The following is a 55424-nucleotide window of genomic DNA, read 5'->3' on the forward strand; positions in this document are numbered from 1 at the left end:
GTTCGAATATGTCGAAGTGCCGTCGGCAGAGGTGGCGCTTCAGGACGCAATCAAATCCTATCTGTTCAACGCCCAGCTGGTCACGCCGCCGGACGGCGAGACGACGCTGATCGTGCCCGAGGAAGCGCGCGCCACGCCGTCCGTGTGGCGGTGGGTCGAAAAGCATCTCGCCGGCAACGGGCCGATTCGGCGCGTGAAGGTCGTCGACGTTCGGGAGTCGATGGCCAACGGCGGCGGCCCGGCCTGCCTGCGCCTGCGCGTCGTCGCCGATCCCGACAGCGTCGACCCGCGGTTCTTGGTCGATGGCGAGAAGCTCGACCGCATCGCCGATGTCGTGAGTCGCCATTGGCCCGAGCAGATCGCGCCCGGCGAGCTTCAGAACGACGCGCTGATCGCCGATATCGAACGCGCGCGCGCGGCGCTTCTCCACGAACTGGACCTCGCCGACCTAGCCTGAGTCCCGCTGTGGGACAGGCGTCCCTCCTAAACGGACCTTTAACCCTATCCTTTAGGAAATTTCGGGCGCAAATCCGCCGTTCGCACGTTTACGCGTTTACGAATGGCAATGCTCAAGAAGATCGGACGCCTTTTCATCATCAAGACACGCTTCGAAGCGTGGCTTGTGACCTATGCCATCGCGCTTGGCGCGGTGGAGCGCGGGCGGCTTTATCTGGAAACCTATCCGGGCTTCGGCGGCTGGCTGCTGTTCCTCGCCTGCACGGGCGTGGTGTTCATCGCGGGTGCCAAGATCCTCGATTCGGTGAAGCCGGCCGAGCCGCAGGTCGCCGCCGGGCCCTATCGGGCGGCGCTACGCCGCCGGGCGCCTATTGGTCGTAGTCGACCCACGCGCCTGCTGAACCGTCCTTCTTCAAGGTCACGGATTTCACGTCGCACAGATTGACGCCGGCCCAGGTGACGGGCGCGCCATCGACCTTGGCGCGGATGTCGAACGCGCAATCGTCGTCCTTGAACGTGACTGGCGCCTTTGCGCCGGGCGCGGGCGATGCCTGTAGCGCCTTCCAATCCTGAGTGCCGGCACGGCGGATCGAAACCTCCGCAAGCGGCACGGGCGTGCCGTTGACGAGGACGAAATTGCCCGCGCCGCCCGGTCCCGGAGCGGCGGCCGCGAGCATTGCTGCGAGGAAGCCCATGACGATCATGGGGCGCGACTATAACCTAGCCGCGCCCCGACGTTAATCCGGACTTTTGCCTAACCTGGTACCGCGCTTAAGCGGCGTTGAGCTCAGCGTAGCTCGGCCGCTTGCCGCTCCAGAATACCGGCGCTGCCGCCGGTCCCTGCGTCGCCGCTTCCTTGAGCGGGAGCGCCGTCGAGCAGAAAGCGCATTCGGCCGACACCCGGCCGATCAGCCAGTGGGTGCGGCCGCAGCCGGGGCAGTGATTGACTTCACCGTCATGATAGACGGCGTGATAACCGCGAGCGCTCGGGTTGTACGGATTCCGGCGCGCCTCGATCGAACTCAGCATGGTGCTTTCCTTCGAAACCATTTGGCCGTTCAACGAGCGACGAGTCGTTCGGTTTCACCGGTAGATTGTTCGCAGGCGCGGCTGTCCCATTGCGGGGCCATTTGTCTGTTCCGGCACAGGCGGGTTGCCGTTATGGATCAAACAGTCCGCAGGCGGAACGATTCGGCTGTGGATATTAACCATCTGTTAGCCAATAGGGTGGATGGTTCTAGGGTTCTCAGCGGAAGGGGACCGGGGTGGAATCGAACGAGCGTTACTATCGCCGGCGCGCATCGGAAGAGCGGATGGCCGCGCAGCGCGCGATCAGCGAGAATGCGCGCGCATGGCACGCGAAGCTAGCCGAGGACTTCGCCGAGCGGGCAATCGCCTGCACCGCACCTTCGCACTGCGTTCAAAGCGCGCTCGCCGGCTGACCTTGATTTCCTGAATATATCCGGCAACCACCGGCCGCGGTGGACGACTGGGAAAAGCACTTCGTAGAAAAGAGCCGCCGGCGCGCCGATAAGGAGCGCGCTGAGCGACGGCGCAAGCGCCAGAACGCCAGGATCGCGCTGGTCATGATTGTGCTGGTGCTGATCGGCTCGGTCGCAGCACTGGTCTTCTTGCGCTAGCCTAGGTCCGCGTCCGTTTCCTCGATGGCATCGAGCACCGCTTCAGGAGCGACGCGCTTCTTCATTTCCTCCACCTCGTGGCGCTCGCCCGGATGGATGTCCATCCGCTCGGCCATGGCCGACACGAGCTCGACGAGCTTGGTGATCTCGGCTTCGGCGAGCAGGCTGACCTGAAGGTCGAGCTCGGCCCGGCGCTGGGCGTTGGCCGACATGCGGTTCTGGGTGATCAGGATGAAGGTCGACAGGAAGATCGCCTCGACCGACGCGATCATTGCCAGCGTGACGAAGCTCGGGTCCCAGCGCGGCAGGCCGGGCACCCAGCCGAGATTGGCGAGGATCCACAGGCCGTAAATCGTGGCATGGATGTAGACGAAGGCCATGCTCCCGGCGAACCGAGTGATAGCGCGGGCGAGCTTCTGATCGAGCGCGGCGCGCTGCTCCTCCTCTTCGCGCCGGCGCCGCAAGGTATCGATGTTGCGCCGTAGCGCACTGTTAAGGGAGCCGTCCTCGTTCATAAGCCATGCCAACGAAAGCCGGAGCAGCAGCGTTCCGGTTGGTCGGCAATCGGGGTTGCGCCACCCGGCGGCTCCCCCTATGTCGCGCCGAGCCGTTTCCCGGCACCCGCGCGCCCGTAGCTCAGCTGGATAGAGCACCAGACTACGAATCTGGGGGTCAGAGGTTCGAATCCTTTCGGGCGCGCCATTTACTTCGCCGGCCGGTTCGCGTCGGCGATGACCTTTTCCAGCATTGCGTCGAGCGTTGGCCGGTCGAACAGCCGGCCGCGGGCGATTACCATGTTCGGACGCTTCAGTGCATCGAGGTTGCGGCTGGGGTCGGCGCCAAGCAGGATCAGGTCGGCCCGTGCGCCCGGCGCAATGGTCCCGAAATCGGCTTTCCAGCCGCGCGCGGAACCGCCGTTCGGAAGCGAACGGAAATAATCGCGCGGTACCACGGTCGCCGCCTTCAAGGCGTCCATGGGCGAAAGGCCGGCAGCGGCAAGCGCCCGCACTTCCTGGTGCAGGCCCGGACCCCAGATCTGAAATGCCTGAGCGGTGTCCGAGCCGGCCATCAGCGGCACGCGCGCATCACGCAGCGCTTTGACGATCCGCCGGCGGAGCTCGGTGAACGCGGCAGCGTCGGCAGCGGTGTAGCCCGCCTCCTTGAGCTCGCCCAATTGCGCAGCCCATTGCTTCAGCGCCTGGGGCGGGACGTAGCGAAAGTCCGGGTTCGTCATCAGCCGTTCGGCCGGAGTCGTCACGTCGGCGATCTTTTCGAACAGGGACAGAGTGGGCACCTGCCAAGACCGCGCAGCCGCGGCCTTGGCCGCGATTTGCGCGAGTTGGGTGTCGCTGACCTTCGAGGCGGTCGCAATCACCGGAGGCGGCGGAACTTGGCCCCAGTCGAGCGACTGCCCCGGCGCCACCAGCTTCACGATCTCGGCGATGAAGCCGTCGAGATGCTCGACCTGCTGGCCGGCAGTGAACGCTCGATCGAGCCCGACCGCATTGTTGACGTGTCCCGCGGTCGGAATCACGGCCTTGCGCGCTTCATCCGCGACGGCCTGCCAGACGAGAGGATCGCTGAGCTCGTGCGACTTGATGAGGTCGAACTGCGCCGCCGCCGCCTTGCGTACCGCCTCCCTTCCCTGCTCCGCAGTCGGCGTGTTCTTGTCGTGGAGAGCCGGCGCTGCGGCATAAAGACGCGGCCCGGCGAGCTCGCCGGCTTCGATCTTCCCACGGACCACGAGGTTGCCGGGGGATCCGGCCATGCCGCGTGCGGTCGTCACGCCGTGGGCCAGCATGACGGCGAGCGCCCGCTGGGCCGCATCGCCGGCCTCTCCGTTCACGGGCGACAGATGGATGTGCATGTCGACGAGGCCGGGCATCAGAGTCTGCCCGCGAGCGTCGATCCGGCGTGCGTTCGCCGGCACCTTGATACGGCTGCGCGGGCCGACCTGCTCGATGCGGTCGCCGCGCACGATCACCGTCTGGTCGGTGAGGCGCTCCGGGCCTTCCATCGGCAAGACGGTCGCGCCGACGATCGCCAGCGGTTCGGCGGGCTGGCCGAAAGCCGGCGTTGCCGCAAAGGCGCCAAGCGCCACAATGAGCCTTCGAAAATGCACGAGACCTCCCCCCTTGATGCCCACGCCTGCTGATGTGGCCACGCGCACCCCGGGTCCAGCCTCAGATCGACAAGGGCGCCACAGGCTTCGACCGGGAAGCAGTTGATGGCCGCCATGCCGCACATTGTGATTCCACTGATCTGCCCATAGTCACCGTCAAATGACGGCTGGCGGGTTGGATCGGTTTGCGAGGGCAAGACAAGGCGCCTGCGCCGCATGACGCAGCTGCTGTTCAGCCGGGCCGGCCGGTTCGCTTTAGGCGCGGCGTCTTTCGCGCTCATCCTGTTCCTGGTGCTGATCCAGGTCGACCAGTTCCGCGACGACCGGCAGTTGCGCGACCGGGTCGAGGAGTCGCACGCGGCCCAAGCGCAGCTGTACCAGTTGCTGAGCGTCCATCAGGACATTGAAACGGGGCAGCGCGGCTATGTGCTGACCGGCAATCGCGACTTCCTGCAGCCCTATGACGATGGCCGGGCGCGGACGGCGACCACCTTTGAAGCGCTGAAGCGGATGGCCCCCGCCAGTCCGCAGATCGCCCGCGAGCTGCCGGGGCTGGCGGAGTTGACCCGGGAGAAGCTCGCTTTTTCGCGGCAAGTCGTCCAGCTGCGCATGAACGGCCGCGGAGCCGAGGCCGTGGCGCTGATTTCCGCCGGCGAGGGCAAAAGGGTCATGGACCGGATCCGCGATCGGGTCCGTCGGCTTGTTAGCAGCGAACGACAACAGCTCGCGTCCCTCAGTGCAGAAGCGGCCGCGTCGCGCCAGCGCGTGCAGCTGATCAGCGGAGCGATCCAGCTGCTGCTCCTGGCGCTGCTCGCGTCGGCTTACGTTGCATATCTCGCCAACGTCCGGCGTCTGACGGAAGCAACGGCGGAAGCCGCCGACCAAAGCGCGCGACAGGCTGCCATTTTCGACGACGCCCTCGACGCCATGCTCGTGCTCGACGAGGACGGCTGCATCGAGGATTTGAACCCCGCCGCCGAGCGGCTGCTCGGCATGAGCGAAGGGGAGGCGCGCGGGCTGCCGATCACGCGGCTTCTGGCGATTCCCGCAAGGGACCGCACTGTTCGCGCGCTTCTGCACCGGCTGGCCAAGCCAGAGCGCGAGGCGCGGCGGGAGGTTCAGCAATTCATGGGCCGGCGGGCGGACGGATCGACCTTCGACGCCGATGTCGCGATCAGCCCCGTGCAGCTCGCCGACGGGCTGAAGTTCCTGCTGGCGGTCCGCGACGCGACCGAGCGGCGGCGGACGGAGCGGATGAAGACGGAATTCGTCTCAACCGTCAGTCACGAGCTTCGAACGCCGCTCACCTCGATCGCGGGCTCGCTGGGGCTGATCGCCGGCGGCGCGGTCGGCGCGATCGATCCGCGCGCAGCGAAGCTCATCGGCATCGCTCACACGAACAGCCAGCGGCTGGTGCGGCTGATCAACGACATCCTCGACATAGAGAAGATCGAGTCCGGCAAGATGGTGTTCGAGCAGCGCCCGCTGAACCTTCGGGAGCTGGTACAGAACTCCATTCAGTCGAACCTCGGCTTCGCACTGGGCGCGGGCGTCGAAGTCGCGCTTGAGCACGGCGGCGCAGACGCGATCGTCACCGCCGACCACGACCGCCTGGTCCAGGTGTTCACAAACCTTCTGTCGAACGCGATCAAGTTTTCGCCTGCCGGAGCAGCGGTGCGGGTGCGGATCACGCCGGGAACCGCAATGCACCGGGTCACGGTCAGCGACTGCGGACCGGGAATTCCCGAGGAGTTTCACGAGCGGATCTTCACCAAGTTCGCGCAGGCGGACAGCAGCGACACGCGCAGCAAGGGCGGGACGGGCCTGGGCCTTGCCATCGTCAAGGAGATCGTCGACCGGAGCGGCGGGGCGATCGCATTTCAGACGTCGGCAAAGGGCACGTCCTTCCACGTCGACCTGCCGGCTGCGCGCGATGACCGCAGCCGCGCCCGCTGCGTGCTCCTTCTCCAGGTCGACGAGCGGCTGAGTGCAGCGATCGCCGCATCGCTGGAGAAGCAGGGCATCGAGGTCGCGGTCGTGCGCGGCATCGACGAATTGTCGGAAGCGTCCGCGGCGCGAAGTTACGGGGCAATCCTGTTGGGGCTCCAGCTGGGTGGCGACGATGCGGCGCGGCTGGTGCGGCTAATCCGCACGCACCCGAACCTGGCCGGTGTGCCGATCCTCGCGTCGGCTGCCGGGGACGAGGAAGGCCAGGTTTCCCAAGCGCTGGCGGTGGTCGACTGGCTGAACAAGGCGCCCTCGGCCGCGGAGATCCGCCGAGGAGCGGAGCTTGTCACCGGCGCTGACGGAGAGGCTCGCGAACTGCATGTCCTGCACGTTGAAGACGACGACGACGTCATCCGTGTCGTCGAGGCGGCCTTTGGCGACCGGGCACGGATCACGGCGGCGCGCGATGCGGTCGAGGCGCGCACGGCCTTGGCAAGCGAAGCTGCCGACCTCGTCATCCTCGACCTTGCCTTGCCGGGCGAGAGCGGGCTCGAGCTGCTCCCCGACCTGCGGCGACCTGACGGCAGTCCGATACCGGTCGTCATCTATACCGCCAGTGATGAGGACCCGGAGACCGCGGCGCGGGTCGCGGCGATGCTGACCAAGTCCAAGGTCGAACTCGAAGATCTGGTCGGCACCGTGCTGCGGGTCGTCAAAGAAGAAAGACAAGCCTGAAGTGACCCAGCGAATCCTCTATGTCGACGATGAGCCGGACATCCGCGCGGTCGCGGAGATCGCGCTGCAGATCGACCCTGAGCTGGACGTGCGGACGTGCGGCAGCGGCCCGGAAGGCATCAGCACCGCGCTCGAATGGCAGCCGCACCTCATCATGCTGGACGTGATGATGCCGGGGATGGACGGGCCCGCTGTACTGCGCGCGCTTGGCGCGAACGATCGCACGAGCAGGATCCCGGTTGTGTTCATCACTGCGCGCACCCAGGCGGCCGACAAGAGCCGATTGATGGAAATGGGTGCGATCGGCGTCATCGCCAAGCCCTTCGACCCGATGGAGCTTGCGGCCACGGTGCGGGCCTACCTTCGCGAGGGAGCAAGTGACTGAGTTCGAAGAGCGGATGGCGGCTCTTCGGCAGCAATTCGTGGTTCGCTGCGCCGACAGGATAGAAGTGCTGCAGGACGCCCTGAGCCGGGACGACCGCGCGACCATCGCGTCGACCGCCCATGCGCTTGCGGGCACCGCCGGCATCTTCAGCTTCTCGGAACTCAGCCGCTCGGCCCGGCTGCTCGAGGAAGCAGCCGAGTCGCCCACAAGCGATTGCGAAGCGCTGAAAGCCTTGGCAGGCGACCTTGTGGAGCAACTCAAGACAATCGCAGGGGTTAAGGACTGAGTGCCACGATTATTGATTGCCGAAGACGACCCGCTGACGCTTGAGGGCATCAAGCTCCTGCTCGGCTCTTCCAACCACGAAGTGGTCGCGACCGTGTCCGACGGCGAAGCGGTGTTCGACGCGCTCGCAGCGAAGCGGCCCGACATGCTCCTGCTCGATTTCGACATGCCCAAGCGCAGCGGGCTCGACATCTTGCGGACGCTGCGCGAGCGCGGCGACAAGCGCCCCGTGGTGCTTCTGACCGGCAGCATCTCCGACAAGAGGGTCTATGAGGCGCTCCAGCTCGGCCTCAACGGACTGGTGATCAAGGCGGCGGCGCCGCAGCATCTCCTGACCTGCCTTGACGCCGTCGCCCAAGGACGGCGCTGGATCGAGCACGAGGTCCTTCAGCGCGCGATGGAGATCAGCCTCAATCCGGAAGGGGCAGCGTCCGACCCGCTCAAGCCGCTCAGCCCACGCGAGCGCGCGATCACCAGCCTGCTGCTCCAGGGCATGCGCAACAAGGAGATCGCGGGCGAGCTCGGCATCGGAGAAGGGACCGTGAAGGTCCACCTCCACAAGATCTTCGACAAGCTCGGCGTAAGCAGCCGGATGGAGCTGGCGCTGCTCGCGTACAAGGACGTCGCCTAGGACGTCCTGAGGCGGCTATATCGTCGGATATAGTCACCGCCTAACCAACGTACATGTCGATTTCGATAGTCGATGAATGTGGCTGCGCGCGGCAGCCTGCCAAATCCTGTTCCACCAGATCACACGAAGGAACGGAGTTTGGAAATGAAGAAGATCGCTCTTGCACTTATTGCCGCAGCAACGGCGCTCTCGGCCGTCCCGGCCGCCGCGCAGACCGCCACCGGCACCGTCAATGTCACCGGCACCGTTGCCGGCCGCTGCTCGATCATTGAAGCTGGCGTCGACAAGCAGACGTTCACCGGCAGCATCGACCTCGGCCGTCTCGACGCGGCGAACGGCACGCTTCGCAGCGACCTTGGTGGCGCTACGGCTGCCGACGGCAAGACGGTCGCCGCCCGCGTCGTCTGCACCAGCGCCAACCCGACGATCGGCGTCAGCGCCACCCGTCTGAACACCGGCGGCGCAATCGACCCGGGCGCCGGCTACTCGAACGACATCGACTATACCGCGTCGCTCAAGGTGAAGACCGCTGCCGCCACCACGCCGACCGAGGTCCAGTACAAGACCGACGTCAACACGACGATGGTGAAGCAGAAGCTGGCCGGCCGGATCGCCGGTGGCACCGACAATAACGTCGAGGTCAGCATCTCGGCGCTCAAGGCCGAGAACGGCGCCGCGAGCATCCTCAACGAGGGCACGTACCGCAGCGTCGTCAGCGTCTCGATCGAACCGACCATCTAACCAGCGGGTGGGGGGCAAGACCGGAGGGGCAACCCTCCGGTCCATTCCCCGCATCGTCTTCGTCCCAACCATTTCAGACTGGAACCGTGAAGCACCTCCTCTTCTTGCTCGTCACGCTGCTGACCGCCGGCACTGCCCATGCGCAGACTGCCCAAACGTCATATGCAGGCGGGCAGCCGGTCGAGCTCACGATCCCCGTCACTGCATCCGTCGGCGGCCGCTGCGGCTTCGCCGAGGGCGCTGCCCCGACCGGCACCTACACGCAGGCCGATTTCGACCGCCAAGGCCTTGCGGGCCAGTTCGACTTCTCCCTGAACTGCACCGGGCCGTCCCGGGTGGCGATCACCTCCGCCAACGGCGGGCTCCTCACCAACGCCTCGGTCCCGACCGGCTATGCCAACAAGGCCGATTATAGCGTCACGCTGAACCTGGTCGCGAACGACGGGTCGAGCGCCCAGGCGACCTGCTCTGCTTCAACCCTGGTCAGCGGCTCGGCCTGCGCCTTCGCTGGCGCGGCGACGACCAGCCAGGGCCTTCGCCTCGGCAGCGCCGCAGTGAACCAGGCGGGCTCGTACATCCGGGTCAGCGCTCCGGCTCGCAGCGGGTCGACCGTGCTGGTCGAAGGGACCTACACGGACGCGCTGACCGTGACCGTCAGCCCGGCACTTTGACGAGCAAAGGTTCGTTGGTGCAAACCTACGTCAGCATTCGGAGTTGCGTTGTGATTGCTAAGATCAAATCCTTTTTCGCCATCCTCCTCGCCGCATCGCTGATGCTGGCGCCGACACCCGCCACCGCGATGACCGTGCAACCGGTCGTGCTGAACCTGACCACCGGCGGGCGCGGGATGACGCAGACGATTACCGTGACGAATACGTTCAGCTACCCGCTGTCCGTCGAGCTTCGGATCGAGGAGCTTAGCGTCGACGCGAACGGCGTCCGCGGCACCGGCAAGACATCGGGCGACCTCCTCGTCTTCCCTCCGCAGGCGACGATCCAGCCGGGCCAGACCCAGTCGTTCCGCGTGCAATATGTCGGCGGTGGGAACCTGACCCGCAGCAAGCATTATTATGTCACCGTCGCGCAGCTTCCCGTGCAGCTGCAGCAGGGCCAGTCGGCCGTGCAGGTCTTGTACAATTTCCAGGTGCTGGTCAGCGTCGCCCCTGACGGCGTGAAGCCCGCGATCAAGGTGAACAGCGCCGAAGTCCAGCGCACCGCCGACGGCAAGTTCGTGCCCGTCGTAACCTTCAGCAATCCTTCGGCGGCGCACGGCTATCTCGCGAACGGCAGGCTCCGCCTCGTCCAGCGCGATGCGTCGGGCCGCGAAGTCTACAAGCACAATTACAGCGCGCCGGAGGTCCAGCAGGCGATCGGCTACGGCCTCGTTGGCGCCGGCCAGGAACGCCGCGTGACGCTGCCGCTGGAGCTGCCGGGCAGCGGCCCAATCGAAGTGCAGTACACGCCGGACAATTGATGCGCTCGACGGCCCGCCTTTTCCTGCTGTGCGGCTGCGCAGCGCTGGCCCCGCTCGCGCCCGCGCATGCGCAGCCGAAAGCGCGCGCCGGGCAGCTGGTCATCGCCGGGGACGGCAGCGACGCCAACCCGACCGCGCGGACCGTCACCCTGACCGTGCCGCTGCGCGACCAGGGGCGGAACGTCGGCGACCTCATCATCGACATCGATCCCGACGACAGCATCCGCGTTCCGTCAGGCCGCCTGCTCGACCTGCTCTCCAATGTGCTCGACGAAAAGGCGCTTGCCGGGCTCCGCAAGGCCGGAAACCTGACCACCTCCGAACTCGCCAAGGCGGGCGTGGCGCTGAAGTACAATGCGCAGGAACTTGCGGTCGACCTCCAAGTGGCCGCCGACCGCCGCGCGTCCCGCAGCGTCGACGTGAGCAACTTCGACGAGCAGATGGTCGGCGAGGCGCTGAAGCCGGCGAAGTTCAGCGGCTTTCTGAACCTCCGCAGCAACCTCGACTATCTGCATGGCGACGGCGGCTTACAGAAGCCGGTCACCTTCTTGGACGGCGCCGTCCGCCTGCTCGGCGTAGTCGCCGAAGGCGAGGCCTTGTGGCAGCCCGGCGAAAGCGGCCGCACCTTCTACCGAGCGGGATCGCGGCTGGTGCACGACGACCGATCTCGGCTGATGCGCTGGACAGCCGGCGACCTGCAGCCGGTCGGCCGCGGTTTCCAGTCGGTCCCGCAGCTTGCCGGCCTGTCGGTCTACCGGTCCTACAACGTGCTCCAGCCGCAGCGGATCTCGCGTCCGCGCGGCGACCGCAGCTTCGTCCTGACCCGCCCCTCGACGGTCGAGGTGCAGGTCAACGGGCAGCTCATCCGCCGGCTCCAGCTCGAACCCGGCAGCTATGACCTGCGCGACTTTCCGTTCACGCAGGGCGCGAACGACGTCCGCCTCGTGGTGCTCGACGATGCCGGCCGTTCGCAGGTCTTCCGCTTCAACATCTTCCTCGACCAGTCGCAGCTCGGCAGGGGGCTAACCGAATTCGGCCTCTACAGCGGCGTCCTTGCCTCGTCGGGCGTGCGCGGTCCCGATTACACCAAGTCCTTCGCGACGAGCGGCTTCATCCGCCACGGGTTCAGCGAAAATCTGACGCTCGGTGCCAACTTCCAGGGTGACCGGCGCGTCCAGATGGGCGGCTTCGAAGGCATCTGGTCGAGCCCGCTCGGCACCGTCTCGGGCACGTTCGGCCTGTCGAACCGGCGCGGCGGCGGCATCGGCCATGCGGCGCTCGTCACCTTCCAGCGCGTCATCAACCGCCCCGGCGGCGAAGCCGATTCGCTCAACCTGTTCTTCGAGAAGCGCAGCCGCGAGTTCGCGGTCCTCGGTGTCATTGAGCCGCTGAACCTGTTCGCGTGGGAAGCCGGCGGCGGCTACTCGCGGGCGCTGACCGACAACATCTTTGCGGCAGTCGACGGACGCTATTCCCGCGGTCGCGGCACCCAGACCGACATTTACAACGCGCGGGGGACCCTGGGCGTGCGGATCAGCGACGCGCTGACGCTGGCGGCGGAGGCGCGTTGGGAGCGGGATACGTTCGAGCGCCGGGTATCCGGGCTGATCACCGCAACCTGGCGCATCGGCCGCTATTCGAACGCACGCGCAGAATATGACACGCGCTTCAATCGCGCCCGGCTGTCTTACTCGACCTTCCGAGGGCACGGCGTCGGCGCTTACAATATCATCGCCGATCTCGACCGCAGCGCGGCAGGCGCCGGCGCGAACGTGACGGCGAGCTATGTCGCCAACCGCGCGGAGCTGGGCTTCAGCCACTTCGGCAGCTTCGAAAAGGACTTCGGCTCGTCGGTCAGCCAGCGGTCGTCGATCCGGGTCGGCACCGCCCTCGCCTTCGCCGACGGCAGCTTTTCGATCGGCAGACCCGTCTACGACAGTTTCGCGGTCGTGCGGGGCCATCCGAGCCTCCGCCGCGCCTCAGTCGAGGTCGACCGGACGCCGTTCGGCTATATCGCGGAAACCGGCAAGCTCGGCACCGCGCTCCACCCCGCGCTCTCCTCCTATCTCGACCGCACGATCGTGGTCGACGCACCGGAAGCGCCAGCGACGGCCGACCTTGGGCAGGGCACGTTCCGGTTGTTCCCCGCCTATCATAGCGGCCACGTGCTGACGGTCGGGTCCGCATACAACGTCACCGCAGTCGGCCAGCTGACCAATTCTGACGGCGCGGCGCTGTCGCTGATCACCGGCACCATCCGCGAGATCGGCAAGAAAGACGCGCGCGAAGTGGCGGTCTTCACCAATCGCGAAGGCCGGTTCGGCGCCGTCGGGCTCGCGCCCGGGCGGTGGCAGATCCAGATGAACGACGAGCAGAAGAGCAGCTTCGTCATCGACATCCCGAGGGACGCGGAGGGCGTCCTGACCGTCGGCGAGCTGCGGCCGTCGGCGAGAAGCGAATAGGAACGGAAACATGAAGTTGGTTCGCATCTTGGCGGCATTCGGGGGAATGCTGCTCGCACTCGCGGCGCAGCCGGCACTGGCGCAGACCGCCTGCGGCGTGACCGGGCAGGCGCAGGCCTCCTCGTCGATCACCTACGATCCGTTCGGTCCGAACGGCCTGCAGCAGATCACCGTGCCCCTGGTCCTGACGCGCTATGCGTCGGGATCGGCGAAGACGCAGACGGTGAACTTCGTCCTCACCAAGCCGGCCAACACGCCCAATTACCAGGTGCTCTACCAGGGTGTGTCCGTACTCTATACGGAAGGCGCAACCGGCGGGCGGCCGACGATCGGCTCGCAGAACCCGGGCGAGATCAGTTACAATTTCGGCGGTGCGTCAGCGCCGGACACGTCGACGCCCTTCAACCTGGTCGTCACCGTGCCCGCCGGGCTGGACCTTTCGGCTGGCCAGCCGATCCGCTTCGACATCCTCTACGTCTGCAACGGCACGGGCGGCATGCGCGACGTGGCGGTCCCGACCAAGCTTACCAGCGCCATCCAGATCAATGTCAACGTGCTGAGCGCGCTTCAGGCCAGCTATGTCGGGCCGGCGCTCGACTTCGGCGAGATCGGCACCAAGACCAGCGCCCAGGTCGCGAGCGACCCGGGTCCGCGCACTGGCTATATCCGGGTCGCAAGCTCGGGCCCCTATTCCGTCGAGATGCGGTCGGAGAAGGGTTACAAGCTAAGCTACCCCGGCGGGAACACCAGCCTTGCCACCCAGTCGATCGGCTATCAGGCGGCACTGCTCGGCCAGACCCGCAGCCCGGCCAACACCACCACAGTGCGCCAAGTCTGCAGCCGCGCCGGCCTTTCCGGCAGTGCGCCCAGCCAGGGCATCCGCATCCCGCTGGTTGCGACTTTGCTGGAAGGGGGTCAGGGCAAGCTGCCCTCGCCGAACTACCAGGACAATCTGATCGTCACGATCACGCCGCTGGTCGATCCGCAGTCCGGCGCCAGCTGCGGCGCGCCCTAGATTTCGGGCGCAACGGTGATCCGCGGAAGGCGGTCCGGCGCCGAGTCCGGCTGATCGCTAAGTGTCGTCCTGAGGTCGACGCGCGGCAAGCTGTTGCACCGCCAGGCCGGTGAGCCGGTCGCCGACGGGGCGGTCCAGCAGCTGGCGGGAACGAACCCGCTCACCTCGACGCCAAGGCCGACCTGCTGGTGGCCCACGGGCGCTTGCAGGGAAGCGGCGACGGCGACTGCGAATAAGCTGAGGTGCGGCAACTCTTGTCCTCCGGATCCTGCCTCTTGGGTAGGCTGCACTCGTAAACTCTTTGTGTAAAGCGCGCTCCTTGCAGCGCAGCGTGACCGGAAATGGATTTGTCGCGAGCGCTTTCAGACGCGGCAATTTGCTTTTAGAGCCTTTGGCTCATGCGACGGCTTCTTATCATCGGCGTGACTGCGGTCGCCGGCTGCTCCACCCCCGGCGGGCCCTATCCTTCGCTGGCGCCCCGTGCGGCAGAGGCGATCGACCCGCGCGTCGACGTCGTCAGGCCGCTTAACGACAAGCCCGTCAGCGCGACCATGGCCGCCCAACTCGCCGCCCTGGCAGGCCAGGCGCGCGCCGGCGATGCCGCCTTTGCGCCGGCCATCGCCGAGGCGGAGCGGCTCGCGACCGCGGCCGGTGCTCGCCAGAGTGAAAGCTGGATTGCCGCGCAGCAGGCGCTGTCCGCCGCCATTGCCGCTCGTCGCCCAACGGCGCTCGCATTGTCCGATGTCGATGCAATCGCCGCGAGCGCCTTGATAAGCCAGGGCGGAATCGCGCCGAACGACCTGGCCGCGATCCGATCTGCGGCCGAAGAAATCGCCGGGATTGCACGGCGGCAGACGGACCGCGTCGACGCAGTCCAGAACCGCTTGCGCTAGCTAAGCGCCGCAGCCCGCGCCGCCGGCCATCCGGCCGCGTCGATCCAGTAGACAATCGACGGATTAAGCTCCGGCCCGAAGCGGGTGTCGATGAAGTCGAGGTCGGCGCGCCGCTTCATGCCGAGCCGTTCCATCAGGCCCCAGCTGCCCTCATTTCCCGCGACGGTGAGCGCGATGACTTCCGGATAGTCGAAGCGGCCGAATGCGAGGTCGAGGCTGGCGATCGCCGCTTCCTTGGCGATCCCCTGCCCCCACGCGCTCTCGCGCAGCCGCCAGCCGACCTCGGCGGTGCCGGTGAGGTCGCCCGCGCCCGGCGAATTGACGCGCTTCAGGCCGCAGAAGCCGAGCAGCTCGCCATCGCTCTTGCGCTCGACGATCCAGAAAGTGTGGCCGAAGTCGCGGCTAAAGCCGCTGATCCGCTGATAGGCGGCTTCCCACTCGTCGCGCGACTGGGCGCCGCCGAGGTGGCGCATCACCGCCGGCGTGTTCAGTGCCTCGTAGAAACGCTCGGCATCGCCGTCCTGCCACTCGCGAAGAATCAGGCGCTCGGTCTCGGCGGCGATCTCAGCCATTGATCAGGCGAGCGGCGTCGAGCGCGTGATAGGTCAGCACCCCGGTCGCGCCGGCCCGCTTGAAGGCGAGCAAGGTCTCGAGGATCAGCGCGTCGCGGTCACCGGCGCCTGCCGCCGCGGCATGTTCGATCATCGCATACTCGCCGCTCACCTGGTAAGCGAAGGTCGGCGCGCCGAACGCATCCTTCACCCGCGTCACGACGTCCAGATAGGGTAGGCCCGGCTTCACCATCACCATGTCGGCGCCCTCGGCGAGATCGAGCTCGACCTCGCGCAGCGCTTCTTCGATATTGGCCGGGTTCATCTGGTAGCCGCGCTTGTCGCCCTTCAGGCGGCCCTGGCTGCCCACCGCTTCGCGAAACGGCCCGTAGAAAGCCGACGCATATTTGGCCGAATAGGCCATGATGGCAACGTTGCAGTGGCCGTCCCGCTCGAGCGCCGCGCGGATCGCGCCGACGCGCCCGTCCATCATGTCCGACGGGGCGACGATGTCCGCCCCCGCTTCCGCCTGGACCAGCGCCTGCTGCACGAGGATGTCGACCGTATCGTCGTTGATGACGTTCCCCGCCGCGTCAGTCAGGCCGTCGTGGCCGTGCGCGGTATAAGGATCGAGCGCGACGTCGGTGAGCACGCCGATGTCGGGCACCGCATCCTTGATGGCGCGGATGGCGTTGCAGATCAGGTTTTCGCGGTTCAGCGCCTCGCGCGCATCGTCGGTGCGCAGATCGTCGGGCGTGTTCGGGAACAAGGCGACGCAGGGGATGCCGAGGTTGGCGGCTTCGCGTGCCTTTGCGCCGAGCCGGTCGACGCTCCAGCGGCTGACGCCAGGAAGGGCGCCGATCGGCTGTTCGCACTGGCGGCCTTCGCAGATGAAGACGGGCCAGATGAAATCGCTGGGGTGAAGCCGGTTTTCGGCAAGCATGGAGCGCATCCATGCGCTCGAGCGGCCGCGGCGCAGGCGGAGAGAGGGGAAGGAGGACATGGCGGCGCTCCTAGCGTCATTCCAACAAAAGCGGGAATCCCGCTTGTGCGGGAACAAGACGGCCGGCCCTCCGCTTTCGCGGGGGTGACGGGCGAACTTCCCAAGCAGGCGATCCTGATCGTGAACGCGGCGAGCCGCAGGGGCGCGGAAGCGTTTGAACCCGCGCGCGAAAAGCTTGCCGCCGCCGGCATCGAGCTGCTCGATGCACGCGCCGTCGAGGAACCGGAGACCCTGCCCGGAGAGATCACTTCTGCGATCGATCGCGCGCCGATGGTGATCGTCGGCGGCGGCGACGGCACGCTGTCGGAAAGCATCGACTATTTCCTCGGCACCGGCACGGTGTTCGCCTTCCTTCCGCTCGGCACCGCCAACAGCTTCGCTCGGACGCTGGGCTTCCCGCTCGACCTCGACGGCGCCGTCGGCGTGATCGCCAACGGGGAACCGCGCAAGATCGACCTGGCGGCGATCAACGGCGACTATTTCCTCAACAATGCCGCACTCGGCCTGGCGCCCGTTGTTGCGGAGACCGTGCCGCATGGCCTGAAGAAGCTGCTCGGCCGCACCGGCTATTTGCTGTGGGCCGGATGGTCGGCGGCAAGCTTCAAGGCCTTCCGGCTGAAGATCGAGGCCGAGACCGGGACCCATCGATTGTGGGCGACCGAGGCGCGAATCGCCAACGGCCGCTTCCACGGCGGCGTCGAGCTCATCGAAAGCGCCGACTTACACAGCGGCGAAGTGGTGATTCAGGCCGTCGAGGGCCGCAGCCTCATCAAGCTCGGCTGGAGCTATTTTGCGAGCGCGGCCAAGCTCAAGTCGCGCCAAGACAATGTCCGGGAATTCCATGGCAAGCGGATGCGCGTGTCTACCCGCCCCAGCATGCGCGTGTCGATCGATGGAGAACTTGGGCCCGAGACGCCTTTCGAGGTGAGCGTGCTTGCCGACGCTGTCACGGTGGCGGCGCCGCGGGGCGCCTAGCCGGCCGGTTTCAACGCGCCGCCAGGCTCGCGGGTGGCGAGCGCCTCTTCGGTGCACTCGTGCTCGCTCGGCCGCTCGTCGATGGTCATGCTCGCCTCACGCCAGCCGCCGTGGAGGTAGATGGCGACGGCGAGCGCAAGGTTGATGCAGGAGGTGACCGGGAAGCTGGTCCAGATCGCATCGGCGCCGAGCGAGTCGTAGGTCGCCAAAATATAACCGAAGCGAACCGGCACTAGGCCGATGGCGAGCACGATCAGCGGTACCCATACGGCCCCATTGGCGCGGACCGTTCCGAACAGCACCATCATCACGCCGAACAGCAGGAAATTCCATGTCGCGACCACGTGGATGTGGCGGGCGATCGGCAACGCCGGACTGTCAGCGCCCATGAACAAGGCCAGCACCGCGCGGTCGGCAAGCGTCAGCGCGACGATCAGGACGCTGGTGATCGCCAGCGTCTGGACGATGCCGACGCTGGTAATCCGGCCGACGCGGTCCCAGCGGCCGGCGCCGATATTCTGCGCCGCCATCGCGCTGACTGCTGCGCCGAGCGCCATCGCCGGCATCTGGACATAGGTCCACAGCTGCATGGCGACGCCGAACGCGGCCGTTGTCGCCACCCCTTCGCGGTTGACAAGGCCGACCAGCGCCAGCGCCGACACCGAGATGATGATCATCTGCAGGCCCATGGGCAGGCCTTTGACGACGATCGTCTTCAGCAGCTTCATGTCGCACCACAAATAGCGGAGCTCGGGTCCGCGGAGGCGAAGCGGCAGGTCGCGGATGTAAATGTAAGCGATCAGGGCGACGAAGGCGGCATAGTTGGAGATGAGCGTCGCCATGGCCGAGCCGGCGATCCCAAGCCGCGGAGCCGGGCCAAGGCCGAGGATGAAGACCGGGTTGAGGCCGCTGTCGAGGACGACCGCGAGAATCATGAACCACAAGGGCGTCAGACTGTCCCCCGCCCCGCGCAGGGCCATCATGGCGATGGTCAGCAGCAGCATCGGCGGCATCGCCAGGAAGATCACCCGCAGATAATCCAGCGCGAGCGGTGCGGCTTCCGCCGGCGTGCCGAGCAGCCTCAGGATCGCTGGCGCGAGTGAATAGCCGGCGGCGGCGATGATGATGGTGATGACCAGGAAGGACCCGCCCGCGGTGCCGAAGATCCGCCGCGCCCGATCGACGTCCTTGCGGCCCCATGCCTGGCCGACGAGGATGGTCGCGGCCATGCCGAAGCCGAACACGAAGGCGGTAAGCAGGAACATCACCATGTTGGCGTTCGAGGTCGCGGCAAGCGCGCCTTCGCCGAGGAATCGCCCGACCCAAATGGCGTTGATCGTGCCGTTCAGCGACTGGAGGATGGAACTGGCGAGCGTCGGCAGCGCGAAAGCCAGCAGGGTCTTGCCAATCGGCCCCTGCGTCAGGTCGCCGCGTGCCGCCCCGCCCCTAGCTGCTCCTGCGTCCGCCATACGCTCCTCGTAGTGCCGCGCCGAAAATGAAGGCCCGGCGCTTCGGGTGAAGCACCGGGCCTTGTCTTGTCCAGCGCTGGAAGGCGCTGAGACTTACTTGGAGATCGTGCCGACGACGCCGGCGCCGACCGTGCGGCCGCCTTCGCGGATCGCGAAGCGGAGGCCCGGGTCCATGGCGATCGGAGCGATCAGCTTCACGCCGAGGCTGACGTTGTCGCCCGGCATGACCATCTCGGTGCCTTCCGGCAGCTGCACTTCGCCCGTCACGTCGGTCGTGCGGAAGTAGAACTGCGGACGGTAGTTCGCGAAGAACGGCGTGTGACGGCCGCCCTCGTCCTTCGACAGGACGTAGACTTCCGCCTGGAAGTCGGTGTGCGGCGTGATCGAGCCCGGCTTGCAGAGAACCTGGCCGCGCTCGACGTCCTCACGGCCGACGCCGCGGAGCAGCGCGCCGATGTTGTCGCCGGCCTGGCCCTGGTCGAGCAGCTTGCGGAACATTTCGACGCCGGTGACGACGGTCTTCTGGGTGTCGCGGATGCCGACGATCTCGACTTCCTCGCCGACCTTGATGATGCCGGTTTCGACACGGCCGGTGACGACGGTGCCGCGGCCCGAGATCGAGAACACGTCTTCGATCGGCATCAGGAACGGCTTGTCGAGCGGACGCTCCGGGGTCGGGATCCAGTCGTCGACCGCCTTCATCAGCTCCATGATCTTCTCGTCGCCGATGTTCTGGTCACGGTCTTCGAGAACCGCGAGCGCCGAACCGGCAACGATCGGAATATTGTCGCCGTCGAAGCCGCGCTTCGAAAGCTCTTCACGGATTTCCAGCTCGACGAGCTCGAGAAGCTCGGGATCGTCGACCTGATCGACCTTGTTGAGGAAGACGACCATCGTCGGAACGCCAACCTGGGCCGCGAGCAGGATGTGCTCCTTCGTCTGCGGCATCGGGCCGTCAGCGGCCGACACGACCAGGATCGCGCCGTCCATCTGGGCGGCGCCGGTGATCATGTTCTTCACATAGTCGGCGTGGCCCGGGCAATCGACGTGCGCATAGTGGCGAGCTTCGGTCTCATACTCGACGTGAGCGGTCGAGATGGTGATGCCGCGCTCGCGCTCTTCCGGCGCCTTGTCGATGTTGGCGAAGTCAACGGCTTCACCGCCGCCGTGCTTCGACAGCACCTTGGTGATCGCCGCGGTCAGCGACGTCTTGCCATGGTCGACGTGACCGATGGTCCCGATGTTCACGTGCGGCTTGTTCCGCTCGAATTTCGCCTTTGCCATTTACGCCTCTTCTTTTGGAAAATCGGGCGGCCCGCCCAATGCGAGCGCGCCCATAACTACAATTTTGCGCTTACGCCAGCTTCGCCTTCACCTCGTCGGCGACGTTCTGCGGCACTTCGTCATAGTGCGAGAACTGCATCGTGTACTGAGCGCGGCCCTGGGTGAAGGAACGCAGCTGGTTCACGTAGCCGAACATGTTGGCCAGCGGCACGATCGCCTCGACCGCCTGTGCGTTGCCGCGGCTGTCGGTGCCCTGGATCTGGCCACGGCGGCTGTTGATGTCGCCGATGACGTCGCCGAGATAATCTTCAGGCGTCACCACTTCCACCTTCATGATCGGCTCGAGCAGCTTGATGCCGGCCTTCTGGGCCGCTTCGCGCATCGCACCGCGGGCGCAGATCTCGAACGCTAGCGCCGACGAGTCGACGTCGTGGTACTTGCCGTCCACCAGGTGCACTTCGAAGTCGATGATCGGGAAGCCGATCAGCGAGCCGGTCTCGGCGGTTTCGCGGAGGCCCTTCTCGACCGACGGAATATATTCCTTCGGAACGTTGCCGCCCTTGATCTCGTCGAAGAACTGGAAGCCGGAGCCACGCTCGCCCGGGATCACGTTGATCTTGATCTCGCCGAACTGACCCGAGCCACCCGACTGCTTCTTGTGGGTGTAGGTGAGCTCGACCGGCTTCGCGAGATATTCGCGATAGGCCACCTGCGGCGCGCCGACATTGGCCTCGACCTTGAACTCGCGCTTCATGCGGTCGACCAGGATCTCGAGGTGGAGCTCGCCCATCCCCTTGATGATGGTCTGGCCGGATTCGTGGTCCGTGCTGACGCGGAACGACGGGTCTTCGCGAGCGAGACGGTTGAGCGCAACGCCCATCTTCTCCTGGTCGGCCTTGGTCTTCGGTTCGACCGACAGCTCGATGACCGGATCGGGGAATTCCATCCGCTCCAGCACGATCGGGGCGGTGGTCGCGCAAAGCGTGTCGCCCGTCGTGGTGTCCTTCAGACCCGCAAGGGCGACGATGTCGCCGGCATAGGCCATCTGGATGTCCTCACGGTCGTTCGCGTGCATGAGCAGCATGCGGCCGACCTTTTCCTTCTTGTCCTTGACGCTGTTCATCACCTGCGACGCGGTTTCGAGCTTGCCCGAATAGATGCGCGCAAAGGTGAGAGTCCCGACGAACGGGTCGTTCATGATCTTGAAGGCGAGAGCCGAGAACGGCGCTTCGTCGTCCGACGGACGCGACGCTTCTTCACCGTTCGGCAGCAGGCCCTTGATCGCCGGAACGTCGAGCGGGCTCGGAAGATAGTCGACGACAGCGTCGAGGAGCGGCTGAACGCCCTTGTTCTTGAACGCCGAACCGCAAACGACCGGCACGAAGGCCATGCCGAGCGTACCCTTGCGGATCAGCTTCTTGAGCGTCGCGACGTCCGGTTCATTGCCCTCGAGATAGGCTTCCATGACCTCGTCGTCCTGCTCGACGGCGAGCTCCAGCAGCGCGGTGCGCGCTTCGGCGGCCTTGTCCTTCAGTTCGTCAGGGATCTCCTGATATTCGAACTTCGCGCCAAGGCTCTCGTCGAGCCAGATGATCGCGCGGTTCTCGACCAGGTCGACGAGGCCCTTGAAGTCGCTCTCGATGCCGATCGGGAGATAAAGAACGGCCGGGCGCGCGCCCAGACGGTCGATGATCGACTGGACGCAATAGTCGAAGTTGGCGCCGGTGCGGTCGAGCTTGTTGATGAAGCACATCCGCGGAACGCCATATTTGTCGGCCTGCCGCCAGACGGTCTCCGACTGCGGCTCGACGCCGGCAACGCCGTCGAAGCAGGCAACCGCGCCGTCGAGCACGCGCAGCGAACGCTCGACTTCGATCGTGAAGTCGACGTGGCCCGGCGTGTCGATGATGTTGATGCGGTGCTCTTCGCCCTTGCCTTCCGCGGCGCGCCAGAAACAGGTCGTCGCAGCCGAGGTGATGGTGATGCCCCGCTCCTGCTCCTGCTCCATCCAGTCCATGGTCGCGGTGCCCTCGTGGACCTCGCCGATCTTGTAGGACTTGCCGGTGTAATAAAGGATGCGCTCCGTCGTCGTCGTCTTGCCGGCGTCGATGTGCGCCATGATGCCGATATTGCGATAACGCTCGAGCGGATGGCTGCGGGCCATGGTCGTGTTTTCCTTAGCGATGTGGGGAGCCGGCGGATCCGGCTTCCCCAGATATAAGTATTGTTTTTACCAGCGCCACCCGTCGGCGGAGCCGGCGGGATCAATTACCAACGATAGTGGCTGAAGGCGCGGTTCGCTTCGGCCATGCGGTGCGTGTCCTCGCGCTTCTTCACGGCATTGCCGCGGTTCTGCGACGCATCCATCAGCTCGCCCGACAGGCGGCCGGCCATGGTCTTCTCCGAACGGCTGCGCGCCGCCGTGATCAGCCAGCGGATCGCCAGCGCCTGGGCACGCTCCGGACGGACTTCGACCGGCACCTGGTAAGTCGCACCGCCGACGCGGCGGCTGCGGACTTCGATGCCGGGCTTCACGTTGTTCAGCGCATCGTGGAACACGCGCAGCGGCTCCACCTTCATGCGGGTCTCGACATTGTCGAGCGCGCCGTAAACGATGCCTTCGGCAACCGACTTCTTACCGTCGAGCATGACGGAGTTCATGAACTTCGAAAGGACGATATCCCCGAACTTTGGATCGGGGAGAATCTCGCGCTTCTCTGGGCGACGACGACGAGCCATTGGATCTTTCCTTCTCTCTCTTCAGCCTGGTCCGGGACTTCGAAAATCCGCCCGGGGCTTACTCTGGCGATTACTTCGGGCGCTTGGCGCCGTACTTGGAACGGGACTGCTTGCGGTCCTTCACGCCCTGCGTGTCCAGGACGCCGCGAAGCACGTGGTAGCGGACACCGGGAAGGTCGCGCACACGGCCGCCACGGATCAGCACGACGCTGTGCTCCTGGAGGTTGTGGCCTTCGCCCGGGATATAGCTGATCACTTCGCGCTGGTTGGTCAGGCGGACCTTGGCAACCTTGCGCAGCGCCGAGTTCGGCTTCTTCGGGGTCGTCGTATAGACACGGGTGCAAACGCCGCGCTTCTGCGGGTTCTGCTCCATCGCAGGGACCTTCGACTTGGCCTTCTGCGGTTCGCGACCCTTGCGGATCAGCTGGTTAATCGTTGGCATGAAGCCCTTCACCTTTCGTTGCCGGCAACCCCGGCGGTTACTTTGCTCAACAGAAAAAAGCGCGTTAGCCGAGCAGCCTGTCCGGCCGCCTGGCGACGCGCTGTTGAGCAACGTTCAGCTCTTTGCCCGGTGCGGAGCGCAAATGACCCTCTCGCTCGGACGGGCGGGCACATAGCGGCGAGCCGCCTAACGGTCAACCGCCGAGCGGCGGATTCACTTCTTCTTGGGCTTGCCGCCGCCGTCTTTCTTCGGCTTGGCTTTGGCGGCGGATTTTGCCTTTGCTTTCTTCGGCTTGCTGGCGGGCTCGGGCGCTTCCCCCTGGTCGGGCTTTTCAGCTTCCGACTCCCGCTCGTCCGCCCGTTCCCGAGCGCGCTCCATTTCCGCCCGAATCTGCTCGCGGGCAGCTTCGAATTCCTTGCGGAACTGCTCGCCGGCGCGCCGCATCTCCTCGCCCGCGCGCTGAAAGGCCTCGCGCAGTTCCTCGCCGGCACGCTTGATTTCAAGCTGCGCCTCTTCGCGAGCGCGCTCGAACTCTCGTCTCATCCGCTCGAACGGGTCGTCAGCCATGAATTCCTACCTCGCCTGTGTAGTACATAGGTAAGACACCTGCTCGGACGAGACAAGCCTCGGCTATTCGGTGGTCTTGCCGTCCCATTCTTCATCATGGTGACGCGCGTCGGCTTCTTCCTTGGTCGACTGGACCACGCCGTCCTTGTGCTCCGGCGGACCGTAGATGGTGTAGAGCCGGAGCGGCTTGTCGCCCGTGTTGCGGACATTGTGCCGAGCACCGGCAGGCACGATCACGGCAAAATCGTCTTCGACTCGGTTCTCGACTCCGTCGATGTCGACGATCCCGCTGCCTTCCTCGATACGGAAGAATTGATCGCGGTCGGGGTGAACTTCCGATCCGATGTCGCAGCCTGGCGGCAGGGTCATCAACACCAGCTGGAGGTTGTGACCGGTATAAAGGACGCGCCGGAAGTCCTCGTTCTCGACGGTCCGCTGCTCGATATTGTCGCAATAGCCTTTCACCTGGCGCCGCTCCTTTCTCGTTGTCGCCAGATAATCGTGCGTGGCCGCACTTTCGTTCCGAGGGCTTCTCCGCTCGCCGCGTCATTAAATGATGCGGATCCGAAATAACAAACAGGAATCAATGGGTTGTCAGCCACCAGACCGGAGCTAAGCTGCTGTTGCCGAATGCAAACCGGCAGCCGGACGGGACATCCGGCTCGCACATAGGGGAGAATAAGAGAATGAGTTCAACCCGTTCAGATGCCGCGCGTGAAGCCGGCCAGGCCCGTCTCGACCTGCGGGTCAACCTGCCGCAGAGCACCGACAAGATCACTGGGATCGACCTTACCCATATCATCCACACCGATGACGTCGCAGCCGCCAAGGGCGGCCCCGGCGGTGGTGGCGGCGGTGGCGGTAGCGGCGGTGGCACGACCTTCTCGCCCTATATCAGCGGCGCTGCGAACGGCACTGCCGGCTACGACATCAAGATCGAATTCATCGGCACCGGATGGACCCAGGACTATTATAACATCTTCGTCAGCGCGGCCGACCGCCTGACCTCCCTAATTATCGGCGACCTTCAGGACGTCAGCGTCCGGAGCAAGGGCAAGGTTACCACGGTCGACGACATCACGATCACCGCCGAGCTGGGCCAGATCGACGGCCTCTATGGCATTCTCGGCCAGGCTGGCCCAACCGCAATCCGCACCAGCAACTCGCTGCCGGCGACGGCGCAGATGCAATTCGACGTGGTCGACGTGGCCGACATGGGCCTCTCCATGTTCAGCGAAGTGATCCTCCACGAAATGTCGCACAGCCTCGGCTTCGGCTCGATCTGGGACAATCTAGGCCTCGTCAGCAACGGGCAGTTCACCGGAACCACCGCCAACAGTGAATATCACAAGCTTGGTGGCGTCGGGTACATCCCGGTCGAGCAGGAAGGCGGCTCGGGCACGGCCGGTTCGCACTGGGACGAAGAGACGTTCAACAACGAGCTGATGACCGGCTACATCAACGATGGCGCCAACCCGTACAGCGCGATGAGCGCCGCCGCTTTCAAGGACATGGGCTATACCATCCGCGCCGATTATGCGGCGTGGGCGGACTCTTACTTCCTCGCCTGATCAGTGACTTGCTTGCCGGGCTTCCACGCGGAGGCCCGGCAAGATGTCTAGATGTGAATCACCCGCCCGTAAGCCATCAGGGCGCTTTCGTGCAGCATCTCCGACAAGGTGGGATGCGGATAGACCGTCTCGAAATAATCCTGCTCGATGAGCTCGGCGGTCTTCCCCAGCGTATAGCCGTGGATCAGCTCGGTCACTTCGGCGCCGACCATATGCGCGCCCAATAGCTCGCCAGTCTTGGCGTCGAACACCGTCTTGATGAACCCTTCCGCCTCGCCCAGCGCAATCGCCTTGCCGTTGCCGACGAAGGGGAACTTGCCGACCTTCACCTCGTAGCCCGCTTCCTTGGCTTTCGCTTCGGTCAGGCCGACCGACGCCACCTGCGGCCGGCAGTAGGTGCAGCCGGGGATGTTCTTCGGATCCAGCGCGTGCGGGTGCACGTCCTTGTTGCCCAGTTCCTTGGCGATGGCTTCCGCCGCGGTGACGCCCTCGTGGCTCGCCTTGTGCGCAAGCCAGGGCGGCGCAGTGACGTCGCCGATCGCCCAGATGCCGGGCACGTTAGTGCGGCACATCGGGTCGGTGTCGATGTGGCCCTTGGTCGTTTTAATCCCAAGCGCCTCGAGACCGATATTCTCAGTATTGGGGACGATCCCGACGGCGACGATGCAGTGGCTGAAGCGATGCTCGGCCGACTTGCCGTCGCCGGTCTTGATCGTCGCAGCGACACCGTTGGCGTCGGCCTTGAGGCTCTCGACGCCGGCGCCGGTCAGCAGCGTCATCCCCTGCTTCTTCAGCTGCTTGGCAAGGAAGTCACTCACTTCCGCATCCTCGACGGGAACGATGCGGTCGAGCATCTCGACGACCGTCACTTTCGCGCCGAGGTCCGAGTAAAAGCTGGCGAATTCGATGCCGATCGCACCCGATCCGATCACCAGAAGCTCGGTCGGCATTTCGGCCGGAGTCATCGCATGACGGTAAGTCCAGATGCGCTTGCCGTCGGCCTTGGCGAACGGGAGGTCGCGAGCGCGCGCACCGGTCGCGACGATGATGTGCTTGGCGGAAAGCTCGGTCGCCTTGCCGTCCTCGCCCTTCACCGACAGCTTGCCTCTACCGGTGATCGTCCCCTCGCCCAGGTGCACGGCGATCTTGTTCTTCTTCATCAGCCCGGTGACGCCGCGGTTGAGCTGGCCCGCGACGCCGCGGCTGCGCTCGACCACCTTGGCGAGGTCGAACGAGGGCTTTTCATTGCTGAGCCCGAACGCCTCCGGGTGGGTCATGTAGTGGAACACCTCGGCGGTGCGCAGCAGCGCCTTGGTCGGGATGCACCCCCAGTTGAGACAAATGCCGCCCAGCTTCTCCCGCTCGACGATGGCGGTCTTCAGCCCCAGCTGCGCCGCCCGGATCGCGGCGACATAGCCGCCGGGCCCGGAGCCGAGAACGATGAGGTCGTAAGTTTCAGCCATTGCAGTTCATCTCCGCACGAGGTGCGACCAGAGGCCGGCGACGCATGCGCCGTAAAACGCGCCAAATCCGATCGTCGTAAAATCGCGCCAGTCACCGGCAACGAACCCGAGGACGAGCCAAAGGAGCGCGGTTCCGGCGGCAGCGCCGATCATAACGGCAGCAGCCGTTGGGATTCTCCTCAACCGCTCACCTCCGGCAAGCGCGATCGCGGCCGAGAGAGTGAGCAGCGAAACAGGTGCGCCGACGATCACGCCGATGAGAAACACGGTGCCAAAAAAGCCCATGCCATCGAAATTCAGTGGACCGCCGGTCGGGTGGAGCCGCGCATCGGCCGCAACCGCCATTGCGGTCAGCAGGCTGGCGAGGCAGGCGCCCAAAAGTGCAGCTTTCAATACAAAGCCGTCGACCGCGCCGGGAGCGGCGGTCGGCTGCGCGTCATTCGCGAGCACGTCAGCCATTGCCGATTTCCCGTGGCTTGCCGGCTGCGTCGAGCGCAACGAATGTGAATTCGCCTTCCGCGACGAGCGTCTCGCCCTCCCCATCGCGTTCGCGGGCGATCGCTTCGGCCTTGAGGCGTAGCGAGGTACGCCCCTGCTTCAACAGGTCGACATAGACGCTGAGTTCGTCGCCAACGGCCATCGCCCCGGGAAACTTCAGCGCATCGGCGGCGACCAGGATAGCCTTCCCGCCGGTGCGCCGCGAGGCGAATGAGCCGCAGGCAAGCCCGAGCTGCCCCATCAGCCACCCGCCGAACACGCCGCCATAGGGGTTGGTATCGGCAGGCATCGCCGTGACCCGGATGACAGGGATATTATCAGGCATGAGTGCCGCGCCCGTGCCACGCAGCCACTGCAAGCATCACCAGGATGTTCGCCGCCGCGGCGGCCCAGACGCCCCGGCTGTTAGCGTCCACCAAATTGCCGCGAAATATCGAGTTCAGGACCTGGACTTCGAGGAAGCAGCCGAGCGCAAAGACGGCGACGAAGATGGCGATGAACGCGAGGACGCTGCTGTTCGCAAAGTGATTGGCGGCAAGCGCTCCTGCGATGTTGGGCAGCACCAGAAGCAACGCCGGGATGGCCGCAAGGAACGCGATGAGCATGGCGTTGGGATAGCCATATACTGGATGAAGCTGGCGCCCCTGCGCGGTTGCCAGGCCGACCACGACTGCACCCAAGAACACGATTCCGATCGGCAGCGAGGCTGCCAGCCGGAGCGGCAGATACATCAGGCCAGCATCCCCAGCGGGCTTTCGACGAGTTCCTTGAAGCGCTTCATCAGCCTCGCGCCGTCCGCACCGTCGATCGCCCGGTGGTCGAAGCTGCCGGTCGCGCTCATGATCGTCGCGATCTGGAGCGAGTCGTTGATGACGTAGGGCCGCTTCTCGCCGGCGCCGATCGCCATGATCATCCCCTGCGGGGGATTGATGACGGCTTCGAACTGCTTGATGCCGTACATGCCCATGTTCGACAGGCTCGCGGTGCCGCCCTGATATTCCTCGGGCTGCAGCTTGCCTTCCTTGGCGCGGCTCGCGAGGTCCTTCATCTCGTTCGAGATCGCGGACACGGCCTTGCCGTCGGCATTCTTGACGATCGGCGTGATCAGCCCGTTAGGGATGCTGACCGCCACGGAGATGTCCGCGCGGCTGTACTTGATCAGCTGATCGCCGGCGAAGCTGACGTTGCATTCCGGCACGTCGATCAACGAGATGGCGAGCGCCTTGATCAGCAAGTCGTTGACGCTGAGCTTCACGTCGCGCGCCGCAAGGCTCGCGTTCAGTTCGCCGCGCAGCTTCAGCAGCGCATCCAGCTGCACGTCGACGGTCAGATAGATGTGCGGGATTTGCTGCTTGGACTCGGTCAGGCGCCGCGCGATCGTCTTGCGCATGTTGCTGAGCTTGACGGTTTCGTGCGGGATGTCGCCCGGATCGACAGGCGCAGGCGCCGCAATCGGTTGCGGCTGGCTTGCCGCCGCTGCAGCTGGCTTCGGCTTGCCCGCGGCAGCATCGACGTCGGCACGGACGATGCGCCCGCCCGGCCCGCTGCCCTGAAGCGAAGCGAGGTCGATACCCTGCGCCTCGGCCAGGCGGCGAGCCAGCGGCGACGCCTTGATACGCTCGCCGCCATGTGCCTCAGCCGGCTTGCTCGGCGCGGCAGGCGTCTCGACCGGCGCTTTCTCGAGCGGCTTGTCGGCGACCGGGTCGGCCCCATAGCCGCGCTCCTGCGGTTCAGGCGTCGGTGCGGCCTGCGGCTTTGCCTCCTCGGGCGCGGCGGCCGGCACACTTGCTGCCGACGCATCTTCGCCCTCGCCGGCAAGGATCGCGATAGGCGCACCGACCTTCACCCCGTCTGTGCCTTCGGCCACGAGGATCTTGGCGACCTTGCCTTCGTCGACGGCCTCGAACTCCATCGTCGCCTTGTCGGTCTCGATCTCGGCGAGGATATCGCCGGACTTCACCTCGTCGCCTTCCTTGACCAGCCATTTGGCAAGAGTCCCCTCCTCCATGGTCGGGGAAAGGGCAGGCATCTTGAGTTCGATGGGCATGGGCTGCTGTCCGTGACGCGAAGGCTGATGGGGCTCAAAGCCAATGCGGCGGTTGCGGTCAACCCTGCGGCGAAATCTCATCCGCCGCTTGCGCTTAAGTCCCGTTTAACGCAGCACTTGGCGCCATGGGGGCCGAGACGCCGAAACGCACCTACCTCGTCGTGGTGGACGACAGCCGGGAAGCGCGCGTCGCGCTGCGCTTTGCCGGCCGCCGTGCGTCGAAGACCGGCGGGCGGGTCGAAGTGCTCGGTATCGTCGAACCGCAGGACTTCGTGCAGTTCGGCGGCGTCCAGGCCGCGATCGAGGAAGAGCAACGGCTGCGCATCCAGGGCGTGGTCAGCGCGGCGATCGGCGAGATCCTCGATGAATCGGGCGTTGAAGCGAATATCGTCGTTCAGCAGGGGGACCCGGTACGGACCGTGCGCGACTATCTCGCGGGGCGAGACGAAGTCGCCGCGCTGGTGCTGGGCACGGCGCCCAGCGGCAGTCCCGGCGTGCTGGTCGCCCACTTTACCGGCACCGATGCCGGCAAGCTGCCCTGTCCGGTGATGATCATCCCCGGCAGCCTCAGCGACGAGCGGCTCGAGCAGCTGAGCTAGAGGACTTTCGCGAGGATATCGGCAAGCCGGACGCACCCGGCTTCGTCTTCTTCGCTGAAGCGGCTGGGCCGGGGGCTGTCGAGGTCGAGCACGCCAACCAGCTCGCCATCAGCGCGGACGATCGGCACCACCAGTTCGCTGGCCGAAGCGGAATCGCAGGCGATGTGACCGGGGAATGCGTGAACATCGTCGACGCGCTGCACCTGCCGCGTTTCGGCGGCGGCGCCGCAGACACCCTCGCCGAACCTGATCCGGATGCAGGCCGGGCGGCCCTGGAACGGTCCGAGCACCAGCTCGCCCCCAACATTGCGGTAAAAGCCCGCCCAATTGAGGTCAGGCAGCGTTTCCCAAATGAGCGCCGCGGCGTTGGCCATGTTGGCGATCGGGTCCGGCTCGCCGGTCACCAGCCCCTCGAGCGCGCTCGCGAGGTCGGCGTACATGGTCGCCGGGTCGGCAGCCTCGATGCGGAAGTCGTAGGTCAAAAGTCGGTCACCTTTCCGCGCGCCTGTTTGACGGCGCTGCGTTGCTTCTTCTTGTCGACGCGCTGAGCCTTGGCGGCACGGCTTGGCCGCGTCGGCTTGCGCTTTGCCTGGACCATATGGGCAGCGGCGATCATCTCCGCCAGACGGCGACGTGCGTCGGTCCGGTTCGCCTCCTGCGTGCGGAAGCGCCGGGCCGTGATCAGCAATTCGCCGGCACTCGTCACCTTGCTTCCGGCGATCTGCTTCAGGCGCTCATATGCGTTCGGATGAAGTCCGAGCTTGAACAGGTCGACCCGCAGCTGGACCGCGGTGGCGACCTTATTGACGTTCTGGCCACCCGGCCCGGTGGCCGCCAGGAAGCTCTCGCTCAGCGCCTCATCCGGGATGATGACGTCCTCAGGCCGCATGGCCCCATTCGCCGAAATGTGCGGGTAGCGGCGCCACGACGTCGATCGCCGCCTTGCCGTCGCGTGGCACGACGAGCCGCGATGCGTGCAGCAACATTGGCCCGCCGGGGACGCCGTAGACTCGGTCGCCGACAATGCCCCGACCGAACGCCTCCCGAGCGTGAGCGCGGATCTGGTGGGTGCGCCCAGTCAGCGGCTTGAACTCGACGAGGGTCGTGCCGTCCCGAACGGCCAGCCGCCGCCACTCCGTCGTGGCGGGCAACCCTTTTGCATCGGCGATCATCTTCCACCCCGCCTCGGCGCTCGAATGCTTGGCGAGCGAAACGTCGATCGTTCCCTCTCCTTCCTCGAGTTCGCTAGCGACAACGGCGAGATAGAATTTCTCGACTGCACGCGCTTCGAACGCCTGCTGGAAACGGGCACGCGACTTGGCTGAGCGGGCGAACAGCAGGCAGCCGCTCGTGTCAGTGTCGAGCCTGTGCATCGGCGTGGGTGGACGTTTGAAGCCGCAGCGAAGCTCATCCAATTTGGTGGCAATTGCCTCACCCCCGCGGCGCGGCTGATCCACCGGAAGCCCCGCGGGCTTGTCGATGACGATCGCCTCGCCGTCGATGAAGATGATGCGGTCCGAGAGTATCACCGGAGCGCCATAGCCCTGTTCGTCCGTCGATAAACCCGTTGCAGTGAGCGTCCTGCTCGCATGTCCCCAGGACATGCTCCGCTGACGCTTGTGACTCCTTTGCAACGAATCCAAGGAATCCAGGCGGTTAGGAATTATTAACCTTTTCCCTTCAGACCTCGAATGGTTAATGGACGCTTCAAGGCCGTTAAGAGCGCGTAACGCTTTTGGGCCGCGGAGGGGGGACCGCACATGCGCGTACTGCTGATCGAAGACGAGCCGACCACTGCCAAGAGCATCGAGCTGATGCTCGGCACCGAAGGCTTCAATGTCTACACGACGGACCTTGGGGAAGAGGGCTTGGACCTCGCCAAGCTCTATGACTACGACATCATCCTTCTCGACCTGAACCTGCCCGACATGCACGGTTATGACGTGCTCAAAAAGGTACGCACCGCGAAGGTCTCGACCCCGGTCCTGATCCTTTCCGGCATTGGCGAAATGGACAGCAAGGTTCGCGCGCTCGGCTTCGGCGCCGACGATTATGTGACCAAGCCGTTCCACCGGGACGAGCTGGTTGCCCGCATTCACGCGATCGTCCGCCGCTCCAAGGGCCACAGCCAATCGGTCATCCGGACCGGCAAGCTCGCCGTGAACCTGGACGCCAAGACCGTTGAGGTCGATGGCGCCCGCGTGCACCTGACCGGCAAGGAATATGCGATGCTGGAGCTGCTTTCGCTCCGCAAAGGCACCACGCTGACCAAGGAAATGTTCCTCAACCATCTCTACGGCGGGATGGACGAGCCCGAACTCAAGATCATCGACGTCTTCATCTGCAAGCTGCGCAAGAAGCTGAGCCTCGCTTGCGGCGGCGCCAATTATATCGAGACTGTCTGGGGCCGCGGCTATGTGCTGCGCGACGCCGACGAAGTCAGCGAACCGATGGCCGAGGCAGCGGTCGCGTAAACGCCTTCAAAGGGGAGAGGGAAAGGCGGGGCCTTCGGGCTCCGCCTTTTTTTTATGCGTCGATGAGCAGCTTGTTGCGCGGGCGGCGAACCGGCAGCGCAATCGTACGCTTCGCTTCCTCGATCTCCGCATCTTCCATCTTGCGCCAGCCGTCGCGGCCGAGCCGCTCGAGCGGGCGGAAGCCGGTCTTGTAGGCCATGCGCGTCGAACCTTCGACCCAATATCCAAGATAGACGTAAGGGAGCGCAGCGCGCGCCGCGCGGACGATGTGGTCGAGGATGATGTAGGTGCCCAGCCCCTTGCGGGCGTCGGGACCGACATCGAAGAAGCTGTAGATCATCGACAGCCCGTCGCTCTGCTGGTCCGACAAGCAGGCGCCGACCAGGCGGCCGGGCCGTCCATCAACCGAAGGTTCGCGATATTCGATCATGAAGGTACGGACCGGCGTCTGCTCGACCATGTCGGCAAAGTCGCTCTCGTCCATTTCCGCCATGCCGCCGCCGGGATGACGAGCCGCAAGGTAGCGGCGGAGCAGCTGATATTGTTCTTCGGTCGTCCACGGCTTGCAGGCGCTGACCTCGATATCGCCGTTGCGCCGAAGCTGCTTGCGCTGGGTCGCGGTCGCCTCGAATTCGGCAGCGAGCACGCGAACGGAAACGCAGGCGGAGCAGTCGACGCAGCTCGGCCGGTACGCCACCGATTGGCTGCGGCGGAAGCCGATCCGGCCAAGTGCCTCGTTCAATTCGCTCGCGTGGCGGCCGGTGAGTTCGGTGAATACCTTCCGTTCGACCTTGCCCGGCAAATAGGGGCACGGACTGGGGTTCGTGACGAAGAACTTCGGGAACCGGAAGGGTGCGCTCACCCGGGCGACCTCTCTTGGATGGTTAGTGACCTCTTTATGCGGTTGGTAAACGCCATTGAAAAGGCTTTGGAGCCGTCAAAAATGCAGCATCTGGCCATTGTCCCTACAAGGGACAGGGAAGTGTCGGCGGGCCGACTGAAAATCAGTCGAGCGAAGCGCGCTCCACGCTGAACCCGGTCGCTTCAAGCCGGGCCACCACGTCGTCGATAGTTTGCGGGTCGCGGGCTTCCACCTCGACCTCGATCACCGTGTCCTTCGCGGGCAGGCGCGTGAAGATGCGGCTGTGGTTGACTTCGATAATGTTGGCGCCGGCTTCGAACACCTGCCGCGTGATCGCGGCGAGCGCGCCGGGCCGGTCCTGCGCAGCGACGCGCAGGCGCGCGATCCGCCCCTGCCGGACCAGGTCGCGCACGAGCACGTTGGCGAGCAGGTGCGTGTCGATATTGCCGCCGCACAAAAGCGTGGCGACCTTCTTGCCGCGGAAGCGCTCCGGATAGGCGAGCATCGCCGCCAGCCCCGCCGCCCCCGCGCCCTCGACGACGGTCTTTTCGATGCCGACCAGCATCGCGACGGCGCGCTCGATGTCGCGTTCCGGCACCAGCACGACTTCGTCCGCGAGTTCCTTGAGGATGTGCGACGTCAGCTCGCCCGGCTGCTTGACGGCGATGCCTTCGGCGAGCGTGTCGCCGCCGAGCGCCATGTCGCAGCCCTCGATCGCGCACTTCATCGACGGGTAAAGCTCCGCCTCGACACCGATCAGCTCGACTTCGGGCTTCAGCGCTCGCATCGCAATCGCCACGCCCGACATCAGCCCGCCGCCGCCGATCGGCACGACGATCATGTCGAGGTCCGGCGCATCTTCGAGCATTTCGATGCCGACAGTGCCCGCGCCGGCGATGATCTGCGGGTCATCGAACGGGTGGACGAACACATAGCCTTTGTCGCGTTCCAGCTGGCGCGCGTGCGCATAAGCGTCGTCGAACATGGCGCCGTGGAGAACGACCTCGGCGCCATGGCCGGCGGTCTGCATCACCTTCATGCTCGGCGTCGGCTCCGGCATGACGATGGTGGTGGGGATGCCGAGGCGCTTGGCGTGGTAGGCGACGGCCTGGGAATGGTTGCCGGCCGACGCGGCGATCACGCCGCGCGCGCGCTCCTCTTCGGTGAGCTGCAGCAATTTGTTGAGGGCGCCGCGCTCCTTGTAGGCGGCGGTGAACTGGAGGTTTTCGAACTTCAGCCAGACTTCGGCGCCGATGAGTTCGGACAAAGTCCGGCTCATCAGCATGGGCGTGCGGATTACCGCGCCCTGGATCCGCTCGGCGGCGGCGCGGATATCGTCGATCGTCGGGACCTGCATCATCGGCGGCGAGGCGTAGCGGTTCACTTGGTCTGGAACAATGCTAAGCGGCGGTGATGAAGAAGACGCTGCTTGCGCTGACCGCGCTCCTCGCCTCGGCCGCCAACGCCGACACGCTCATCGACAATATCAACGGGCTGCAGGTCGGCCCCGATGGAAAGCTGCAGACGTTCCGGGCGATCGTGATCGGCGACGACGGCAAGGTCCGGCAGCTGCTCCAGAACCCCGAGCTGGTGCGGCTCGCCAACATCACCAGCCACATCGACGGCCAAGGGCGGACGCTTCTCCCCGGTATCGTCGACGGGCACGGCCACGTGATGGGCCTCGGCTTCGCGCTTATTCAGCTCGACCTGACCGGCACCGGATCGATCGCCGATTTGCAAGGCAGGCTGCGCGACTATGCCGCTGCGCATAGGCAGGATCGATGGCTGACCGGCCGCGGCTGGAACCAGGAGCTGTGGAGCGAAAAGCGGTTCCCCACCGCTGCCGACCTCGACGTCATCGTCAAGGATCGTCCGGTGGTGCTTGAGCGGGTCGATGGTCACGCCATCGTGGTGAACAGCGCAGCCCTGCGTGCTGCGGGTGTTACGGCCGGAACCAAGGATCCCGCCGGCGGCAAGATCGAGCGCGATTCGCGCGGCAATCCCACCGGTTTGCTGATCGATGCGGCCACTGAGCTCGTCGCCAAAAAGGTGCCCGCGCCTTCCTCGGAGCAGCGCGATCAGGCGCTGGAGAAGGCTCAGGAGGCGCTGCTGGCGGTCGGCGTCACAAGCGCAGCCGATATGGGCACCACGCTCGACGATTGGCGGACTTTCGACCGCGCCGGCGTGAACGGGCGCCTCATGGTTCGAATCATGTCCTATGCCGCGGGCGTTGAGCCGCTCCAGCGCTTCCGCAAAGCCGGCGATTGGCAGTTCGGGGATCGGCTGCGCATGGGCGGCGTCAAGCTGTATGCCGACGGCGCGCTCGGGTCGCGCGGCGCTTGGCTGAAGCGCCCTTATGCCGACAAACCCGACACACGTGGGCTCCAGTTCCATTCGGATGCCGAACTGCTCTCGCTCGCGCGCACCGCTTGTTCTCCAGGTTTCCAGCTCGCCATCCACGCGATCGGCGATGCGGCGAACGACCAGGTCATCCGCACCTACGAAACGCTGAAGCCGGTCTGCCCGGGCGCGAGCCGCTGGCGGATCGAGCACTTCCAGATCGCCGATCCGGCGGACATCCCGCGCCTCGCCCGCAATGGCATCATCGCGTCGATGCAGCCGGTTCACCAGACCAGCGACCGGCTGATGGCCGAAGCGCGGCTCGGCCAAGATCGCCTCGCCGGCGCCTATGCCTGGCAAAGCGTGCTGAAGAGCGGCGCACGGCTGGCGTTCGGGACCGATTTCCCGGTTGAGTCACCCAATCCGTTCCCGGGGCTTGCCGCCGCGGTCAGCAGACAGGACATGAACGGTGAGCCGGCGGGCGGCTGGCTGCCCGAACAGCGCCTGTCATTCGCCCAAGCGCTGCACGCCTACACGCGCGGCGCCGCTTATGCCGGGTTCGCGGAAGCCAAGGTCGGCTCGCTCGATCCCGGCCAGTGGGCCGACTTCATCGTCGTCGACCGCGACGTCAGCACTGCCGATCCGCAGGCACTCGCGCGGACCCAGGTGGTGGAAACCTGGGTCGCGGGCAAGAAGCTGTTCAGCCGCCCTGTCGAGGCGCAGCGCGGCGAGCGCGGGCGGTAAGCATCGATGGCGTGAGCACCTGCGGCAGCTCTTCGGCTTGCCGCCCGGGCTCGTACCAGAGGTAGAGCGGCACGCCGGCGCGGCCGCGGCTTTCGAGGAAGCGGGTGATTGCCGGGTCGCCGTCGGTCCAGTCGCCTGCGAGAACCTTCACGTCGGCGTCGCGGAACGCCTTGCGCACTTCGGCGCGGTCGATGGCTCCCGCTTCATTGACCTTGCAGGTCAGGCACCAGTCGGCCGTGAAATAGACGAACACCGGCTTTCCTTGGCGCCCGTAGGCGGCAACGCGGTCGTGGCTCCACGGCTCTGCGCCGGCAAGCGCTCGGGCGCTTGCAGCGGTGCGCGCCGGTACGAGCGAAACGCCGATACCGACCAGCACAAGGGCAGCTAGGGCCGCGTATGCACCGCCGCGCTCACGACGACCGCTGAACCAGAGCACCAGCAGGAGAGCCGCGCTCAAGACTCCGCCGAGCAGCAGCCCGCGCTCGCCGGCCAGCCGATAGAGTAGCCAAAGCGCGGCAAGCGCGCTCGCAGCCATCGGAATGGCGAGGAAGCGCTGGAGCCGCTTCATCCAAGGCCCGGGCTTCGGAAGCCTGCGCCTCAGCGCTGGTACGAAAGAGACAAGCAGGAACGGGACCGCGAGGCCGAGCCCAAGCGCCGCGAACACGAACACTGAGCCGAGCGGCGGCAGGAGCAGCGCGGTCCCAAGCGCCGCGCCGAGGAACGGCCCCGCGCATGGCGTCGCAACGAAGGCGGCCAGCGCGCCGGTTCCGAAGCTTCCCGCCGGACGCGCGCTCCCGGCGACGACGGGTAGCTCGAACAGGCCGAGCAGGTTCGCGGTGATCGCGACCGCCAGCAGCAACAGAAGGATGATCGTGCGCGGGTCCTGAAGCTGGAAAGCCCAGCCCGCCTCCGCCCCCGCCGCGCGAATGGCGAGGAGCACGGCACCAAGCGCGCCCGTCCCGACCATCGCCCCGGCGGTATAGGCCAGCGCATCCGACCGGGCATGCGACGCCTCCCCGCCTGCACGCGAGAGATGAAGCGCCTTCAGTGCAAGGATCGGGCACACGCAGGGCATCAGGTTCAGGAGGATGCCGCCAGCGATCGCGCCGAGCACCGCCCAGAGGACCGCAGTCGCGCCGATGTCGCCCAGCCGCTTTCCACCTTCAGGTACGGTGCCGGGCTGCGCCTGGAACTCGAGCCCCTGACCATTGCCGTATTCGAGCACGCCGGCGAACTTGCCCCGTACATTCCCCTTCGGCTGAAGCTCGGCGATCAGCGTATCGCCTGCCCGGAAGAACGCCTGCGGGGCTTCATAGTCGACGGCATTGTCGGTGATCGGGAAGAGATAGGCATCCTCGACCGCGACGCTCGCCGGCAGCGGGATCGCGACCCGCAGCTTGCCGTCGGCCACTGCGAAGTGTGCAGGCGTCGATAGCGGCCGCGGGAGTGCCTGGCGCCATTCATTGAACCTGGTGTCCATGGGCGCGAGGCCGCCGGTCGGCAGGTTGAGCGAGAACTCGCCCTGTTCGGGCACGCAGATCTTGTCGGTACAGGCGAGCCAGCGCGCCTTCGCCCGGATCTGCACCTGCCCGCCGGCAGCGGGCGGTACCTTGAGCCGGGTCAGCACCGCATAATCGCGCTCGTACACATAGTTCATCAGGCCGGCGACCGTCAGCCGCGACGGCACCGGATAACGAAGTGGAGCGACGGAGAAGCCGTTGGGGAGCATCCACTCGACGTCCATCGGCAGGCCGGCATCGCCGGGATTCTGCCAATAACCGTGCCAGCCGGGGCTGGTGCGCATGAGGATTGCTAGCTCGACCTCGCCACCCGGCACCCCCGGCCCTTCCGCGACGAGTTCCGGCTGAATGGCGTTCACGCGGGCCTGTGCTATCGCAGGCCAGAGCAATAACGCCACAAGGATCAGCAAGCGCCGAAGCATGGCGCTGGCGCTAAAGCGAGACGAAGCCCTAGTCGAGGTTGGGGCGGAGCCAGCGCTCCGCCTGGTCGACCGAGACGCCGCGGCGGTCTGCATAATCCTCGAGCTGGTCGCGGCCGATCCGGGCGACGCCGAAATATTGGCTGTCGCGATGGCCGAAGTAGAATCCCGACACCGCCGATGTCGGCCACATGGCAAAATTTTCGGTGAGCGTCACGCCGGCCGGATTGTCACCGAGCATGCTGAACAGGATCGGCTTAAGGCTGTGGTCGGGGCAAGCGGGATAGCCCGGAGCCGGACGGATGCCTGCGAACTTCTCGCGGATCAGGTCGGCGTTGGAGAGATGCTCGTCGGCATAGCCCCAGAGGCGATTGCGGACTTCGGCATGAAGCACTTCGGCGAGGCTTTCCGCCAGCCGGTCCGACAGCGCCTTGAGCAGGATGTCCGAATAATCGTCATTGTCGGCGGCAAAGCGTTCGAGGTGCGGCTCAAGCCCGTGAATGCCGACCGCGAAGCCGCCCATCCAATCCTCGCCGTCGGGCGCGACAAAGTCGGCGAGACAAAGGTTGGCGCGACCTTCCCGCTTCTTCACCTGCTGGCGCAGCATCGGCACGCGCGTCCAGTCGTTGCCGGCGAGCACCAGAATATCGTCGCCGTCGCGCTTGCAGCGCCACAGGCCGACCGTCGCCCGAGCCGTCAGCCAACGCTCGGCGATGATCCGGTCGAGCATCGCATTGGCGTCCTGGAACAGGCTGGTCGCGCTTTCGCCGACCACGGGGTCCTCAAGGATGGCCGGGTAATTGCCGGCCAGCTCCCAGGCGCGGAAGAAGGGCGTCCAGTCGATCGATGCGCGAAGGTCGCTGAGCGGCCATTCGCCGATCTGGTGAAGCCCGGGATAAGCCGGCGCCGGCGCCTTGCCGGCCGGATCATAAGCGAAGGCGTTGGCGCGCGCTTCGCCGAGCGGGGCGAGCTCGCTCTGGCCACTCCGCTCGCGCGACTTGCGGAGCTTGTCATAGTCGTCGGCGGTCGAGGCGATCAGCGGCTCGCGCTGAGTGTCCGAGACGATCGCCGAAGCGACGCCGACCGCCCGGCTGGCGTCGAGCACATGGATCACCGGACCTTCATAGGCGGGGTCGATGCGCAGCGCGGTGTGCGCCTTGCTCGTCGTCGCACCGCCGATCAGCAGCGGCGTTTTGAGGCCGAGCCGCTGCATCTCGCCCGCGACGGTGACCATCTCGTCGAGCGACGGCGTGATGAGCCCGCTGAGCCCGATCATGTCGGCATTATTGTCGTTCGCCGCCTGGAGGATGTCCTGCCACGGCACCATGACGCCGAGGTCGATCACCTCGAAGCCGTTGCACTGCAGGACGACGCCGACGATGTTCTTGCCGATGTCGTGAACGTCGCCCTTGACGGTCGCCATCACGACCCTGCCCTTGCCCGCGGTGGCGCCGGTCTTTTCCTTTTCGGCCTCGATGAAGGGAATGAGGTGCGCGACGGCGCGCTTCATGACCCGCGCGGACTTCACGACCTGCGGCAGGAACATCTTGCCGGAGCCGAACAGGTCCCCGACGACGTTCATGCCGTCCATCAGCGGGCCTTCGATGACCTCGATCGGACGACCGCCCTCGCGCTCGACCTGCTGACGCGCTTCCTCGGTATCGTCGAGGATATGAGCGTCGATGCCCTTTACAAGCGCGTAGGACAGCCGCTCGCCGACCGGCAGCGAACGCCATTCGGCAGCGGCCTTTTCAGCCGCCGCGTCAGTGCCCTTGTAGCGCTCGGCGAGCGCGATCAGCCGCTCGGTGGCATCGTCGCGGCGGTCGAGGATGACGTCCTCGCATGCCTCGCGAAGCTCCGGATCGATCTGGTCGTAGACGTCCAGCTGGCCCGCGTTGACGATGCCCATGTCCATGCCCGCCGGGATGGCGTGGAACAGGAACACGCTGTGCATGGCGCGGCGCACCGGCTCGTTGCCGCGGAACGAAAAGCTGAGGTTCGATAGCCCACCGGAAATGTGCGCGCCGGGGCAGCGCCGCCGGATTTCGCTGGCGGCTTCGATGAAGTCGATGGCGTAGCGGCGGTGCTCATCGATGCCGGTCGCGACCGCAAAGATGTTCGGGTCGAAGATGATGTCGCCGGGCTCCGTGCCGTGGGCAGTCAGCAGCTTGTACGCGCGCTCGCAGATTGAGACCTTGCGCTCTGCAGTGTCGGCCTGGCCGACTTCGTCGAACGCCATGACGACGACCGCGGCGCCGTAGGCGCGGCACTTGGCGGCAAGCTCCAGGAACGGCCCCTCGCCTTCCTTGAGGCTGATCGAGTTGACCACTGGCTTGCCCGAGACGCACTTCAGCCCGGCTTCGATGACGCTCCATTTGGAGCTGTCGATCATCACTGGGATCCGAGCGATGTCCGGCTCTGCCGCGATGCGCTTGAGAAAAGTCGTCATCGCCGCTTCGGAATCGAGCAGCGCCTCGTCCACGTTGACGTCGAGGATTTGGGCGCCGTTCTCGACCTGATCGCGCGCGACCTCGACAGCGGCGTCGAAATCGTCGGCGAGCACGAGCTTCTTGAACCGCGCCGACCCGGTGACGTTGCAGCGCTCGCCGATATTGACGAAGCGCGCGCCGGCGCCGGCCTGTTCCACTTTCGAATGCTCCATGATCAGGCGGCGATGGTCATCGGCTCGAGCCCCGCCAGCAGCGTGCCGCGGCGAGGAGCCGGAACGGTGCGCGGCGTGCAATCGCGCACCGCTCCGGCGATCGCGGCGATGTGCGCGGGAGTCGTCCCGCAGCACCCGCCGACAATGTTCACGAGGTTGCTGTCCACCCATTCGCGGACCTGGGCAGCAGTCTGCTCAGCCGCTTCGTCATATTCGCCAAGCTCATTCGGCAGGCCGGCATTCGGATAAGCCATGATCAGCGTGTCGGCCGTCGCTGCGAGCGCCGCGAGGTGCGGACGCAGCTGCGCTGCGCCGAAGGAGCAGTTGAGGCCGATGGTCAGCGGCTTGGCATGGCGGACGGACGCCCAGAACGCTTCGACGGTATGACCGGAAAGATTGCGGCCGGACAAATCGGTCAGCGTCATCGAAATCATGAGTGGCAGCTCGCGGCCGAGCGCCTGCTCCGCTTCGAGGCCCGCCATGATCGCCGCCTTGGCGTTAAGCGTATCGAACACGGTTTCGATCAGGATGAAATCAGCGCCGCCCTCGACAAGCGCATCGGCCTGTTCGCGGTAGATGGCTTTGACCTGATCGAAGTCGACTTCACGGAAGCCCGGGTCGTTGACGTTGGGCGAGAGCGACAGCGTCTTGTTGGTGGGACCCATCGCGCCGGCGACCCAGCGCGGCTTGCCGTCCTTTGCGCTGGCGCGGTCGGCAACGTCGCGGATGATGCGCGCCGATGCGCGGTTCATCTCGGCAGCAAGGTCCTCGGCGCCATAGTCGCCCTGGCTGATGCGGTTGGCGTTGAAGGTATTGGTCGCGAGGATCTCCGCCCCCGCCTCGGCGAAGGCTTCGGCGATGCCGCGGATGACCTGCGGCTGCGTGATGTTGAGAAGGTCGTTGTTGCCCTTCTGGTCACGCATCAGGTCGAGGCCTGCGCAATAGGCCGCGGCATCAAGCTTTTCGGCCTGGATGGCAGTGCCGTAGGGCCCGTCCTTGATCAGGATGCGCCGCCCGGCTTCGGCGCGCAGCTGGTGGGCCGTGCTCATGCTTTCGCCCTCACGCCCAGCAAGTGGCAAATCGCATAGCTGAGCTCCGCGCGGTTCAGCGTGTAGAAGTGGAAGTGACGCACGCCGCCGGCGTAGAGCTGGCCGCACAGCTCCGCAGCGACCGTCGCCGCGATGAGCTGGCGTGCAGCCGGCAGATCGTCCAAGCCTTCGAACATCTGGTTGAGCCACTCGGGAATGGAGGCGCCGCACATGTCCGCGAACCGGCGTGTCTGCGCGACGCTGGAGACGGGCAGGATTCCGGGCACAATCTCGACGTCGATCCCCGCCGCCGCCGCGTCATCCCGGAAACGGAAGAAGCAGTCGGCCGAGAAGAAGAATTGCGTGATCGCGCGGCTAGCGCCCGCATCGACCTTCCGGCGCAGGTTTTCGAGGTCGAAGGCGCGGGTCGAAGAGTCCGGGTGGCTTTCCGGATAGGCGGCGACGGAGATGTCGAAATCGCCGACCTGCTTGAGCCCGGTGACCAACTCGGTGGCGTCGCGATATCCTTGCGGGTGCGGCTGGTACTTCGTGCCGGGCTCCGGCGGGTCGCCGCGAAGCGCGACCAAATGGCGCACGCCGAGTTCCCAATAGTCGCGTGCAACAGCGTCCACCTCGTCACGCGAGGCGCCGACGCAAGTCAGATGCGCGGCGGGCGTCAACGAGGTTTCCTTGAGGATCCGCTCGACGGTCGCATGCGTGCGCTCACGCGTCGATCCGCCAGCGCCGTAGGTCACGGAAACGAAGCGCGGCTGAAGCGGCTCGAGAGTCTTGATCGACTCCCAAAGGTTCTGCTCCATCTTCTCCGTCTTGGGCGGGAAGAATTCGAAGCTGAGGTCGATGTCGCCGCGGGCTTCAGCGAACAACAGCTGGTGGCGGCTAAGCCGTTCGAACGCGTTCATGCTGCGCGCCTTTGCGGCACCGCGGCCTTCACGCCGCGCCAGAGCGTCACCGTCAGTTCGCCGCCCTTGAGATGCCGCACCTGATCGACTTCCAAACCTGCCGAGGAGAACCAGGCCGCCATCACCTCGTCCTCGAACCCGAGACGAATGTGAGCGTCGCTGCTGCGCAGTTCTTCCCGCTCGTGGGCGGCGAAATCGACGACCAGCAAGGTGCCGCCGGGCGCGAGCACGCGCGACGCTTCGGCGATCGCGGATGCGGGCGAGTGGGCATAATGAAGCACCTGGTGGATGACGATCGTGTCGGCACTGTGATCCGCGAGCGGCAGCGCGTACATGTCGCCCTGCCTCAAGCTCGAGTTGATCCCCGCCGCCTCGAGCTTCACCCGTGCCAGGCGGAGCATGTCGGACGACCGGTCGATACCCATCGCCTGCGACGCGCGTGGGCCGAACAATTCGATCATCCTGCCCGTACCCGTGCCGATGTCGACGAAACGGCCAAGGGATCTCTTGCCGAGTGCTCCGTCGATGGCACGCTCGACCTCGCTTTCGGCGACGTGCAGCGAGCGGATCTGGTCCCAGATCTCGGCGTGACCGGCGAAATAGCGGTTAGCCGCCTCTGCGCGTTCGGCGCGAATGCTTTCGGTCCGGGCCGCGTCCGAGGCGAACGAAGCCTTGGTTTCAGCATCGGACCAGGAATCGACCAGCGCGAACATGGCCTCGGCGCGGGCGGCGTCGGCGAGCGTCACGAAAACCCAGCTGCCTTCCTTTCGCCGCTCCAGCAGCCCGGCATCGGCGAGGATCTTCAGGTGTCGCGAAACGCGCGGCTGGCTTTGCCCCAGCAATTGCGCAAGCTCGCCGACGGAAAGCTCCATCAGCCGCAGCAGCATCAGCACGCGCAGCCGGGTAGGATCGGCAAGCGCCTGGAAGCGGTCGGCAAGCGGAAGGGTCACGGGCACGAGATAAGGATATAAAGATATCTTTATATCGTCAATTCGTCGTTTAAAAATAATCTCTTGTGCATTGGTAGGGATTGCGATTATTGCCACAGGTCTGGCCTGAGCGAATCGAACGTTAAGGTCGGGGTAGTGCCCACCCCAGGGGCACTTTTTAAGGGAGTGGAACGTTCATGAAGAAGGTTGCCATTGTGACTTCGGCGGTTCTCGCGCTCGGCCTGGCCGCGTGCAACAACAACGCCGCCGACAACAACACCGCCAACGAAACCGCCGTTGAAAACAGCGCCGAAGCGGACACCAACGCTGCTGCGACCAACGCCAGCGAAGCTGCCGACCAGGCGCTCAATGCGGCGAGCAACGCTGTCGAGAACGCCGGCGACGCCGTCGAGAACGCCGGCGAGGCCGTCGAGAACGCGACCGAGAACAAGTAAGCTCGCTTTTCTGAGCCAGTTACAAAGGGCCGCTCCCTCGTGGGGCGGCCCTTTTTTTGTGCTAGTCGGCGGCGATGCGACCGATTTTCCTTGCCGCCTTGCTCCTCGTTCCTGGGTGTAGCGACGACAAGCCTGCCGCGCCGACGGCCGCGGAATCAGACCAGCTGAACGAAGCGGATTCGATGCTCGACAGCCTGGCCAACGAAGAAGGGCCGGCGGATCGCTCCACCGGCCCCTCCAATCAAGCGAACTGAAGGACTGGCTTAGAAGTCCATTCCGCCCATGCCGCCGGCACCGGCCATCGCCGGGGCAGGCTTGTCTTCCGGCAGCTCGGCAATGGTCGCCTCGGTGGTGATGAGGAGACCCGCAACCGAAGCCGCGTCCTGAAGCGCCGTGCGGACGACCTTGGTCGGATCGATCACGCCCGACTGGACGAGGTTCTCGTACTGGTCGGTCTGGGCGTTGAAGCCCTGGGTCGGGTCGTTACCGTCGAGCAAGCGGCCCGAAACGACCGCGCCGTCGTGACCGGCGTTCTCGGCGATCTGCCGCAGCGGCGCGTAAAGCGCCTTGCGGATGATATCGACGCCGCGGGTCTGGTCGTCATTCTCGCCCTTCAGGCCTTCGAGAGCCTTGGTGGCATAGAGGAGCGCCGTACCGCCGCCCGGGACGATGCCTTCCTCGACCGCAGCGCGAGTCGCGTGGAGAGCGTCGTCGACGCGGTCCTTGCGCTCCTTCACTTCAACTTCCGAGGCGCCGCCGACCTTGATCACCGCAACGCCGCCGGCGAGCTTCGCCAGCCGCTCCTGCAGCTTTTCACGGTCGTAGTCGGAGGTCGTCGTGTCGATCTGCTGACGGATGGCGCCGACGCGGCCTTCGATGGCTTCGCGGGTGCCGTTGCCGTCGACGATCGTCGTGTTGTCCTTGTCGATCGTGACGCGCTTGGCCTGGCCGAGCATGTTCAGCGTAACGCTCTCGAGCTTGATGCCGAGATCCTCGCTGATCATCTCGCCGCCGGTCAGGATCGCGATGTCCTCGAGCATCGCCTTGCGGCGATCACCGAAGCCCGGCGCCTTAACCGCCGCGACCTTGAGGCCGCCGCGCAGCTTGTTGACGACCAGGGTCGCCAGCGCTTCGCCCTCGATATCCTCGGCGATGATCAGCAGCGGACGGCCGCTCTGAACCACGGCTTCGAGGATCGGCAGCATCGCCTGGAGGTTCGACAGCTTCTTCTCGTGGATGAGGATGTAGGGATCGCTAAGCTCGACCTGCATCTTTTCCGGGTTGGTGATGAAGTAAGGCGACAAATAGCCGCGGTCGAACTGCATGCCTTCGACGACGTCGAGCTCGAATTCGAGACCCTTCGCCTCTTCGACGGTGATCACGCCTTCCTTGCCGACCTTTTCCATCGCTTCGGCGATCTTCTCGCCGACTTCTTTGTCGCCGTTCGCCGAGATGATGCCGACCTGCGCGATTTCCTGCGTGCCCGCGACGTCCTTTGAACGGCTCTTGAGGTCCGCGACGACCTTGCCGACCGCGAGGTCGATGCCGCGCTTCAGGTCCATCGGGTTCATGCCGGCTGCGACCGACTTCATGCCTTCACGAACGATCGCCTGGGCGAGGACGGTGGCGGTGGTGGTGCCATCGCCGGCGAGGTCGTTGGTCTTGGAAGCGACCTCGCGCACCATCTGCGCGCCCATGTTCTCGAACTTGTCCTTAAGTTCGATTTCCTTGGCGACGGTGACGCCGTCCTTTGTGATGCGCGGTGCGCCGAAGCTCTTGTCGATGACGACGTTGCGGCCCTTGGGGCCCAGCGTCACCTTCACCGCATTGGCGAGAATGTCGACGCCGGCGAGGATGCGCTCACGCGCATCGCGGCTGAATTTCACGTCCTTGGCTGCCATTTGGCTACCCTTTCCTGATTTCGAAAGTTCACAAAGTTGATGGTCTTACGCGCACGCGCGTGAGGCCCTGGTCAGCCGACGATCCCGAGGATGTCGCTTTCCTTCATGATGATGAGGTCTTCACCGTCGATCTTCACTTCGGTGCCCGACCACTTGCCGAACAGGATCTTGTCGCCGGCCTTGACGTCCAGCGGCGAAACCTTGCCGTCTTCGGACTTGGCGCCGGCGCCGACGGCGACGACTTCGCCTTCCTGCGGCTTTTCCTTGGCGGTGTCGGGAATGATGATCCCGCCCGCGGTCTTCTCGTCAGCCTCGACGCGGCGGACGAGAACACGGTCATGAAGCGGCCTGAAACCCATAATGAGCCCCTCTATTTGCTCTGTTGAACCTTAGCCGCTGGCACTCTCACGTTGGGAGTGCCAGCGATGCGAGGGCATGTGGTTGTGCCCTGTTCATCTGTCAACAGGTGCGCGGAGCAGATTTTTCTAGGCGTGCTGAAGCCGGGTCAGGCCGAGCCGCTCCCGCCTGATCCAGCGGAACAGCATCAGCACGGCGACGGCGGCAAGGCCGCTCGCAAGGCCGATCCAGATGCCGAGCCCCTTCCAGTCGAGCCCAAAGCCGAGCCATACGGCAATGCCGAGCCCGACTACCCAATAGCCGACGGCGGCATAGATCAGCGGCCACCTTGTATCGTGGAGGCCGCGCAGCATGCCGGCGCTGATCACCTGAGCCCCGTCGACGATCTGGAACGCAGCCGCCACGCCAAGGAAGGTGACCGCGAGCCCGCGTGTTTCGGCGCTAGCGCTGGGGCCAAGGAACAAAGCGACGATCTCGTGCGGGTAGATCCACATCCCGAGCGCAGCCGCCGCCATGAAGACGATGCCGATAGTCCATGCCGTCCAGCCGGCACGGCCGAGCCCGTCCGTGTCGCCGGCGCCGAGGGCGCGACCGACGCGCACCGTCGCCGCCTGGCTGATGCCGACAGGCACCATGAACGTGAGCGCTGCGAACTGGATTGCGACCGCGTGAGCGGCAACGGCCGATGTCCCGATCCAGCCCATGAAATAAGCCGCCATGGCGAAGACGCCGACCTCCAGCGCAAGCGACAGGCCGATCGGCCATCCCAGCCGGCTCATCGCGAGTGACCGTTCACGGTCGAACCGCCACCAGCGGCCGAACAGATGAAAGCGCCTGAATTGCCGGTCACGCCTGATGAGCAGGATCAAGGCCACGCAGGCGAAGGTCCAGGTGATCGTGCTTCCCAGCCCGCCGCCGACGATACCCAAGGCGGGCAGGCCGAAGTGACCGAAGATCAACGACCAGCCCAGGAGCGCGTTGACGACGATCGCGGCGAGGCTGAGCCACAGGACGATGCGCGGCCGCTCCAAGGCGGCGACGAAATTGCGCAACAGCTGGAACAGCAGCCACGGCGCGGTGCACCACATGTAAGCGCGGATGAACGTCTGTCCGCTCTCGGCAAGCTCCGCCGATTGGCCGAGCGCAAGCATGATCGGAGCCAGGTTCCACAGCAGCAGCCAGTAAGGCGGCATGGCGATGATCAGCAGCCACAGCCCGGCACGGAAGGTGCGACGCACGTCCCGCACGGCGTTCGAGCGATGGCCAAGCGCCGTCGCCATCATTGGCGACGACGCGAGCAGGAGCCCGAGCAGGACGACGTTGAAGACGAAGGCGAAGTTCAGCGCTAGCGTTGTCGCGGCGAGCGCCACTTCTCCGAGCCGGCCCATCAAGATGATGTCCGTCGAATGGATGACCTGCTGCGTGAGGCTTGCAAGGATCAGCGGCCAGGCGAGCGCCATCATCGCCCGGAATTCACCGCGCCACGGCCGACCCGCCTGCTCCTCTGCACTGTCCCGACTTGCGTCCATACCGGCCGCGTAGCGACAAGGTTGTATATCGAAAAGGTTTGGCCGCTCGCCGCAAGCTCCGCTAGCGAGGCGGCAAGAACCTTCAGAGGCCCTGCACATGAAATTCATACGCGCGATCTGGAAGCTGCTGGTCGGGATCAAGGACGCGATGGTCCTGGTCGCGATGCTGCTGTTCTTCGCCTTGCTGTACGGCGCGCTTTCCGCGCGGCCGGCGCCCGTGAAGGACGGCGTCCTTGCGCTGAACCTCAACGGCAGCCTCGTCGAGCAGCCGGCACGCGCATCCTGGTCGGACGTCGCGAGCGGCAGCCGCCTGGGCGAATATCGCCTGCGCGACCTCGTCGCCGCCCTCGACAAAGCGAAGGACGACAGCCGCGTGAAAGCCGTTGCTTTGGACCTCGATGGGTTCCTGGGTGGTGGGCAGGTGGCCGTCGGCGATCTCGCCGACGCGGTGCGGCGGGTGCGCGCAAGCGGCAAGCCGGTGGTCGCGTACGGAGTTGGCTATACCGACAGCAGCTACCAGCTGGCGTCCGCGGCGTCGGAGATCTGGCTGAACCCACTGGGTGCGGTGCTGCTCACGGGACCGGGCGGCGCGAACCTCTACTACAAGGGCCTACTCGACAAGCTCGGTGTGACGGCCAACGTCTATCGCGTCGGCACCTACAAGGCGGCAGTCGAGCCGTTCATCCGCAACGACATGTCGCCCGAGGCGCGGCAGAACGCGCTGGCGCTCGCCCAGGCCCGGCTCGAGACGTGGCGCCAGAGCGTCAAGCAGGCGCGTCCGAAGGCGAATGTCGACCTGTTCCTCAAAGACATGAACGGCGCCGTCGAGGCCGCGGGCGGCGACATGGCGAAAGCCGCGCTTGAGAACGGCTTCGTCGACAAGATCGGCAGCCGCGAGGATTATGAAAAAAGGCTGGCGCAACTCGGCGGCGAAAGCGGCAATGCGGAGGGGTTCGCCGACATCAAGCTGGCGTCGTACGTGCGCGACGTGGTCGAGGAGCCGACCGGCCCGATCGGCGTCGTCACCGTCGCCGGCATGATCGTCGACGGCAAGGCTGGCCCCGGCACCGCCGGCGGCGACACGGTAGCGGAGGAGATTGGCCGAGCAGTCGACGCCGGCGTGAAAGCGCTGGTGCTTCGCGTCGACAGCCCCGGCGGATCCGTGCTCGCGTCCGAGCGCATCCGGCAAGCACTGCTTCAGGCGAAGGCGCGGAACATCCCGATTGTGGTGTCGATGGGCAATGTCGCCGCTTCCGGCGGCTATTGGGTCGCGACCCCCGCCAACTTCATCTACGCCGAACCGGGAACGATCACCGGCTCGATTGGCGTGTTCGGCGTGCTTCCGAGCTTCGAAGGCGCGCTGCAGAAGCTCGGCCTCGGTGCCGATGGCGTGAAGACGACGCCGCTGTCCGGCGAGCCCGACCTGTGGCATGGGCCGTCCGCTGAAGCCGACCAGCTGATCCAGACCGGCGTCAACGCGACGTATGCGCGGTTCCTTAGCCTCGTCGCGCAGTCGCGGAAGAAGACCCCGCAGCAGGTCAACGAGATCGCGCAGGGCCGGGTGTGGGACGGCGGTTCCGCCCGCCAGATAGGCCTCGTCGACGGCTTCGGCGGCATGGAGGAAGCCATCGCCAAGGCGGCGCAGCTGGCGAAGCTCGGCGACGAGCGGCGAGTCCGTTATTTCGAGGCGCCGAAGGGCTTCAAGCAGGAACTGATCGATTCCATCGCGTCAGAGGAAAGCGACGCGAACGCAGCGCCGCAGGACGCGTTCGCCTCCCTCGCTCGAGCGCCGCAGCAGCAGCTTGCGGCTGCCATGGCGGAGGTGCGAGCCATCCTGAACGGCCCGAGCATCCAGGCGCGCTGCGTGGAATGCGCGCCGGCGGCGCCGGTGCGGGCGCAGGCCGACGTCAGTCTGCTCGATGTCCTCAAGGCCTGGCTATCCTGATCGGGCACGACCACTAAGCACACCAAGTTTCGTCCAAGGGGGGACCGATGTTCATTCGTTTTGCCGCGCTGCTGCTCGCCAGCAGCGCCGTTGCCGCAGCGCCAAGCACTGCACAGAGCACAATAACCGAGCGGTCCGTGTCGGCACATCAGACCTTCCTCGCCAGCGATGCGCTGCAAGGGCGCGGAAGCGCGACCCGCGACGAAGCCATCGCTGCGGCTTATGTGGCGTCTCAGTTCCAGTCCTACGGACTGGTGCCGGCACCGGGCATGGACGGCTATCTTCAACAGGCCACGGTGATCCGGACACGGCTGGACGGCGCGCCGTCCATGACGGTCGGCGGAACGCCGATTGCCGCGCCGACGCTGATCCTGGCGTCGGGCAATGCGGTGTCCGGGCCGCTCACGATCATCAGTTCCGCCGACCCGGCCAAGCTGCCGAGTGCCCCGGTCGTGCTCGTCACCGACCCGGCAGCGGATGCCCGCGCCCTGTTCGGCGCCGCGGCGCGTAAAAAGGTCAAGCTGCTGCTGTTGCCGGAAACCGAGGCCAGCCGCGGGCTGCTCGGGATGGTCGGCGGCCAGGCTCGGCTTCCGACATATCTGGAGGGCAAGGCGCCGGAAGGTGAAGTGACGCTTGCGCTGGTCCCGGCGTCGGCACTGGCGCTGATGGCGAGCAAGCCTGAGGCGGCGGTCGAGCTCAAGGTGCCGGTGAAGCTGGAAAAGGCAATCACCACCAACGCGATCGGCTATCTGAAGGGCAGCGATGCGAAGGCAGGCACGATCCTGCTGAGCGCGCACCTCGACCATCTCGGCGTCCGGGCAGACGGGACGATCATGCACGGCGCGAACGACGATGCGTCGGGCACGACGGCGGTAATGGAGCTGGCGAAAACCCTGGCGGCGGGCAAGAAGCCGCGGCGCAGCATCATCTTCGCAGCCTTCGGCAGCGAGGAGCTGGGCGGATTCGGATCGACTTTTTTCGCCGAGCATCCGCCGGTGCCGCTCACTCAGATCGTCGCCAATCTCTCGTTCGAGATGATCGGCGCGCAGGATCCCAAGCTGCCGAAGAACAATTTGATGATGACGGGGTTCGAGCGCTCCACCCTGGGTCCGGCCCTGAAGAAGCAGGGCGGGCTGGTCGCGCGTGACCCCTATCCCGAGCAGCGGTTCTTCGAGCGATCGGACAATTACTCGCTCGCCTTGAAAGGCGTGGTTGCGCACACGGTGTCGGGCTGGGCGGTGGTGCCGACCTATCACAAGCCGGACGACACCAACGCCAAGCTCGACATCCCATTCATGACGGCGGCTATCCGCTCGCTGGTCGCGCCGATGCGCTGGCTGGCGAACAGCCGCTTCGTGCCGAGCTGGACGCCGGGCGGCAAGCCGGAGAAGCGCTGAGCAGCGCGTCTGCGCAGCCGGTCAGATGTGGATCGGCTTGCCTGTGACTGCCATCGCCGCTTCCTTGAGCGCTTCCTCGTGCGTCGGGTGCGGGTGGCAGGTGTAGGCGATGTCTTCGGATGTCGCGCCGAACTCCATGGCCAACGCCGCTTCGCCGATCATCGTCCCCGCAACCGAGGCGATGACCCAGACGCCGAGCACGCGATCCGACTTGGCGTCGGCGATGACCTTCACGAAGCCGTCCATCTCGCGATTGGTCTTGGCCCGGCTGTTGGCGAGCATCGGGAACTTGCCGACCTTGATCTCGCCGCCGGCCTTCGCCTCTTCTTCGGTGAGGCCGACACCCGCGATTTCCGGCATGGTGTAGACCACCGACGGGATCACCGCGTGGTTCACGATGCCGGTCTGGCCGGCAATATTCTCCGCGACCGCGATGCCTTCGTCCTCCGCCTTGTGGGCGAGCATCGGACCCGGGATGACGTCGCCGATCGCCCAGATGCCCGGCACCGAGGTGCGGAAGTCGTGGTCCGTTTCGACCTGGCCACGCTTGTTGAGCTGGAGCCCGGCCTTTTCGAGGCCGAGGTTCTCGGTGTTCGGCTTGCGACCGATCGACACGAGGACGACGTCTGCCTCGATGGTCTCGGCCGCGCCGCCGGCGGCGGGCTCGACGGTCAGCGTCACGGTGTCGCCGTTGCGCTCGGCCTTGGTGACCTTGGTCGAGAGCTTGAACTCGAAGCCCTGCTTCTTGAAAATCTTTTTGGCTTCCTTGCGGACGTCGCCGTCGAAGCCCGGCAGGATCTGGTCGAGGAACTCGACGACGGTAACTTCGGCGCCGAGGCGCTTCCACACCGAGCCGAGCTCGAGCCCGATGACGCCGCCGCCGATGACGACCAGGCGCTTGGGCACCTGCGCCAGCTCCAGCGCGCCGGTGGAATCGACGATCCTCTCCTGATCGACGGTGATGCCGGGCAGCTGAGTGACCGACGATCCGGTGGCGATGACGATGTTCTTGGCGCGGACCGTGCGACCGGCAACGGTGACGGTGTCGGCGCTCTCGAATGTCGCATGGCCCTTCAGCCACTCGACCTTGTTCTTCTTGAACAGGAACTCGATGCCGCCGGTCAGGCCCTTGATCGCTTCGATCCGGGTCGCGTGCATCTGGCCGAGGTCGAGCTCGACGTTCGAAGCCTTGACGCCCCATTTGGCGAGCGTGCCGTGCGCGGCCTCCTCGAACAGCTCGGACGCGTGGAGAAGCGCCTTTGACGGAATGCAGCCGACGTTGAGGCAGGTCCCGCCGAGCGTCTCGCGGCTTTCGGCGCAGGCGGTCTTCAGGCCGAGCTGCGCGGCGCGGATCGCCGCGACATAACCGCCGGGGCCGGCGCCAATCACCAGGACGTCGAAATCGTAATCAGCCATCGTTCTCTTTCGGGAGGAAAATGTGTCGGGCGCGACATAAGGGGCCGCAGCGCCTGAATCCACCCACCTGTGCCAGCCGCGCCGACGGCAAGGGTTAGATGTTGCCGCATTGCTCTTCGTCTGCGACTGAACATTGGATTGGAGACCAGCACGCGTGACTTACAACGACAGCTTTCAAGACCGGATCAGGAATGCGGCCGAGGCGCGGGAGAAAGCGCTCGCCAGGCTGAAGGCCAAACCGCCGATGGACGAGAAGGTCGTGGCGGAGCGCAAGGCGCGGCAGGAGCAGCGCGAAGCCAAGGCCGCCGAAAAGTCCGCCGCCAAGAAAGCCGCGCGCGAAGCCGAGGCTGCGGCCAAAGCCGAAAGGGCCGCTGCCCCGCCGCCACCTACCGAAGAAGAGCGCAAGGCCGCGCGCGACGCGAAATATGCGGCCCGAAAGGCCCGCAAGTAGCCGCCCAACGATGAAAATGCGCGAACTGCTCGGCACGGCCAGGGTGCCGGGCGGCGAGGAACTGCGCCTGTTCCGGCGAGACCGCGATTTCATGATCGTGCTCGACCGCAACGAGCTGATGAACAGCCGGATGAGCGGGTCGGAGGAAGCGCTCGCGTCCTTGACCTGGGAGCGGCTGAAGAACCGCAGCAATCCGCGCCTGCTGATCGGCGGCTATGGCATGGGGTTCACGCTTCGGGCCGCCCTCGCGGTGCTTCCGGACCAAGCGACGGTGGTGGTTTCGGAACTGGTCCCGGAGATCATCTCCTGGGCACGCGGGCCGATGGCGGAGCTGACTGCGGGCTGCCTCGACCACCCGCGGGTGACGGTAGTGGCGGAAGATGTCGCGGCGGTGATCGCGGCGGCGCGCGGCGAATATGACGCGATCCTGCTCGACGTGGACAACGGGCCCGATGGGCTGACGCGTGCCGGGAACGACCGCCTCTATTCGGCCCCCGGCCTCGCAGCGGCGAAATCGGCGCTCGTGCGCGGCGGGATCCTGGCAATCTGGTCCGCGGCCGACGACCCTGCCTTCACGAGAAGGCTCAACGCTAACGGCTTCGCCGCGAACCCGACGCAGGTCCGCGCCCGCAGCAACGGTAAAGGCGCGCAGCACACGATCTGGCTGGCGGAGAGCAAGTAAGTTGGTCTGCTGTCGAGGTTAAGCCGAGGTTCCGCTCGACCTAAAGGTCGATCAGCAGCCGCGTCGGGTCCTCGATCGCTTCCTTGACGCGCACCAGGAACGTCACCGCTTCGCGGCCGTCGATTAGGCGGTGGTCGTAGCTTAGCGCGAGATACATCATCGGCCGGGCGACGATCTGGCCGTCCTTGACCACCGGCCGCTCCTCGATGCGGTGCATGCCGAGCACAGCGGATTGCGGCGGGTTGATGATCGGCGTCGACAGCAAAGAGCCGAACACGCCGCCGTTTGAGATGGTGAAGGTGCCGCCGGTCATCTCGTCCATGGTCAGCGTGCCTTCCTTGGCGCGCTTGCCATAATCGGCGATGGTCTTCTCGATCTCGGCGAAGCTCATGGCGTGAGCATTGCGGACCACCGGAACGACGAGGCCCTTCGGCGCCGACACCGCCACCGAGACATCGAGATAGTCGCGATAGACGATCTCGTCGCCTTCGATGCTGGCATTCACCGACGGCACGTCCTTGGCGGCGAGCGCGCAGGCCTTCACGAAGAAGCCCATGAAGCCGAGGCGGATGCCGTGCTTCTTTTCGAACAGGTCCTTGTAGCGGGCGCGCGCCTCGATAACGGCGGTCATGTCGACGTCGTTGAAGGTGGTCAGCAGCGCGGCGGTGTTCTGCGCGTCCTTCAGGCGCTTGGCGATCGTCTGGCGGAGGCGCGACATCTTCACGCGCTCTTCGCGGCGCTCGCCGCCGGTGGACGTGGCAGGCCTCGCCTGCTGCGTTGCGGGCGCTGGAGCAGGCGCTGCCGGAGCCTTCGCCTCCGGCGCTTGCGACTTCTGCGCCTGAGCGGCGGCAATCACGTCGTCCTTGGTCAGGCGGCCATCCTTGCCGGTGCCCTTGATCTTGGTCGGGTCGACATGATGCTCGAGCACCGCTCGGCGCACCGCCGGGGACATGGTCATCACGCCTTCGTCGGACGCCGAGGTTTCGCCGCCCTGCTCGGCAGGTGCCGGCTCCGGCGCGTTCTCGGTGCCGCGCAGCTGAGGGTTCTCGCCCGCACCGGCGGGGTTGGTGGCCGTCGAGGCGGCGCCGACCTCCGCGGCCGAGCCTGCTTCGTTAATTCGGGCAATGATGGCGCCGACCGCGACATTGTCGCCCTCGTTAGCGAGCTGCTCGCCCATCACGCCGGCGATGGGCGAAGGCACTTCGACGCTGACCTTGTCGGTTTCCAGGCTGGCGATCGCTTCGTCGGCGGCGACCGCCTCCCCCGGCTTCTTCAGCCACTGCGCAAGCGTGCCTTCGGTGATCGATTCCCCGAGCGCGGGGACTTGGACGTCGGTGGCCATGTCTTTCCCTTATTCCGCCGCCACGGCGTTTGCCGGGCTGCTATGGCCGAGCGCAGC

At 65.7% G+C, this 55424-nt stretch carries 59 protein-coding genes and 1 tRNA gene (2 of these 60 cut by a window edge); 25 read left to right on the top strand and 35 right to left on the bottom strand.

Annotation, left to right across the window (positions count from 1 at the left end; translation table 11 throughout):
• Both VIL42_02065 and VIL42_02070 read left to right on the top strand, forming a co-directional pair.
• Positions 1–457, top strand: the end of a protein-coding gene (locus VIL42_02065; protein ID HEY8591631.1) for an N-succinylarginine dihydrolase. Its footprint begins 794 nt before the window's first position; the window shows 457 of its 1251 coding nt (coding positions 795–1251); its start codon lies beyond the left edge, outside the window; its stop codon occupies positions 455–457.
• A 108-nt stretch (positions 458–565) separates the two neighbouring features.
• Positions 566–901: a hypothetical protein gene (locus tag VIL42_02070; GenBank protein ID HEY8591632.1), complete on the top strand. Its 336-nt coding sequence runs from the start codon at positions 566–568 to the stop codon at positions 899–901.
• On the opposite strand, the gene VIL42_02075 is transcribed toward VIL42_02070, so the two are convergent.
• On the bottom strand, positions 825–1160 hold the full coding sequence (locus VIL42_02075; GenBank protein HEY8591633.1) for a hypothetical protein: 336 nt from the start codon (positions 1158–1160) through the stop codon (positions 825–827). The genes VIL42_02070 and VIL42_02075 overlap by 77 nt on opposite strands.
• Positions 1161–1227: 67 nt before the next feature.
• Positions 1228–1485 carry a hypothetical protein gene (locus VIL42_02080; protein HEY8591634.1) on the bottom strand — a complete coding sequence of 86 codons (258 nt, stop codon included), beginning with the start codon at positions 1483–1485 and terminating at the stop codon, positions 1228–1230.
• A 236-nt stretch (positions 1486–1721) separates the two neighbouring features.
• Between VIL42_02080 and VIL42_02085 the strand changes: the two genes are divergently transcribed.
• Positions 1722–1898: a hypothetical protein gene (locus tag VIL42_02085; GenBank protein ID HEY8591635.1), complete on the top strand. Its 177-nt coding sequence runs from the start codon at positions 1722–1724 to the stop codon at positions 1896–1898.
• A gap of 39 nt (positions 1899–1937) precedes the next feature.
• Positions 1938–2096, top strand: coding sequence for a hypothetical protein (locus tag VIL42_02090; protein HEY8591636.1), 159 nt, complete (start codon positions 1938–1940; stop codon positions 2094–2096).
• On the opposite strand, the gene VIL42_02095 is transcribed toward VIL42_02090, so the two are convergent.
• Complete coding sequence (locus tag VIL42_02095; protein ID HEY8591637.1) at positions 2093–2611, bottom strand: DUF1003 domain-containing protein; 519 nt, start codon at positions 2609–2611, stop codon at positions 2093–2095. The two genes, VIL42_02090 and VIL42_02095, sit on opposite strands and share 4 nt — an antisense overlap.
• A gap of 110 nt (positions 2612–2721) precedes the next feature.
• Here VIL42_02095 and VIL42_02100 point away from each other — a divergent pair.
• Positions 2722–2798 (top strand) — tRNA-Arg (locus tag VIL42_02100).
• A 1-nt stretch (position 2799) separates the two neighbouring features.
• Here VIL42_02100 and VIL42_02105 read toward each other — a convergent pair.
• A complete protein-coding gene (locus VIL42_02105; protein ID HEY8591638.1) occupies positions 2800–4218 on the bottom strand; it encodes an amidohydrolase family protein in 1419 nt (472 codons plus the stop codon).
• Positions 4219–4434: 216 nt separating this feature from the next.
• Between VIL42_02105 and VIL42_02110 the strand changes: the two genes are divergently transcribed.
• The 9 genes from VIL42_02110 (at position 4435) to VIL42_02150 (ending at position 13893) form a co-directional block, all read left to right on the top strand.
• Positions 4435–6900: a CHASE3 domain-containing protein gene (locus VIL42_02110; protein ID HEY8591639.1), complete on the top strand. Its 2466-nt coding sequence runs from the start codon at positions 4435–4437 to the stop codon at positions 6898–6900.
• 1 nt (position 6901) lies between these two features.
• Positions 6902–7285 (top strand): response regulator, encoded by a 384-nt coding sequence (locus VIL42_02115; protein ID HEY8591640.1) that lies wholly within the window; start codon positions 6902–6904, stop codon positions 7283–7285.
• On the top strand, positions 7278–7571 hold the full coding sequence (locus VIL42_02120) for an Hpt domain-containing protein (protein HEY8591641.1): 294 nt from the start codon (positions 7278–7280) through the stop codon (positions 7569–7571). The genes VIL42_02115 and VIL42_02120 overlap by 8 nt, the downstream gene beginning before the upstream one ends.
• Positions 7572–8201, top strand: a complete 630-nt coding sequence (locus tag VIL42_02125) for a response regulator transcription factor (protein HEY8591642.1) — start codon at positions 7572–7574, stop codon at positions 8199–8201.
• 144 nt (positions 8202–8345) lie between these two features.
• Positions 8346–8942: a hypothetical protein gene (locus VIL42_02130; GenBank protein HEY8591643.1), complete on the top strand. Its 597-nt coding sequence runs from the start codon at positions 8346–8348 to the stop codon at positions 8940–8942.
• A gap of 86 nt (positions 8943–9028) precedes the next feature.
• Complete coding sequence (locus VIL42_02135; protein HEY8591644.1) at positions 9029–9613, top strand: hypothetical protein; 585 nt, start codon at positions 9029–9031, stop codon at positions 9611–9613.
• A gap of 50 nt (positions 9614–9663) precedes the next feature.
• Complete coding sequence (locus tag VIL42_02140) at positions 9664–10416, top strand: fimbria/pilus periplasmic chaperone (GenBank protein HEY8591645.1); 753 nt, start codon at positions 9664–9666, stop codon at positions 10414–10416.
• On the top strand, positions 10416–12878 hold the full coding sequence (locus VIL42_02145; protein ID HEY8591646.1) for a fimbrial biogenesis outer membrane usher protein: 2463 nt from the start codon (positions 10416–10418) through the stop codon (positions 12876–12878). The genes VIL42_02140 and VIL42_02145 overlap by 1 nt, the downstream gene beginning before the upstream one ends.
• A 10-nt stretch (positions 12879–12888) precedes the next feature.
• Entirely contained in the window at positions 12889–13893 is a 1005-nt protein-coding gene (locus VIL42_02150) for a hypothetical protein (GenBank protein ID HEY8591647.1), read from the top strand.
• Here VIL42_02150 and VIL42_02155 read toward each other — a convergent pair.
• Positions 13890–14144: a hypothetical protein gene (locus VIL42_02155; GenBank protein HEY8591648.1), complete on the bottom strand. Its 255-nt coding sequence runs from the start codon at positions 14142–14144 to the stop codon at positions 13890–13892. The two genes, VIL42_02150 and VIL42_02155, sit on opposite strands and share 4 nt — an antisense overlap.
• Positions 14145–14291: 147 nt before the next feature.
• Between VIL42_02155 and VIL42_02160 the strand changes: the two genes are divergently transcribed.
• A complete protein-coding gene (locus tag VIL42_02160; GenBank protein HEY8591649.1) occupies positions 14292–14786 on the top strand; it encodes a hypothetical protein in 495 nt (164 codons plus the stop codon).
• Here the strand turns inward: VIL42_02160 and VIL42_02165 are convergent.
• Complete coding sequence (locus VIL42_02165) at positions 14783–15358, bottom strand: GNAT family N-acetyltransferase (GenBank protein HEY8591650.1); 576 nt, start codon at positions 15356–15358, stop codon at positions 14783–14785. The two genes, VIL42_02160 and VIL42_02165, sit on opposite strands and share 4 nt — an antisense overlap.
• Positions 15351–16340 (bottom strand): porphobilinogen synthase, encoded by a 990-nt coding sequence (hemB, locus tag VIL42_02170; GenBank protein ID HEY8591651.1) that lies wholly within the window; start codon positions 16338–16340, stop codon positions 15351–15353. The genes VIL42_02165 and hemB overlap by 8 nt, the downstream gene beginning before the upstream one ends.
• Positions 16341–16385: 45 nt before the next feature.
• Between hemB and VIL42_02175 the strand changes: the two genes are divergently transcribed.
• Positions 16386–17315 carry a YegS/Rv2252/BmrU family lipid kinase gene (locus VIL42_02175; protein ID HEY8591652.1) on the top strand — a complete coding sequence of 310 codons (930 nt, stop codon included), beginning with the start codon at positions 16386–16388 and terminating at the stop codon, positions 17313–17315.
• Here VIL42_02175 and VIL42_02180 read toward each other — a convergent pair.
• From VIL42_02180 to VIL42_02210, 7 genes are all read right to left on the bottom strand, one after another.
• Positions 17312–18784 (bottom strand): MATE family efflux transporter, encoded by a 1473-nt coding sequence (locus VIL42_02180; protein ID HEY8591653.1) that lies wholly within the window; start codon positions 18782–18784, stop codon positions 17312–17314. The two genes, VIL42_02175 and VIL42_02180, sit on opposite strands and share 4 nt — an antisense overlap.
• A gap of 93 nt (positions 18785–18877) precedes the next feature.
• Positions 18878–20068 (bottom strand): elongation factor Tu, encoded by a 1191-nt coding sequence (gene tuf, locus VIL42_02185; protein ID HEY8591654.1) that lies wholly within the window; start codon positions 20066–20068, stop codon positions 18878–18880.
• Between the two features lie 70 nt (positions 20069–20138).
• On the bottom strand, positions 20139–22232 hold the full coding sequence (gene fusA / locus VIL42_02190; GenBank protein ID HEY8591655.1) for an elongation factor G: 2094 nt from the start codon (positions 22230–22232) through the stop codon (positions 20139–20141).
• A gap of 104 nt (positions 22233–22336) precedes the next feature.
• Positions 22337–22807: a 30S ribosomal protein S7 gene (rpsG, locus tag VIL42_02195; GenBank protein ID HEY8591656.1), complete on the bottom strand. Its 471-nt coding sequence runs from the start codon at positions 22805–22807 to the stop codon at positions 22337–22339.
• A gap of 70 nt (positions 22808–22877) precedes the next feature.
• Positions 22878–23249, bottom strand: a complete 372-nt coding sequence (gene rpsL / locus VIL42_02200; GenBank protein HEY8591657.1) for a 30S ribosomal protein S12 — start codon at positions 23247–23249, stop codon at positions 22878–22880.
• Between the two features lie 213 nt (positions 23250–23462).
• Positions 23463–23816, bottom strand: a complete 354-nt coding sequence (locus tag VIL42_02205) for a hypothetical protein (GenBank protein HEY8591658.1) — start codon at positions 23814–23816, stop codon at positions 23463–23465.
• Positions 23817–23879: 63 nt separating this feature from the next.
• Positions 23880–24281: a cupin domain-containing protein gene (locus VIL42_02210; GenBank protein HEY8591659.1), complete on the bottom strand. Its 402-nt coding sequence runs from the start codon at positions 24279–24281 to the stop codon at positions 23880–23882.
• A 221-nt stretch (positions 24282–24502) separates the two neighbouring features.
• On the opposite strand from VIL42_02210, the gene VIL42_02215 reads away from it, so the two are divergent.
• Complete coding sequence (locus tag VIL42_02215; GenBank protein HEY8591660.1) at positions 24503–25387, top strand: leishmanolysin-related zinc metalloendopeptidase; 885 nt, start codon at positions 24503–24505, stop codon at positions 25385–25387.
• Positions 25388–25434: 47 nt separating this feature from the next.
• Here the strand turns inward: VIL42_02215 and lpdA (VIL42_02220) are convergent, their stop codons facing one another.
• From lpdA (VIL42_02220) to VIL42_02240, 5 genes are read right to left on the bottom strand one after another with little or no spacing between them, the layout of a single operon-like run.
• Complete coding sequence (gene lpdA / locus VIL42_02220) at positions 25435–26850, bottom strand: dihydrolipoyl dehydrogenase (protein ID HEY8591661.1); 1416 nt, start codon at positions 26848–26850, stop codon at positions 25435–25437.
• Between the two features lie 6 nt (positions 26851–26856).
• Entirely contained in the window at positions 26857–27309 is a 453-nt protein-coding gene (locus tag VIL42_02225; protein HEY8591662.1) for a hypothetical protein, read from the bottom strand.
• A complete protein-coding gene (locus VIL42_02230) occupies positions 27302–27673 on the bottom strand; it encodes a hotdog domain-containing protein (protein ID HEY8591663.1) in 372 nt (123 codons plus the stop codon). Before VIL42_02230 ends, VIL42_02225 begins: the two co-directional genes overlap by 8 nt.
• Positions 27666–28079, bottom strand: coding sequence for a hypothetical protein (locus tag VIL42_02235; GenBank protein ID HEY8591664.1), 414 nt, complete (start codon positions 28077–28079; stop codon positions 27666–27668). Before VIL42_02235 ends, VIL42_02230 begins: the two co-directional genes overlap by 8 nt.
• Positions 28079–29395 (bottom strand): pyruvate dehydrogenase complex dihydrolipoamide acetyltransferase, encoded by a 1317-nt coding sequence (locus VIL42_02240; protein HEY8591665.1) that lies wholly within the window; start codon positions 29393–29395, stop codon positions 28079–28081. Before VIL42_02240 ends, VIL42_02235 begins: the two co-directional genes overlap by 1 nt.
• 125 nt (positions 29396–29520) lie before the next feature.
• Here VIL42_02240 and VIL42_02245 point away from each other — a divergent pair, with 125 nt between their 5' ends.
• Entirely contained in the window at positions 29521–29994 is a 474-nt protein-coding gene (locus tag VIL42_02245; protein ID HEY8591666.1) for a universal stress protein, read from the top strand.
• Here the strand turns inward: VIL42_02245 and VIL42_02250 are convergent.
• The 3 genes from VIL42_02250 to VIL42_02260 are packed head-to-tail and all read right to left on the bottom strand — an operon-like array spanning position 29991 to position 31598.
• Positions 29991–30434 carry a GAF domain-containing protein gene (locus VIL42_02250; protein HEY8591667.1) on the bottom strand — a complete coding sequence of 148 codons (444 nt, stop codon included), beginning with the start codon at positions 30432–30434 and terminating at the stop codon, positions 29991–29993. The two genes, VIL42_02245 and VIL42_02250, sit on opposite strands and share 4 nt — an antisense overlap.
• 38 nt (positions 30435–30472) lie before the next feature.
• Positions 30473–30883, bottom strand: coding sequence for an alternative ribosome rescue aminoacyl-tRNA hydrolase ArfB (gene arfB, locus VIL42_02255; protein ID HEY8591668.1), 411 nt, complete (start codon positions 30881–30883; stop codon positions 30473–30475).
• Entirely contained in the window at positions 30873–31598 is a 726-nt protein-coding gene (locus tag VIL42_02260) for an RNA pseudouridine synthase (GenBank protein ID HEY8591669.1), read from the bottom strand. Before VIL42_02260 ends, arfB begins: the two co-directional genes overlap by 11 nt.
• A gap of 156 nt (positions 31599–31754) precedes the next feature.
• Here VIL42_02260 and VIL42_02265 point away from each other — a divergent pair, with 156 nt between their 5' ends.
• On the top strand, positions 31755–32468 hold the full coding sequence (locus tag VIL42_02265) for a response regulator transcription factor (GenBank protein ID HEY8591670.1): 714 nt from the start codon (positions 31755–31757) through the stop codon (positions 32466–32468).
• 52 nt (positions 32469–32520) lie between these two features.
• On the opposite strand, the gene VIL42_02270 is transcribed toward VIL42_02265, so the two are convergent.
• Both VIL42_02270 and VIL42_02275 read right to left on the bottom strand, forming a co-directional pair.
• Positions 32521–33330 carry an arginyltransferase gene (locus VIL42_02270; protein ID HEY8591671.1) on the bottom strand — a complete coding sequence of 270 codons (810 nt, stop codon included), beginning with the start codon at positions 33328–33330 and terminating at the stop codon, positions 32521–32523.
• 142 nt (positions 33331–33472) lie between these two features.
• Positions 33473–34690, bottom strand: coding sequence for a threonine ammonia-lyase (locus VIL42_02275; GenBank protein HEY8591672.1), 1218 nt, complete (start codon positions 34688–34690; stop codon positions 33473–33475).
• Positions 34691–34743: 53 nt separating this feature from the next.
• Between VIL42_02275 and VIL42_02280 the strand changes: the two genes are divergently transcribed.
• Positions 34744–36414: an amidohydrolase gene (locus tag VIL42_02280; protein ID HEY8591673.1), complete on the top strand. Its 1671-nt coding sequence runs from the start codon at positions 34744–34746 to the stop codon at positions 36412–36414.
• Here the strand turns inward: VIL42_02280 and VIL42_02285 are convergent.
• The 5 genes from VIL42_02285 to VIL42_02305 all read right to left on the bottom strand — a co-directional run bounded on the left by VIL42_02285 (position 36371) and on the right by VIL42_02305 (position 43913).
• Entirely contained in the window at positions 36371–38293 is a 1923-nt protein-coding gene (locus tag VIL42_02285) for a protein-disulfide reductase DsbD domain-containing protein (protein ID HEY8591674.1), read from the bottom strand. The two genes, VIL42_02280 and VIL42_02285, sit on opposite strands and share 44 nt — an antisense overlap.
• A 91-nt stretch (positions 38294–38384) precedes the next feature.
• Entirely contained in the window at positions 38385–41015 is a 2631-nt protein-coding gene (gene metH / locus VIL42_02290) for a methionine synthase (GenBank protein ID HEY8591675.1), read from the bottom strand.
• Between the two features lie 2 nt (positions 41016–41017).
• Positions 41018–42064 carry a homocysteine S-methyltransferase family protein gene (locus VIL42_02295; protein ID HEY8591676.1) on the bottom strand — a complete coding sequence of 349 codons (1047 nt, stop codon included), beginning with the start codon at positions 42062–42064 and terminating at the stop codon, positions 41018–41020.
• Positions 42061–42963, bottom strand: a complete 903-nt coding sequence (gene metF / locus VIL42_02300) for a methylenetetrahydrofolate reductase (protein ID HEY8591677.1) — start codon at positions 42961–42963, stop codon at positions 42061–42063. The genes VIL42_02295 and metF overlap by 4 nt, the downstream gene beginning before the upstream one ends.
• The gene (locus tag VIL42_02305) at positions 42960–43913 is read right to left on the bottom strand and encodes a metalloregulator ArsR/SmtB family transcription factor (GenBank protein HEY8591678.1); all 954 of its coding nucleotides are present in this window, start codon (positions 43911–43913) and stop codon (positions 42960–42962) included. Before VIL42_02305 ends, metF begins: the two co-directional genes overlap by 4 nt.
• A gap of 176 nt (positions 43914–44089) precedes the next feature.
• Between VIL42_02305 and VIL42_02310 the strand changes: the two genes are divergently transcribed.
• Entirely contained in the window at positions 44090–44347 is a 258-nt protein-coding gene (locus VIL42_02310) for a hypothetical protein (GenBank protein ID HEY8591679.1), read from the top strand.
• A gap of 263 nt (positions 44348–44610) precedes the next feature.
• Here VIL42_02310 and groL read toward each other — a convergent pair whose 3' ends face one another.
• The 3 genes from groL to VIL42_02325 all read right to left on the bottom strand — a co-directional run bounded on the left by groL (position 44611) and on the right by VIL42_02325 (position 48134).
• Positions 44611–46248 carry a chaperonin GroEL gene (groL, locus tag VIL42_02315; protein ID HEY8591680.1) on the bottom strand — a complete coding sequence of 546 codons (1638 nt, stop codon included), beginning with the start codon at positions 46246–46248 and terminating at the stop codon, positions 44611–44613.
• A gap of 71 nt (positions 46249–46319) precedes the next feature.
• Positions 46320–46607: a co-chaperone GroES gene (groES, locus tag VIL42_02320; protein ID HEY8591681.1), complete on the bottom strand. Its 288-nt coding sequence runs from the start codon at positions 46605–46607 to the stop codon at positions 46320–46322.
• Between the two features lie 126 nt (positions 46608–46733).
• On the bottom strand, positions 46734–48134 hold the full coding sequence (locus VIL42_02325; GenBank protein HEY8591682.1) for an MATE family efflux transporter: 1401 nt from the start codon (positions 48132–48134) through the stop codon (positions 46734–46736).
• A 97-nt stretch (positions 48135–48231) separates the two neighbouring features.
• Here VIL42_02325 and sppA point away from each other — a divergent pair, with 97 nt between their 5' ends.
• Both sppA and VIL42_02335 read left to right on the top strand, forming a co-directional pair.
• Positions 48232–50079: a signal peptide peptidase SppA gene (gene sppA / locus VIL42_02330; GenBank protein HEY8591683.1), complete on the top strand. Its 1848-nt coding sequence runs from the start codon at positions 48232–48234 to the stop codon at positions 50077–50079.
• Between the two features lie 47 nt (positions 50080–50126).
• Positions 50127–51476: a M28 family peptidase gene (locus VIL42_02335; protein ID HEY8591684.1), complete on the top strand. Its 1350-nt coding sequence runs from the start codon at positions 50127–50129 to the stop codon at positions 51474–51476.
• Positions 51477–51497: 21 nt separating this feature from the next.
• Here the strand turns inward: VIL42_02335 and lpdA (VIL42_02340) are convergent, their stop codons facing one another.
• Positions 51498–52892: a dihydrolipoyl dehydrogenase gene (lpdA, locus tag VIL42_02340; protein ID HEY8591685.1), complete on the bottom strand. Its 1395-nt coding sequence runs from the start codon at positions 52890–52892 to the stop codon at positions 51498–51500.
• A gap of 154 nt (positions 52893–53046) precedes the next feature.
• Between lpdA (VIL42_02340) and VIL42_02345 the strand changes: the two genes are divergently transcribed.
• Entirely contained in the window at positions 53047–53343 is a 297-nt protein-coding gene (locus tag VIL42_02345; GenBank protein HEY8591686.1) for a DUF6481 family protein, read from the top strand.
• Positions 53344–53353: 10 nt separating this feature from the next.
• Positions 53354–54025, top strand: a complete 672-nt coding sequence (locus VIL42_02350) for a spermidine synthase (protein ID HEY8591687.1) — start codon at positions 53354–53356, stop codon at positions 54023–54025.
• Between the two features lie 40 nt (positions 54026–54065).
• Here VIL42_02350 and odhB read toward each other — a convergent pair whose 3' ends face one another.
• Both odhB and VIL42_02360 read right to left on the bottom strand, forming a co-directional pair.
• Positions 54066–55367 carry a 2-oxoglutarate dehydrogenase complex dihydrolipoyllysine-residue succinyltransferase gene (gene odhB, locus VIL42_02355; GenBank protein ID HEY8591688.1) on the bottom strand — a complete coding sequence of 434 codons (1302 nt, stop codon included), beginning with the start codon at positions 55365–55367 and terminating at the stop codon, positions 54066–54068.
• Positions 55368–55376: 9 nt separating this feature from the next.
• Positions 55377–55424 carry the 3' end of a 2-oxoglutarate dehydrogenase E1 component gene (locus VIL42_02360; protein HEY8591689.1) on the bottom strand. The gene runs 2757 nt beyond the window's last position, so the window shows 48 of its 2805 coding nt (coding positions 2758–2805); the start codon falls outside the window, past its right edge; it ends in the stop codon at positions 55377–55379.

Origin of the sequence: Sphingomicrobium sp. (genome assembly GCA_036563485.1) — a bacterium.
GTDB lineage: Bacteria > Pseudomonadota > Alphaproteobacteria > Sphingomonadales > Sphingomonadaceae > Sphingomicrobium.

Coding starts and splice junctions, on each gene's coding strand:
- VIL42_02225 (HEY8591662.1), bottom strand. CDS start 27,309: ATGGCTGACGTGCTCGCGAATGACGCGCAGCCGACCGCCGCTCCCGGC.
- VIL42_02165 (HEY8591650.1), bottom strand. CDS start 15,358: ATGGCTGAGATCGCCGCCGAGACCGAGCGCCTGATTCTTCGCGAGTGG.
- rpsL (HEY8591657.1), bottom strand. CDS start 23,249: ATGCCAACGATTAACCAGCTGATCCGCAAGGGTCGCGAACCGCAGAAG.
- arfB (HEY8591668.1), bottom strand. CDS start 30,883: ATGCGGCCTGAGGACGTCATCATCCCGGATGAGGCGCTGAGCGAGAGC.
- groL (HEY8591680.1), bottom strand. CDS start 46,248: ATGGCAGCCAAGGACGTGAAATTCAGCCGCGATGCGCGTGAGCGCATC.
- VIL42_02235 (HEY8591664.1), bottom strand. CDS start 28,079: ATGTATCTGCCGCTCCGGCTGGCAGCCTCGCTGCCGATCGGAATCGTG.
- groES (HEY8591681.1), bottom strand. CDS start 46,607: ATGGGTTTCAGGCCGCTTCATGACCGTGTTCTCGTCCGCCGCGTCGAG.
- VIL42_02160 (HEY8591649.1), top strand. CDS start 14,292: ATGCGACGGCTTCTTATCATCGGCGTGACTGCGGTCGCCGGCTGCTCC.
- VIL42_02205 (HEY8591658.1), bottom strand. CDS start 23,816: ATGGCTGACGACCCGTTCGAGCGGATGAGACGAGAGTTCGAGCGCGCT.
- VIL42_02095 (HEY8591637.1), bottom strand. CDS start 2,611: ATGAACGAGGACGGCTCCCTTAACAGTGCGCTACGGCGCAACATCGAT.
- VIL42_02260 (HEY8591669.1), bottom strand. CDS start 31,598: ATGTCCTGGGGACATGCGAGCAGGACGCTCACTGCAACGGGTTTATCG.
- VIL42_02240 (HEY8591665.1), bottom strand. CDS start 29,395: ATGCCCATCGAACTCAAGATGCCTGCCCTTTCCCCGACCATGGAGGAG.
- VIL42_02075 (HEY8591633.1), bottom strand. CDS start 1,160: ATGATCGTCATGGGCTTCCTCGCAGCAATGCTCGCGGCCGCCGCTCCG.
- metH (HEY8591675.1), bottom strand. CDS start 41,015: ATGGAGCATTCGAAAGTGGAACAGGCCGGCGCCGGCGCGCGCTTCGTC.
- VIL42_02130 (HEY8591643.1), top strand. CDS start 8,346: ATGAAGAAGATCGCTCTTGCACTTATTGCCGCAGCAACGGCGCTCTCG.
- VIL42_02310 (HEY8591679.1), top strand. CDS start 44,090: ATGAAGAAGGTTGCCATTGTGACTTCGGCGGTTCTCGCGCTCGGCCTG.
- VIL42_02110 (HEY8591639.1), top strand. CDS start 4,435: ATGACGCAGCTGCTGTTCAGCCGGGCCGGCCGGTTCGCTTTAGGCGCG.
- VIL42_02275 (HEY8591672.1), bottom strand. CDS start 34,690: ATGATGCAGGTCCCGACGATCGACGATATCCGCGCCGCCGCCGAGCGG.
- VIL42_02295 (HEY8591676.1), bottom strand. CDS start 42,064: ATGAGCACGGCCCACCAGCTGCGCGCCGAAGCCGGGCGGCGCATCCTG.
- odhB (HEY8591688.1), bottom strand. CDS start 55,367: ATGGCCACCGACGTCCAAGTCCCCGCGCTCGGGGAATCGATCACCGAA.
- VIL42_02265 (HEY8591670.1), top strand. CDS start 31,755: ATGCGCGTACTGCTGATCGAAGACGAGCCGACCACTGCCAAGAGCATC.
- VIL42_02230 (HEY8591663.1), bottom strand. CDS start 27,673: ATGCCTGATAATATCCCTGTCATCCGGGTCACGGCGATGCCTGCCGAT.
- VIL42_02180 (HEY8591653.1), bottom strand. CDS start 18,784: ATGGCGGACGCAGGAGCAGCTAGGGGCGGGGCGGCACGCGGCGACCTG.
- VIL42_02145 (HEY8591646.1), top strand. CDS start 10,416: ATGCGCTCGACGGCCCGCCTTTTCCTGCTGTGCGGCTGCGCAGCGCTG.
- sppA (HEY8591683.1), top strand. CDS start 48,232: ATGAAATTCATACGCGCGATCTGGAAGCTGCTGGTCGGGATCAAGGAC.
- tuf (HEY8591654.1), bottom strand. CDS start 20,068: ATGGCAAAGGCGAAATTCGAGCGGAACAAGCCGCACGTGAACATCGGG.
- VIL42_02280 (HEY8591673.1), top strand. CDS start 34,744: ATGAAGAAGACGCTGCTTGCGCTGACCGCGCTCCTCGCCTCGGCCGCC.
- metF (HEY8591677.1), bottom strand. CDS start 42,963: ATGAACGCGTTCGAACGGCTTAGCCGCCACCAGCTGTTGTTCGCTGAA.
- VIL42_02350 (HEY8591687.1), top strand. CDS start 53,354: ATGAAAATGCGCGAACTGCTCGGCACGGCCAGGGTGCCGGGCGGCGAG.
- VIL42_02080 (HEY8591634.1), bottom strand. CDS start 1,485: ATGCTGAGTTCGATCGAGGCGCGCCGGAATCCGTACAACCCGAGCGCT.
- VIL42_02325 (HEY8591682.1), bottom strand. CDS start 48,134: ATGGACGCAAGTCGGGACAGTGCAGAGGAGCAGGCGGGTCGGCCGTGG.
- VIL42_02250 (HEY8591667.1), bottom strand. CDS start 30,434: ATGTACGCCGACCTCGCGAGCGCGCTCGAGGGGCTGGTGACCGGCGAG.
- VIL42_02070 (HEY8591632.1), top strand. CDS start 566: ATGCTCAAGAAGATCGGACGCCTTTTCATCATCAAGACACGCTTCGAA.
- lpdA (HEY8591685.1), bottom strand. CDS start 52,892: ATGGCTGATTACGATTTCGACGTCCTGGTGATTGGCGCCGGCCCCGGC.
- lpdA (HEY8591661.1), bottom strand. CDS start 26,850: ATGGCTGAAACTTACGACCTCATCGTTCTCGGCTCCGGGCCCGGCGGC.
- rpsG (HEY8591656.1), bottom strand. CDS start 22,807: ATGGCTCGTCGTCGTCGCCCAGAGAAGCGCGAGATTCTCCCCGATCCA.
- VIL42_02215 (HEY8591660.1), top strand. CDS start 24,503: ATGAGTTCAACCCGTTCAGATGCCGCGCGTGAAGCCGGCCAGGCCCGT.
- hemB (HEY8591651.1), bottom strand. CDS start 16,340: ATGTCCTCCTTCCCCTCTCTCCGCCTGCGCCGCGGCCGCTCGAGCGCA.
- fusA (HEY8591655.1), bottom strand. CDS start 22,232: ATGGCCCGCAGCCATCCGCTCGAGCGTTATCGCAATATCGGCATCATG.
- VIL42_02335 (HEY8591684.1), top strand. CDS start 50,127: ATGTTCATTCGTTTTGCCGCGCTGCTGCTCGCCAGCAGCGCCGTTGCC.
- VIL42_02150 (HEY8591647.1), top strand. CDS start 12,889: ATGAAGTTGGTTCGCATCTTGGCGGCATTCGGGGGAATGCTGCTCGCA.
- VIL42_02245 (HEY8591666.1), top strand. CDS start 29,521: ATGGGGGCCGAGACGCCGAAACGCACCTACCTCGTCGTGGTGGACGAC.